The organism is uncultured Mediterranea sp. (assembly GCF_902493215.1).
Lineage (GTDB): Bacteria > Bacteroidota > Bacteroidia > Bacteroidales > Bacteroidaceae > Bacteroides.
Genome location: NZ_CABUOL010000008.1, coordinates 1 through 57,671 on the forward strand (window position 1 = coordinate 1; position 57,671 = coordinate 57,671).

Annotated in this window: 41 protein-coding genes (1 of these 41 running past the window's edge); 23 read left to right on the forward strand and 18 right to left on the reverse strand. The window is 52.1% G+C overall.

From position 1 onward, the window contains the following. Positions 1-75: 75 nt before the first annotated feature. The 3 genes from pepT to RDO88_RS06620 all read right to left on the reverse strand — a co-directional run bounded on the left by pepT (position 76) and on the right by RDO88_RS06620 (position 5,175). Positions 76-1,299 carry a peptidase T gene (gene pepT, locus RDO88_RS06610; RefSeq protein WP_307758624.1) on the reverse strand — a complete coding sequence of 408 codons (1,224 nt, stop codon included), beginning with the start codon at positions 1,297-1,299 and terminating at the stop codon, positions 76-78. A gap of 120 nt (positions 1,300-1,419) precedes the next feature. Beyond that, the gene (locus RDO88_RS06615; protein WP_072545722.1) at positions 1,420-2,829 is read right to left on the reverse strand and encodes an amidophosphoribosyltransferase; all 1,410 of its coding nucleotides are present in this window, start codon (positions 2,827-2,829) and stop codon (positions 1,420-1,422) included. A 180-nt stretch (positions 2,830-3,009) separates the two neighbouring features. Next, complete coding sequence (locus RDO88_RS06620; protein WP_307758625.1) at positions 3,010-5,175, reverse strand: glycoside hydrolase family 97 catalytic domain-containing protein; 2,166 nt, start codon at positions 5,173-5,175, stop codon at positions 3,010-3,012. Here RDO88_RS06620 and RDO88_RS06625 point away from each other — a divergent pair. The 4 genes from RDO88_RS06625 to RDO88_RS06640 all read left to right on the forward strand — a co-directional run bounded on the left by RDO88_RS06625 (position 5,153) and on the right by RDO88_RS06640 (position 9,184). After that, positions 5,153-5,452 (forward strand): hypothetical protein, encoded by a 300-nt coding sequence (locus RDO88_RS06625; RefSeq protein WP_307758735.1) that lies wholly within the window; start codon positions 5,153-5,155, stop codon positions 5,450-5,452. The genes RDO88_RS06620 and RDO88_RS06625 overlap by 23 nt on opposite strands. Positions 5,453-5,462: 10 nt before the next feature. After that, a complete protein-coding gene (gene crcB, locus RDO88_RS06630; RefSeq protein WP_307758626.1) occupies positions 5,463-5,834 on the forward strand; it encodes a fluoride efflux transporter CrcB in 372 nt (123 codons plus the stop codon). Positions 5,835-5,995: 161 nt separating this feature from the next. Then, complete coding sequence (gene nagA / locus RDO88_RS06635) at positions 5,996-7,159, forward strand: N-acetylglucosamine-6-phosphate deacetylase (protein ID WP_307758627.1); 1,164 nt, start codon at positions 5,996-5,998, stop codon at positions 7,157-7,159. A 33-nt stretch (positions 7,160-7,192) separates the two neighbouring features. Then, a complete protein-coding gene (locus tag RDO88_RS06640) occupies positions 7,193-9,184 on the forward strand; it encodes a 6-phosphogluconolactonase (protein ID WP_307758628.1) in 1,992 nt (663 codons plus the stop codon). 55 nt (positions 9,185-9,239) lie between these two features. Here the strand turns inward: RDO88_RS06640 and RDO88_RS06645 are convergent, their stop codons facing one another. Then, positions 9,240-10,127 carry a helix-turn-helix domain-containing protein gene (locus tag RDO88_RS06645; protein ID WP_307758629.1) on the reverse strand — a complete coding sequence of 296 codons (888 nt, stop codon included), beginning with the start codon at positions 10,125-10,127 and terminating at the stop codon, positions 9,240-9,242. 159 nt (positions 10,128-10,286) lie between these two features. Here RDO88_RS06645 and RDO88_RS06650 point away from each other — a divergent pair, with 159 nt between their 5' ends. From RDO88_RS06650 to RDO88_RS06710, 13 genes are all read left to right on the forward strand, one after another. Further along, on the forward strand, positions 10,287-11,645 hold the full coding sequence (locus RDO88_RS06650; protein ID WP_307758630.1) for a sugar porter family MFS transporter: 1,359 nt from the start codon (positions 10,287-10,289) through the stop codon (positions 11,643-11,645). Between the two features lie 240 nt (positions 11,646-11,885). Further along, positions 11,886-15,179, forward strand: coding sequence for a DUF5107 domain-containing protein (locus tag RDO88_RS06655; RefSeq protein WP_307758631.1), 3,294 nt, complete (start codon positions 11,886-11,888; stop codon positions 15,177-15,179). Then, complete coding sequence (locus RDO88_RS06660) at positions 15,176-17,983, forward strand: glycoside hydrolase family 2 protein (protein WP_374043914.1); 2,808 nt, start codon at positions 15,176-15,178, stop codon at positions 17,981-17,983. Before RDO88_RS06655 ends, RDO88_RS06660 begins: the two co-directional genes overlap by 4 nt. Positions 17,984-17,997: 14 nt before the next feature. Further along, positions 17,998-20,739: a glycoside hydrolase family 2 protein gene (locus RDO88_RS06665; protein ID WP_374043915.1), complete on the forward strand. Its 2,742-nt coding sequence runs from the start codon at positions 17,998-18,000 to the stop codon at positions 20,737-20,739. Between the two features lie 158 nt (positions 20,740-20,897). Further along, positions 20,898-21,218, forward strand: a complete 321-nt coding sequence (locus RDO88_RS06670; protein ID WP_307758633.1) for a hypothetical protein — start codon at positions 20,898-20,900, stop codon at positions 21,216-21,218. A 1-nt stretch (position 21,219) separates the two neighbouring features. Then, a complete protein-coding gene (locus RDO88_RS06675; RefSeq protein ID WP_307758634.1) occupies positions 21,220-21,432 on the forward strand; it encodes a sulfurtransferase TusA family protein in 213 nt (70 codons plus the stop codon). 82 nt (positions 21,433-21,514) lie between these two features. Beyond that, the gene (locus RDO88_RS06680; RefSeq protein WP_307758635.1) at positions 21,515-23,359 is read left to right on the forward strand and encodes a YgiQ family radical SAM protein; all 1,845 of its coding nucleotides are present in this window, start codon (positions 21,515-21,517) and stop codon (positions 23,357-23,359) included. A 106-nt stretch (positions 23,360-23,465) separates the two neighbouring features. Beyond that, a complete protein-coding gene (locus tag RDO88_RS06685) occupies positions 23,466-24,029 on the forward strand; it encodes a hypothetical protein (RefSeq protein WP_307758636.1) in 564 nt (187 codons plus the stop codon). Positions 24,030-24,035: 6 nt separating this feature from the next. After that, positions 24,036-25,277, forward strand: a complete 1,242-nt coding sequence (locus RDO88_RS06690; protein ID WP_307758637.1) for a DUF4105 domain-containing protein — start codon at positions 24,036-24,038, stop codon at positions 25,275-25,277. Further along, complete coding sequence (locus RDO88_RS06695) at positions 25,274-26,842, forward strand: alkaline phosphatase family protein (RefSeq protein WP_307758638.1); 1,569 nt, start codon at positions 25,274-25,276, stop codon at positions 26,840-26,842. The genes RDO88_RS06690 and RDO88_RS06695 overlap by 4 nt, the downstream gene beginning before the upstream one ends. Positions 26,843-27,029: 187 nt before the next feature. Further along, the gene (gene secA / locus RDO88_RS06700; RefSeq protein ID WP_307758639.1) at positions 27,030-30,362 is read left to right on the forward strand and encodes a preprotein translocase subunit SecA; all 3,333 of its coding nucleotides are present in this window, start codon (positions 27,030-27,032) and stop codon (positions 30,360-30,362) included. 113 nt (positions 30,363-30,475) lie between these two features. Beyond that, on the forward strand, positions 30,476-31,591 hold the full coding sequence (locus RDO88_RS06705; RefSeq protein ID WP_307758640.1) for a DUF6340 family protein: 1,116 nt from the start codon (positions 30,476-30,478) through the stop codon (positions 31,589-31,591). A 63-nt stretch (positions 31,592-31,654) separates the two neighbouring features. After that, positions 31,655-32,098: a hypothetical protein gene (locus RDO88_RS06710; protein WP_307758641.1), complete on the forward strand. Its 444-nt coding sequence runs from the start codon at positions 31,655-31,657 to the stop codon at positions 32,096-32,098. A gap of 213 nt (positions 32,099-32,311) precedes the next feature. Here the strand turns inward: RDO88_RS06710 and RDO88_RS06715 are convergent, their stop codons facing one another. Next, positions 32,312-33,949: a BNR-repeat neuraminidase N-terminal domain-containing protein gene (locus RDO88_RS06715; RefSeq protein WP_307758642.1), complete on the reverse strand. Its 1,638-nt coding sequence runs from the start codon at positions 33,947-33,949 to the stop codon at positions 32,312-32,314. A gap of 149 nt (positions 33,950-34,098) precedes the next feature. Continuing rightward, the gene (locus RDO88_RS06720; protein ID WP_307758643.1) at positions 34,099-36,783 is read right to left on the reverse strand and encodes a valine--tRNA ligase; all 2,685 of its coding nucleotides are present in this window, start codon (positions 36,781-36,783) and stop codon (positions 34,099-34,101) included. A 370-nt stretch (positions 36,784-37,153) separates the two neighbouring features. On the opposite strand from RDO88_RS06720, the gene RDO88_RS06725 reads away from it, so the two are divergent. Continuing rightward, positions 37,154-38,176 carry a DUF3810 family protein gene (locus RDO88_RS06725; protein ID WP_307758732.1) on the forward strand — a complete coding sequence of 341 codons (1,023 nt, stop codon included), beginning with the start codon at positions 37,154-37,156 and terminating at the stop codon, positions 38,174-38,176. A 43-nt stretch (positions 38,177-38,219) separates the two neighbouring features. Beyond that, complete coding sequence (mazG, locus tag RDO88_RS06730; RefSeq protein ID WP_307758644.1) at positions 38,220-39,014, forward strand: nucleoside triphosphate pyrophosphohydrolase; 795 nt, start codon at positions 38,220-38,222, stop codon at positions 39,012-39,014. Positions 39,015-39,111: 97 nt separating this feature from the next. Here the strand turns inward: mazG and RDO88_RS06735 are convergent, their stop codons facing one another. From RDO88_RS06735 to RDO88_RS06765, 7 genes are all read right to left on the reverse strand, one after another. After that, positions 39,112-39,591 (reverse strand): hypothetical protein, encoded by a 480-nt coding sequence (locus tag RDO88_RS06735; protein WP_307758645.1) that lies wholly within the window; start codon positions 39,589-39,591, stop codon positions 39,112-39,114. A 24-nt stretch (positions 39,592-39,615) separates the two neighbouring features. Then, the gene (locus RDO88_RS06740) at positions 39,616-39,987 is read right to left on the reverse strand and encodes a hypothetical protein (RefSeq protein WP_307758646.1); all 372 of its coding nucleotides are present in this window, start codon (positions 39,985-39,987) and stop codon (positions 39,616-39,618) included. Between the two features lie 48 nt (positions 39,988-40,035). Beyond that, complete coding sequence (locus RDO88_RS06745) at positions 40,036-40,590, reverse strand: sigma-70 family RNA polymerase sigma factor (RefSeq protein ID WP_307758647.1); 555 nt, start codon at positions 40,588-40,590, stop codon at positions 40,036-40,038. Positions 40,591-40,644: 54 nt separating this feature from the next. Further along, on the reverse strand, positions 40,645-41,559 hold the full coding sequence (locus tag RDO88_RS06750; RefSeq protein ID WP_307758648.1) for a ribonuclease Z: 915 nt from the start codon (positions 41,557-41,559) through the stop codon (positions 40,645-40,647). 116 nt (positions 41,560-41,675) lie between these two features. Then, positions 41,676-43,466 (reverse strand): 30S ribosomal protein S1, encoded by a 1,791-nt coding sequence (gene rpsA, locus RDO88_RS06755; protein ID WP_307758649.1) that lies wholly within the window; start codon positions 43,464-43,466, stop codon positions 41,676-41,678. A gap of 218 nt (positions 43,467-43,684) precedes the next feature. Beyond that, the gene (locus tag RDO88_RS06760) at positions 43,685-44,386 is read right to left on the reverse strand and encodes an SIMPL domain-containing protein (protein ID WP_307758650.1); all 702 of its coding nucleotides are present in this window, start codon (positions 44,384-44,386) and stop codon (positions 43,685-43,687) included. 94 nt (positions 44,387-44,480) lie between these two features. Then, complete coding sequence (locus RDO88_RS06765; protein ID WP_374043917.1) at positions 44,481-46,625, reverse strand: DUF5686 family protein; 2,145 nt, start codon at positions 46,623-46,625, stop codon at positions 44,481-44,483. Between the two features lie 279 nt (positions 46,626-46,904). On the opposite strand from RDO88_RS06765, the gene RDO88_RS06770 reads away from it, so the two are divergent. Then, entirely contained in the window at positions 46,905-49,094 is a 2,190-nt protein-coding gene (locus RDO88_RS06770; RefSeq protein ID WP_307758652.1) for a glutamine synthetase III, read from the forward strand. Positions 49,095-49,295: 201 nt separating this feature from the next. Next, positions 49,296-49,997 carry a cyclic nucleotide-binding domain-containing protein gene (locus tag RDO88_RS06775; protein ID WP_307758653.1) on the forward strand — a complete coding sequence of 234 codons (702 nt, stop codon included), beginning with the start codon at positions 49,296-49,298 and terminating at the stop codon, positions 49,995-49,997. Between the two features lie 92 nt (positions 49,998-50,089). Here RDO88_RS06775 and trxB read toward each other — a convergent pair whose 3' ends face one another. The 3 genes from trxB to RDO88_RS06790 form a co-directional block, all read right to left on the reverse strand. Further along, positions 50,090-51,025, reverse strand: a complete 936-nt coding sequence (gene trxB / locus RDO88_RS06780; RefSeq protein ID WP_307758654.1) for a thioredoxin-disulfide reductase — start codon at positions 51,023-51,025, stop codon at positions 50,090-50,092. 43 nt (positions 51,026-51,068) lie between these two features. Further along, the gene (locus tag RDO88_RS06785) at positions 51,069-51,692 is read right to left on the reverse strand and encodes a LolA-like putative outer membrane lipoprotein chaperone (RefSeq protein ID WP_307758655.1); all 624 of its coding nucleotides are present in this window, start codon (positions 51,690-51,692) and stop codon (positions 51,069-51,071) included. Between the two features lie 74 nt (positions 51,693-51,766). Next, positions 51,767-54,313: a DNA translocase FtsK 4TM domain-containing protein gene (locus RDO88_RS06790; RefSeq protein WP_307758656.1), complete on the reverse strand. Its 2,547-nt coding sequence runs from the start codon at positions 54,311-54,313 to the stop codon at positions 51,767-51,769. 866 nt (positions 54,314-55,179) lie between these two features. Here RDO88_RS06790 and RDO88_RS06795 point away from each other — a divergent pair. Together RDO88_RS06795 and RDO88_RS06800 are read left to right on the forward strand one after the other, a co-directional pair. Next, positions 55,180-55,671, forward strand: a complete 492-nt coding sequence (locus RDO88_RS06795; RefSeq protein ID WP_288314934.1) for a DNA-binding protein — start codon at positions 55,180-55,182, stop codon at positions 55,669-55,671. A gap of 151 nt (positions 55,672-55,822) precedes the next feature. Further along, on the forward strand, positions 55,823-55,921 hold the full coding sequence (locus RDO88_RS06800) for a smalltalk protein (protein WP_021846582.1): 99 nt from the start codon (positions 55,823-55,825) through the stop codon (positions 55,919-55,921). A gap of 93 nt (positions 55,922-56,014) precedes the next feature. Here the strand turns inward: RDO88_RS06800 and RDO88_RS06805 are convergent, their stop codons facing one another. After that, complete coding sequence (locus RDO88_RS06805) at positions 56,015-56,773, reverse strand: HNH endonuclease (protein ID WP_307758657.1); 759 nt, start codon at positions 56,771-56,773, stop codon at positions 56,015-56,017. Then, a protein-coding gene (locus RDO88_RS06810) for a DNA methyltransferase (protein ID WP_307758658.1) crosses the window boundary here: on the reverse strand, positions 56,773-57,671 show its final stretch. It continues 1,096 nt past the right edge of the window; the window shows 899 of its 1,995 coding nt (coding positions 1,097-1,995); its start codon lies off the right edge, out of view; the stop codon is at positions 56,773-56,775. The genes RDO88_RS06805 and RDO88_RS06810 overlap by 1 nt, the downstream gene beginning before the upstream one ends.

Here is a 57,671-nt window from a genome sequence, read left to right on the forward strand (position 1 = left end):
AATTACAAACTTTTAAATCAAGAATCAGAAGATGTTTTCAACTGCTGATTCGCATTAAGAATTAAAATGTATTCATCAGCGTGCGGCTACCAGTTCGGCAATCTTGACCACAACCATCATGGCTTTCTCCATGCTCTGGATGGGCACGAACTCATAACGGCCGTGGAAATTGAGTCCTCCGGCAAAGATATTGGGACAAGGCAAACCCTTGAACGACAGCTGGGCGCCGTCCGTACCACCTCGGATAGCCTTCACACGAGGCTCCACGCCAGCATCCTTCATGGCCTGGAAAGCAATGTCGATGACGTGCATCACCGGTTCTATCTTCTCGCGCATGTTGTAGTACTGGTCGTGCAGGTCGAGCGTAGCCGTACCCTCGCCATACTCGGCATTGATCTTACGGACGAGGTGTTCCATTTCCTTCTTGCGGCTCTCGAAACGGGCACGGTCATGGTCGCGGATGATGTAAGACACCACCGTCTGCTCCACCTCGCCGCTGATACCTACCAGGTGATAGAAGCCTTCGTATCCTTCGGTATGCTCGGGCGTTTCGTGGCTGGGCAGCATGGCCATAAAGCGACTGGCCACCCGAATGGAATTGATCATCTTATGCTTGGCATAACCCGGATGCACGTTGCGGCCCTTAAACGTAATCTTGGCCGAAGCGGCATTGAAGTTTTCGAACTCCAGTTCGCCTACCTCACCGCCGTCCATCGTATAAGCCCAGTCGCAACCGAACTTCTCCACATCGAACTTGTGGGCACCGAGACCGATCTCTTCGTCGGGATTGAAGCCGATGCGTATCTTGCCATGCTTGATTTCAGGGTGTTCCTGCAGATAGACAATGGCTGAAACGATTTCGGCAATACCCGCCTTGTCGTCAGCACCAAGCAACGTCTTGCCGTCCGTCACGATCAAGTCCTCACCCTTGTGGTCGAGCAGTTCGGGGAATTGGGAGGGAGACAGCACTATATTTTCTTCGGCACAAAGCACAATGTCCTTACCGTCGTAATTTTCCACCTTGCGCGGCGACACGTTCTTGCCGCTCATATCGGGGCTTGTATCCATGTGGGCAATGAAACCTACCGTAGGCAACGGCTTGTCCGTATTGGCGGGAAGCGTGGCAAACAGATAGCCGTTCTCGTCCAACGTAATATCTTCGAGCCCCAACGACTCCAGTTCTTCTTTCAGATAACGGGCAAAGACCATCTGCCCCGGTGTACTGGGAGTGACACCCGTCTCTTCGTTCGACTGAGTGTCGAAGCTGACATACTTCAAAAAACGTTCTACTAAAGTCATATCATTCAAATAAAAGAGATTCAACAAAATTGTTCATTGTGCCCGTAAAGGTAGAAAAAGGGGCGTAAATTGCCAAGCAATCCACGCCCCTTTTTTATTTCTATTTTAACTATTTGTCAATCAGAAACAGCTGCTGCCGTCAAAACAATGCGTACAAAGCTTGCACTTGGGCAGGCCGATGCTCTCGACCAGCGTCTCCAGCGTATTGAAACGCAAGGAAGTGAAGCCAAAACGCTCGCGCATGATTTCGACCATACGGTTGTATTCGGGCGATCCGGTCGTAGCATATTTCTCAAGATTCTTGTTTTCGTCGCCTTCCAGTTCCTTGATGATGCGGCGTGTAATCAGTTCAAGCGGACTCTTGGATGCCGTAAACCCAATGAACGGACAAGAGTAGATGAGCGGCGGACAAGCTATGCGGATGTGCACTTCCTTGGCACCATACTCATAGAGCACCTTGACATTGTCGCGGAGCTGTGTACCACGTACGATGGAATCGTCGCAGAAGAGAAGGCGCTTGCCCTGAAGCATCGCACGATTGGGGATAAGCTTCATCTTGGCTACAAGATTACGCATCTCCTGCCGACTGGGAGTGAAGCTGCGCGGCCAGGTCGGAGTATACTTGGCAATGGCACGATGATAGGGAATGCCCTTGCCTTCGGCATACCCCAAAGCCATACCTACACCCGAATCAGGAATACCACAAGCACAATCTACTTCAGACGAGTCGGTCTGCCCCATTTTCAAACCGCTGGTGAAGCGGACCTCTTCGACATTGCGTCCTTCGTAACACGACGTAGGGAAACCATAATAAACCCACAGGAACGAACAAATCTGCATCTTCTCTTCCGGCTTACGCATCTGCTCGATACCTTCGGCCCGCAAACGAACGATTTCGCCCGGCCCCAGATAGCGCTCCACTTCGTAGTCGAGGTTGGGAAAACAGCTCGATTCGCTGGTGGCGGCATAGGCACCGTCCTTACGTCCGATGACAATCGGCGTACGCCCCCACTTGTCGCGGGCGGCAATGATACCGTCTTCTGTCAGAAGCAACATGGAACAGGAGCCTTTGATGTGCCTGTAGACATTTTCAATACCTTCTACAAAGTTCTTGCCTTGGATAATGAGCAGGGCTATCAGTTCCGTCTGGTTGGTCTGGCCGGAGCTGAGCTCGGAGAAGTGCATGTTCTGCTTGAGCAAATCGGCCTCCAGCTCGGCTATGTTTACAATCTTGGCTACTGTCACAATGGCGAAACGCCCCAGGTGGGAGTTCAGGATAATGGGCTGCGCGTCCGTATCGCTGATGATGCCGATACCTGAATTGCCCTTGAACTTATCCAGCTCGTCTTCGAACTTCGTACGGAAATAGGTGCTTTCCAGATTGTGGATAGAACGGTTGAAGCTTTGGGTCGCGCCGTCGTAAGTAGCCATACCGCCCCGTTTCGTACCTAAATGTGAATTGTAGTCTGTACCATAAAACAAATCAGTCACACAACTTTCTTTGGCGACTGTACCGAAGAAACCTCCCATATATGTATATTCTTTAATATATTATGTATAGTGTCCGCTTATAAAAACGATTGCAAAGGTACAAATAAGTCGGCAGGCAACATTCGGAAATGCCCAGTTTTTTTCAGTAAAAAACGCCCTGCAAGCTTAAAAACTCGCAGAGCGCTTACCAACACCTATGAAGCTATCTTCTTACCTTTTTCAGTTTCTCCATTTCTTCACAGATTTCAGGTCGTCGGGCGTAGCCTCAATCAGGCTCAAGGCAAAGCCTCCGCTACGCGCTTCCCTGACGGTCATCTTGGTCTTGGAAGTCACGATACCTTTCTTTATCTGATAAGAAGTGGGATTTTCCTTATAGTCGGCATCCTTGCCGTCGGCATAAAGGGTAGCCACGTATTTCTTGTCGGCATCGAGGAAGTCGAGCTTGAACTCGGCTGTACGGGCATTTTCGTCGGTAATGCCACCAACGAACCAGTTGTCCGTTCCCTTGGCCTTGCGCGCGATGGTGATGTAGTCGCCCGGCTCGGCTTCGATGTAATTGCTTTCATCCCAATCTACGGCAACGTCCTTGATGAACTGGAAGGCGTCCATGCGCTTCTCGTAGTTCTCGACCACGTCGGCAGCCATCTGCAAGGGACTGTAGAGGGTAACGTAGAGGGCCAGCTGCTTGCAAAGGGTTGTCTGCACCTGTCCGTGAGGCAAATCGCCCATAAAGTCTAGCTTCGTGTCAAAGATACCCGGCGTATAGTCCATCGGACCGCCGATGAGACGGTTGAAGGGCAAGAGCGTAGTGTGGAAAGGCTTACTACCGCCAAAGGCTTCGTATTCGGTGCCTCGGGCCGACTCATTGCCTATCAGGTTGGGGTACGTACGGCAAAGGCCGGTGGGGCGCACGGCTTCGTGTCCGTTGACCATAATCTTGTATTCGGCCGCTTTCTTGACGGCATACAGGTAGTGATTGTTCATCCACTGACCGTAATGGTGCTCGCCACGAGGAATGATGTTTCCTACATATCCGCTCTTCACGGCATTGTAGCCATTGTCTACCATAAACTGATAGGCCTTGTCCAGATGGCGTTCGTAGTTGCGTACGGAAGAAGATGTCTCGTGATGCATCATCAGTCTCACCCCTTTGCTACGGGCATAGTCGTTCAGCATCTTCACATCGAAATCGGGATAGGGGGTCACGAAGTCGAACACATAATCCTTTGACTTGCCGAACCAGTCTTCCCAACCTTCATTCCAACCTTCGACCAGCACCTGATCAAGCCCGTTGGCAGCCGCAAAGTCGATGTATTTCTTCACGTGCTCGTTGTTGGCTCCATGACGGCCGTTGGGTTTGGTCTTCGTATAATCTGTCTGCCCCAACTTGACGGAAGGAAGTTCGTCGGTGTAGGCCCATGTGCTCTTGCCGGCAATCATCTCCCACCACACGCCGACGTACTTCACGGGTTTGATCCACGACACGTCTTCGTAAGCACAAGGTTCATTGAGATTCAGCGTGATGCGCGAGGCAAGGATGTCGCGTGCGTCGTCGCTCACAATGACCGTACGCCAGGGTGAGGTGCAGGGAGCCTGCAAATAGCCCTTGTTGCCCTGTGCATCAGGAGTCAGCCAGGACTCGAACACCAGGTTCTTGTCGTCGAGGTTGAGGTGCATGCACGAATAGTCGACCAATGCCGCCTCGTGCAGGTTGATGTAGAGGCCGTCGGCCGTCTTCATCTGCAAGGCCGTCTGCACGCCTGTAGGCGAGAAGGGAGTCTGCGAAGAGTTGGGCGTAATGGCACCTTTCATCAGGCCGCGTATCTCCGTCAGCTTCGATTCGGTATAGTCATATTCCTGCGTATCGTAATCGCCAGGTATCCAGAAGGCCGTGTGGTCGCCCGCCATGGCAAACTGGGTATGCTCTTCCTTGATGACGAAATAATTGAGGTTCTTCTGCAAAGGGAATTCGTAGCGGAAGCCCAGGCCGTCGTCGAAGAGGCGGAAACGGATGACGATATTACGCTCCTGCGCCTTCTGGTTCAGGGTCACCGCCATTTCATTGTAATGGTTGCGGATTTCCTTCTCCTCGCCCCAGACAGGCTGCCAAGTTTCGTCGAACGTGGAAGTCTTCACGCCGGCCAGCGAGAAGCCATTCATCAGGCCCGGATCGTCCTTCAGCTCCAATCCCAGCTTGGATGGCTTGATAACGGTTTTATCCTCATAATACAGTTCGTAGACGGGTTCTCCCTGCGCATTGACCGTAAAGTTCAGACGAAGTTGTCCGTTGGGCGAAGTGAGTTCTTCGGCCCCCACTCCTGCGGTTACGCCAAGGAAAAGCAACAGAAATAGGAATTTTGAAATGAATGTTTTCATGTTTCTCATGTGCAATGTTAGTAATTTGTGTGACAAAGATAGAAAAGAGAAAAGAAATTGGCAGGCTGTTGCCGATAAAAAGCCTGAAAGCCATTCAGCAAACGTTTGCATACGTCCCATAGGGGGCGAAAAGACAAAACAGCCTTTTCCCGACAGGAAAGCAGCCTTTTCTGCCTCGCAAAACAGCCTTTTCCTGCAAAAAGAAGAAAGTTGCTTCGGAAAGCCCCGATGTTTTCCTACCTTTGCATCCGTAATCGGGCAGGCAGCTGCCTGCCGCCAAACATAAGACTGACGCCATGACAAAAGAACTGATAGCTATCTTTATCGGAGGAGGCACAGGAAGTGTGCTCCGCTATTGCGTGCAAATGGCTTTGCACGAACGCATCGTACCCTACAATTTTCCATGGGCCACATTCACCGTCAACATCGTGGGCAGTTTCCTCATCGGTTTCTTCTATTCCTGGTCGGCCCGCTTCAACCTGCCAACAGAAATCCGCCTCCTGCTGACGACCGGCCTCTGTGGAGGGTTCACCACCTTCTCGACCTTCAGCAACGACGGCCTGACGCTGCTCAAGCAAGGCTATGGGAGCCTGTTCCTGCTATACGTCCTGCTGAGCATTGTGCTGGGGATTCTTGCAGCCCTCGGCGGAAATCTGTGCGGCCGATAACGGACCTTTTTCAGCATTAACTAAAAGAATTTAGAGTATTTAATAGAAAATACCTATCAATAGTGAAGCTATATTTAGAGGAAAGTCCGTACTTTTGTAGGTGAAAAACCAATTTTTACAATGACAATTAACAAAAACAACAATACTAACCACTAAATCCTATGCTGACTCAACTCATCAATGCCCGCATCCTCACTCCGCAAGGATGGCTGAAGGATGGTTCCGTCCTCATCAGAGACGGTAAGATTTTGGAAGTGACCAACTGCGACCTGGCCGTGATAGGCGCCACACTCATCGACGTCAAAGGCATGTACGTACTGCCCGGCGGCATCGAAATCCACGCCCACGGAGGCGGCGGACGCGACTTTATGGAATGCACCGAAGATGCTTTCCGCCAAGCTGTCCAGACGCACATGAAGTATGGCACGACCAGCATCTTCCCCACTCTGTCCTCGTCAACCGTCCCCATGATCGAGCAGGCAGCCGAGACTTGTACCAAGCTGATGGCCGAACCCGACAGCCCCATCCTGGGTCTGCATCTCGAAGGCCACTACTTCAACATGGCCATGGCCGGCGGACAGCTCCCCGAGAATATCAAGAACCCCGACCCGAACGAATACATTCCGCTCGTTGAACGCTGGTCGTGCATCAAGCGCTGGGATGCCGCCCCCGAACTGCCGGGTGCCATCCAGTTCGGAAAATACATCTCCGGCAAGGGCATTCTTGCCTCCGTCGGACACACACAGGCCGAATTCGAAGACATACAGGCCGCCTACGAAGCAGGATACACCCACGCCACCCACTTCTACAACGCCATGCCGGGCTTCCACAAGCGCCGCGAATACAAGTACGAAGGTACGGTGGAGAGCATCTATCTGCTGGACGACATGACGGTAGAAGTCGTAGCCGACGGCATCCACGTGCCGCCCACCATCCTGAGACTGGTCTATAAAATAAAAGGAGTGGAGCGCATGTGCCTCATCACCGACGCCCTGGCCTGCGCCGCCAGCGACAGCAAGGAAGCTTTCGACCCCCGTGTCATTATTGAAGACGGCGTCTGCAAGCTGGCCGACCGCTCGGCACTGGCGGGAAGTATCGCCACGATGGACCGCCTCATCCGCACTGTCGTACAGAAAGCCGACATCCCTTTGGCCGACGCCGCCCGCATGGTATCGGAAACGCCAGCCAAGATTATGGGTGTGTACGACCGCAAGGGTTCGTTGCAGAAGGGTAAAGATGCCGATATCATCGTCATGGACGAAAACTTGAACGTACGTGCCGTCTGGGCCATGGGCAAGCTCGTCCCTGACACCTATAAAATATAACGGACGCAATCAATTACTTTAATACAATCGATTATGAAGACAAATCTAAGTTCACAAATCACTCTGAACCGAGTGTCGACGAGGTACTATCGCCCGGAGAACGCTTTCGAACGCTCTGTGCTGACCCGTCTGGAGAAAGTACCCACCGATATCTACGAAACCGCAGAAGAAGGTGCCGACCAGATAGCCCGCGACATTGCACAGCTGATACGTGACAAGCAGAAAGCCGGACGCTTCTGTGTACTGGCACTGGCAGGCGGCAATTCGCCCCGCAACGTATACGCTGCCCTGGTGCGCATGCATCAAGAAGAAGGCTTGAGCTTCCGCAATGTCATCGTGTTCAACCTCTACGAGTATTATCCCTTGGCTCCCGATGCTGCTACCAGCAACCTGAACGCCCTGAAAGAAATGCTCCTCGACCATGTGGACATAGACAAGCAGAACATCTTCAGCCCCGACGGCTCCATTGCCAAGGACACCATCTTCGAATATTGCCGCCTGTACGAGCAGCGCATCGAAAGCTTCGGCGGATTGGATGTTGCCCTGCTGGGCATAGGCCGTGTGGGTAATATCGGTTTCAATGAGCCGGGTTCACGTCTGAACTCCACCACCCGCCTCATCCTGCTGGACAGCGATTCGCGCAACGATGCTGCCAAAATATTCGGAGCCATCGACAATACACCCGTCAGCTCCATCACGATGGGAGTATCGACCATCCTCGCCGCCAAGAAAGTCTACCTCATGGCCTGGGGAGAAGAGAAAGCCAAAATGGTGAAAGAATGTGTGGAAGGCAACATCACCGACACCATCCCCGCATCCTATTTGCAGACGCACAACAACGCACACATCGTAGTCGACCTCTCGGCTGCCGCCAACCTGACACGTATCCAGCGTCCCTGGCTGGTGACTTCCTGCGAATGGAACGACAAGCTCATCCGAAGCGCCATCGTATGGTTGTGCCAGCTCACAGGCAAACCCATCCTCAAGCTGACCAACAAGGACTACAACGAGAACGGTTTGAGCGAACTGCTGGCTCTCTATGGTTCGGCCTACAATGTGAACATCAAGATATTCAACGACCTGCAGCACACCATTACCGGATGGCCGGGCGGCAAGCCGAACGCCGACGACACCTATCGTCCCGAACGTGCCAACCCCTTCCCGAAACGTGTAGTGGTCTTTTCTCCGCACCCAGATGACGACGTTATCTCCATGGGTGGTACCATCCGTCGCCTGGTAGAGCAGGGTCACGACGTACATGTAGCCTACGAAACCAGCGGCAACATTGCCGTGGGCGACGAAGAGGTGGTTCGTTTCCTGCACTTCATCAACGGCTTCAACCAGCTTTTCAATGACAGCGCCGACCAGGTCATCAACGAAAAGTATGCTGAAATCCGTAAGTTCCTGCGCGAAAAGAAGGACGGCGACATGGATACCCGCGACATCCTCACCATCAAGGGACTCATCCGTCGTGGCGAAGCACGTACGGCCTGTACCTACAATAACATTCCGTTGGATCATTGCCATTTCCTTGACCTGCCTTTCTACGAGACCGGCAAAATCAAGAAGAACCCCATCAGCGAGGCCGACGTTGAAATCGTACGCAACCTGTTGCGCGAAGTAAAACCTCATCAGGTATTCGTGGCAGGCGACCTGGCCGATCCGCATGGCACTCACCGTGTCTGCACCGATGCCGTATTCGCCGCTATCGACCTGGAAAAGGAAGAAGGCGCCGAATGGTTGAAGGATTGCCGCATCTGGATGTATCGCGGTGCATGGGCCGAATGGGAAATCGAGAATATCGAAATGGCTGTGCCCATCAGCCCCGAAGAACTGAGAGCCAAACGCAACTCCATTCTGAAGCACCAAAGTCAGATGGAAAGCGCTCCGTTCCTGGGTAACGACGAACGCCTTTTCTGGCAACGAAGCGAAGACCGTAACCGTGGTACAGCCAATCTGTACAACAGTTTGGGCTTGGCCAGCTACGAAGCGATGGAAGCGTTTGTAGAGTATATTCCGCTATAACATTTACCTTTTTATACAGAAGAGGGTGTGCCGTGGCACGCCCTCTTCTTATATATTATCCTTTCTTTGATTTCCGATATTCCTTGGGGGACATTCCCATTATCTTACTGAACAGACGCGAGAAATAAAACATGTCTTCCATTCCGACCTTGTAACAGATCTGATTAATTTTCATATCCGTCGTATCCAACAACAAACAGGCGTACTGTACTTTCAACAAATTGAAATAGGCCGAAGGACTATGACCTGTTTTCTGCCTGAACAAAGCAGAGAAGTGAGAAGACGAATATCCAGTATGTAAAGCCATTTCCTGCAAAGACAGGCGTTTCTCCATATTCTCCTTCATAAAATGGATGGCTTGCTCCACCACATCAGCCTCGTCATGCCTGTCGCCATTGGCATCGCGATATTGCTGCACATAGCGCAACGACCCCAAAAAATAATGAAAGAGAGAAGATACATATTGCAGATTTTCGTTGCTATAGCCAGATTTCAGGATTGTGAACATCTCCTCAAACAATCCGATACGATCACTGATACGCGAACGGTTGCCAGGACGAATATCCATGGGAGCAACAGCATCTTTGGCGTAATAGAGTGCCATATCACCTTTAAAGTGTATCCAATAAATTGTCCATGGAGCCGACTCACTGGCTCCATAAGCATGGGGAACTCCAGCCGGAAGAATGAAATACTGGTTGGCAACTACCGTATAAGTATGGCTACCGATACGATACCAACCTTCACCATCGGTACAATAAATAAAGACATACTGATTGATGGGCACTTTACGTTCCCTATAATGATGCAAAGCACGCGGGAAATAGCCAATATCTGTGATATGAAGTCTGGAAAGCAATGGATCGGTCTCCATAGACTCCACAATCAGTTTGGGAAGCACCAAGAGCTGTTCCCCTTGAAATCCGTCTTTCAATTCAATCATATAGACATGTTTTTAAGGCTGACGGCAAACATACACAACAAAAATGAAATACGCAAGCAGAATCGTAAGATTGTCCATATACAGAATAAGACTTTCTATTTTTCAGTTCGTTGGTAGTTGCTATTTTTGCAACAGAAAACAAATAGTTCATCTGATAACATGAAAACGTACAACAAAGGATTCATCTATTTCATCTGCCTGGTGTCTGCCATGGGCGGATTGCTGTTCGGTTACGACTGGGTCGTCATCGGCGGCGCCAAGATTTTCTACGAACAGTTCTTCGGCATTGCCGGCGATCCTGCCATGCAGGGACTGGCCATGAGCATCGCTTTGGCCGGATGCCTCATCGGCGCATTGACATCGGGCATGCTGGCCGACAAATTGGGACGTAAACCGCTGCTCCTGCTCTCGGCCCTCATTTTTGTACTGACCGCCTATGGTACAGGTGCTTTCAGTAATTTCCAGTATTTCCTGCTGGCCCGCTTCGGCGGAGGTATTGCCATCGGTATCGCATCGGGGTTGTCGCCCATGTACATTGCCGAAGTGGCACCCGCTTCCATCAGAGGAAAATTGGTATCGCTCAACCAGCTGACCATTGTCATCGGTATTCTGGCGGCACAGATAGTCAACTGGCTGCTGGTCAGCGACGATACGGCATGGAATGTAGCCATGTCGTGGCGCTGGATGTTCTGGTCGGCCGCCTTCCCTGCCCTGGCTTTCCTTGTATTGGCTGCCTTTATCCCCGAAAGCCCACGATGGCTGGCCATGAAGGGACGACGTGAACGGGCCACCCAAATCCTGACCCGCATCGGAGGCAACACGTATGCACAAAGCGAATTGTCATCCCTGCAAAACGACATGGAGAACAAGCAGAAGCAGGGAGGCCTGTCGCTGCTCTTCAGCAAGCCCTATCGACGGGTACTGACGCTGGGCATCATCGTGGCCATGTTTCAGCAATGGTGCGGCACAAACGTCATCTTCAACTACGCTCAGGAGGTTTTCCAGTCGGCTGGTTACGATGTGGACAATACGTTCATCAACATCGTCGTGACGGGCATCGCCAACTTGGTCTTCACGTTCGTGGCCATCTATACCGTCGACCGCCTGGGACGCCGCGCACTGATGCTTCTTGGAGCGGGCGGACTGGCCGGCATCTACCTGATACTAGGCACCTGCTATTACTTCGAGGTAAGCGGCATCTTCATGGTCGTACTGGTAGTAACCGCCATTGCCTGCTATGCCATGACGCTGGGGCCTGTCACTTGGGTACTGTTGTCCGAAATCTTCCCCAACAAAGTGAGGGGTGTGGCCGTGGCTACCGGTACGTTTGCCCTGTGGGTGGCCAGCTTCATCCTGACCTACACCTTCCCCTTCCTGAACAAAGCATTGGGGACGGCCGGTACTTTCTGGATCTATACAGCCATCTGCGCCGCTGGTCTTGTCTTCTTCCTCTTCCGCATGCCCGAAACCAAAGGCAAATCGCTGGAGCAGCTGGAAAAGGAAATGGTAGATGAATGACGAAGGAAACGGCAGAACCAAACCAAAGGCCGTTTCCTTGCCATTACTTTACAGCCTTTAAAGCAATGCTTTAGTCCGATTAAAGCAATGCTTTAAAAGCATTAAAGCGATGCTTTATCAGGAGTAAAGCAACACTTTATTTCCGGTAAAGAAAAATAAAGCAATATCAATCTGAAAATTAAATACTTAACACATCACCTTCCGCTTATGGGAAGTGAACTAAAAACAACACATACAACTATGGTTAAAGCCTGGAAAGAACAAGTAACCATCCCTACTTACGAAGTGGGGAAACCCGAAAAGAGCCCGATGTTTCTGGAGAAACGTGTCTATCAGGGCAGCAGCGGTGTAGTCTATCCCTATCCGGTCATCGAGTCCATTGCCGACGAGAAGACCGACAAGACCTACAACGCCGTATTCATTGAGAACGAATACATCAAAGTCATGATTCTGCCCGAACTGGGCGGACGTGTACAGATGGCTTACGACAAGATAAAGCAACGCCACTTCATCTACTATAACCACGTCATCAAGCCTGCATTGGTAGGCTTGGCCGGTCCCTGGATTTCAGGCGGCATCGAGTTCAACTGGCCTCAACACCACCGCCCCAGCACCTATATGCCCGTTGACACCACCATCGAAGAGAATGCCGACGGCAGTGTCACGGTATGGGTCAGCGAGATGGAGCGCATGTTCCATCAGAAAGGTATGGCTGGTTTCACCCTTCGGCCGGGACATGCCTTCCTCGAAATCAAAGGCGTGCTCTATAACCGAACGGAAGTGCCGCAAACCTTCCTCTGGTGGGCCAATCCGGCCGTAGCCGTCAACGACTACTATCAAAGCGTCTTCCCACCCGATATCAACGCCGTGTTCGACCATGGCAAGCGGGCCGTCAGCAGCTTCCCCATCGCCACTGGTACCTATTACAAGATGGACTACTCGGCTGGCGTGGACATCTCGAACTACAAGAACATCAAGGTTCCTACGTCCTACATGGCTGTCAACTCGCGCTTCGACTTCGAGGGCGGTTACGAAAACGATACTCAGGCAGGCATGCTCCACGTAGCCAGCCATCACGTATCGCCAGGCAAAAAGCAGTGGACATGGGGCAACGGAGACTTCGGCCGTGCCTGGGACCGCAACCTCACCGACGAAGACGGCCCCTACATCGAACTCATGGCGGGCGTCTATACAGAAAACCAACCCGACTTCACCTGGTTGCAACCCTACGAGGAAAAGAGCTTCGTACAATACTTCCTGCCCTACCGCGAGCTGGGTATCGTAAAGAACGCCACCAAAGACCTCCTGCTGAACATCGATCCCGAAGGCGAGGGAAGCGTACGTTTCAAGCTGTTCGCCACCTCACGCCAAACGATCCATATCACTATGCGGAGCGATGAAGGACGCATCTACTATGACCGTAACGTAACAGTATGCCCCGAAGAGGTGCTCAACGAAGTGGTAGATGTCCAAGGCGAGGCTTTCAACAGACTGACCCTCGACATTACGGCTGGCGGACGTGACCTGTTGAACTGGCATGCCGAACCCGACGAGGTGAAACCCATCCCCGACGCGGCCGAAGCAGCCCTGCTCCCCGCCGAAATCAAGACAACAGAGCAGCTCTACCTCACCGGCCTGCACCTGGAGCAATATCGCCACGCCACCTACAACCCCGTGGACTATTACGAAGAAGCCTTGCGCCGCGACCCCATCGATGTACGGAACAATAACGCCCTGGGTCTGTGGTACATTCGCAAAGGCCGTTTCCAGAAGGCCGAACAATACCTGCTCACGGCCGTCAAGACCTTACAGAAACGCAATCCTAACCCCTACGACGGCGAGCCCTTATATAACCTGGGCCTTGCCTTGAAATATCAGGGACGTATCGACGAAGCCTACAACCGCTTCTACAAGTCGTGCTGGAACGCCGCCTGGCAGGATGCCGGTTACCTGGCCTGTGCACAAATCTCCACCTGGCAGAACCGTCTGGAGGATGCCCTCTACGAGATAGACCATTCCCTCATCCGCAACTGGCACAACCACAAGGCACGTGCTCTGAAAGCAACCATCCTACGCCGCAACGGCCAGCCTGAAGCTGCTCTGAAGCTCATCGAGGAATCATTGGCCATCGACGCCTTCAACTTCGGATGCCGTTACGAGCAGTATCTGCTCACACACGACGAACAAACGCTGCAGACCCTCAAGGAACTGATGCGTGGCGATGCCCACAACTACGACGAGATAGCCCTCGACTATTGTGCCGCCGGCTGTTGGGACGAAGCCATCTCCCTCTGGCAACTGGCCATCAGCCAACAGGCCGTCAGTCCCATGACCTATTATTACTTGGGCTGGTGCATGAAGCAGGGCGATAAGGAAGGTTATGCCGACGTCTTTGTACAAGCCTCACAGGCCTGTCCCGACTATTGCTTCCCCAACCGTCTGGAAGCCATCCTGGCCCTGCAATGCGCCATGGAAGTCAATCCGTCCGATGCCAAGGCTCCCTACTACCTGGGTAACCTGTACTACGACAAGCGCCAATACGACCTGGCCATCCAAGCCTGGGAGACGTCCGTACAGAAAGACGACACCTTCCCCATTGCCTGGCGTAACCTGGCTTTGGCCTACTTCAACAAACAACAAGACGAAGAGAAAGCCGTATCATGCATGGAACGTGCCTTCCGCCTCGACCCCACCGATGCCCGTATTCTGATGGAACTCGACCAGTTGTACAAGCGCCTGCACCGCCCGCACGGACAGCGTCTGGCCTTCCTGCAACAATATCCCGAACTGATAGCCCGCCGCGACGACCTTATCCTCGAGGAAGCCACCCTTCTGAACCAGACCGGCCGTTACGAAGAGGCCAAGCAAATCGTAGATGGCCACCACTTCCATCCTTGGGAAGGTGGTGAAGGCAAGGTTTCCGGCCAATACCAATTTGCCCGCATCGAACTGGCCAAACAAGCCTTGGCCGACGGTAAAGCCTCCGAAGCCATTCACCTGCTTGAGGAATGCCTTGTTTATCCGCATAATTTAGGCGAAGGGAAACTCTATGGTGCCCAAGAGAACGATTTCTACTATTTCATGGGGTGTGCCTACCAGTCCATAGGCAATCATGAAAAAGCGACCGAATGTTGGGAAAAGGCTACAAACGGCCCTACTGAACCTGCCGCTGCCCTCTACTACAACGACGCTAAGCCCGACAAGATATTCTATCAGGGCATGGCCTTGCTGAAGCTGGGACGAACCGATGAAGCCAAAGGCCGTTTCCATAAACTTGTATCCTATGGCGAGAAACATCTCTTCGACCAGGTACGTATGGACTACTTTGCCGTATCACTGCCCGACCTCCTTATCTGGGACGACAGTCTTGACACACGCAATACCGTCCATTGCAAGTATATGATGGCTTTGGGACACTGGGGACTTGGCAATCGCGACAAGGCCCTGCACTTACTGGACGAAACCGCCGCTTTGGATAATAATCATCAAGGTATTTATAGTACACAAACCATGATCAAACTCCAATTGTCATGAAAAAGTACCCTATTTTATTCCTATTAATATGCGTGTGCCTCTGTATGTCCGTTCATGCTCAGGTAATGGACTTGTCAGGAACATGGCGTTTTGCCATCGACCGTAACGACCAAGGTATATCGGCCCAATGGTATCTCCGTGCACTGGACGACTACGTCCAGTTGCCGGGATCCATGATTACCAACGGGAAAGGCGACCCTATCGATCTGAACACCCCATGGACAGGCAGCTTTAACGACCAGACCTTCTTCAAGTTGGACCGTTATGCCCCCTACCGCACCCACGAAAACTTCAAGATTCCCTACTGGCTGCAACCCGACAATTATTATTCGGGTATAGCCTGGTACCAGCGCGACATCGAAATACCTAAGTCGTGGAAGAAAAAAAGCATCCACCTCTTCTTCGAACGTTGCCATTGGGAAAGCCGTGTATGGATAGACGGGCAGGAAGTAGGCATGCAAAATGCCTTGAGCGCTCCGCAACAATATGATTTGACAGACTACCTCACCCCTGGCAAACACACTCTCTCCGTGCGTGTGGACAATGCTGTACGTGCCATCGATCCGGGTGAAAATTCCCATTCCATCTCCGACCACACACAAGGCAACTGGAACGGTATTGTCGGCGCCATGTATCTGGAAGCCAAGGGTAGTTCCTACTATAAACAGCTGCACGTCTTCCCACAGATTGAAAAAGGCAGCCTGACAGTAAAAGCCAACGTATGCAACACAACCGACAAACGCCGCAAAGTAAGTCTGACACTCAGTTTGCAAGGAAAAGAGAGTACGCAATCCTTTACCCTGCAACCGGGTGAAAACCAGTTGCAGGTAACTCTTGCTCTTCCCAAAGACGTAAAGACTTGGGACGAATTCAATCCCAATCTCTATACGCTGACCTGTTCCCTCCGAAGCGGTAAAGAAGAGTTGGACAATCGTAATGTCACCTTCGGTTGCCGTACGTGGCGTGTAAACAACGGCCGACTCTATCTTAATGGTACTCTCGTGTTCCTGCGAGGCACCCTCCATTGTGCATCCTTCCCCTTGACCGGCTATCCCGCCACCGACAAGGAAGAATGGATGCGTGAACTTCGCATCTGCAAGCAATATGGTATCAACCACATCCGTTTCCATTCCTGGTGTCCGCCCGAAGCAGCCTTCCAGGCAGCCGACGAACTGGGCATGTATTACATGATTGAATGTTCTTCCTGGGCCAACCAGTCAACGACCATCGGCGATGGCAAACCCATCGACGAGTTCATACGCCAGGAAGCCGAACGCATTGTCAACGCCTACGGTAACCATCCGTCCTTCTGTATGATGGCTTATGGTAATGAGCCTGCCGGAAAGCATTCCAACGACTACCTGACCCGCTTTGTCAGTGACTGGAAGGAACGTGATTCCCGCCGCCTCTATACTTCGGCTGCCGGTTGGCCCAACCTGCCTGTCAATGATTTCCTCAGCGACGCCACTCCACGTATCCAGCAATGGGGAGCCGGCTTGAAAAGCATCATCAATTCAAAAGCCCCCTCCACAACCTACGATTGGCGCAACTACACCCAAAAATTCAAGCAACCATTCATCAGCCATGAAATAGGCCAATGGTGTGTATACCCCAACTTCCAGGAAATGAAGAAATATACGGGAGTATACCAAGCGCGCAACTTCGAAATCTTCCAAGAAAGTCTGAAGGAAAACGGCCTCATCCAACTGGCCGACAGTTTCCTGCTCGCATCGGGCAAACTGCAGACGCTCTGCTACAAGGCTGACATTGAAGCTGCATTACGCACACCAGACTTCGGAGGTTTCCAACTGCTTGGCCTGAACGACTTCCCCGGCCAAGGAACTGCGCTCGTAGGTACACTCGATGTGTTCTGGGAAGGGAAAGGTTATGTCACAGCCGAAGAATACAGCCGTTTCTGCAACAGCCTCGTGCCGTTGGCACGTATTCCCAAACTGGTGCTCGAAAATAACGAGACTTTTACTGCCGCTGTCGAAGTGGCCAATTTCTATCGGCCCCTCACCCAGCCCAAAGCCAACTGTACGATTCGTGACTCTTCCGGCCACACCTTGAACCAAGGAAATTTCAATGTAACCCGTCTGGACATTGGCAATTGCCTGCCACTAGGAAACATATCATTCAATCTGAGCAATACCCACAAAGCCTGTCAGCTGAAACTGGAAGTCACCGTAGACGGACACAGCAACGACTGGGATTTCTGGGTCTATCCATCGCAGAAGCAAGTATGGGATGAAGCTTTGCTATTGACAGACACCCTTGACCAGAAAGCCATTGACTGCCTGCAAGCCGGAGGTAAGGTACTGCTTTCACTCAAAAAGGGTTCACTGAACAAAACGATGGGAGGTGAAGTTGCCGTAGGATTTTCCAGTATCTTCTGGAATACAGCTTGGACCAATGGACAAGCTCCTCACACCTTAGGCATCTTATGCAATCCCTCACATCCGGCTCTCCGCGACTTCCCTACCGACTACTATAGCAACTATCAGTGGTGGGATGCCATGAGCCATTCAGATGCTATTCACCTCAGCAAGTTGTCGAAGGACATCCAGCCGCTGGTGCGTGTCATCGACGACTGGGTTACCAACCGCTCGTTGGGTTTGCTCTTTGAAGTGAAGGTAGGTAACGGTAAACTGCTCGTCTCGGGCATCGATTTTCATCAAAATATGGACAATCGGCCGGCTGCCCGCCAATTGCTTTACAGCCTGAAACAATATATGAAGAGCGAATGTTTCAACCCTGTTGTAGAAATGTCGCCATCCAATCTCGAAAGACTATTTACTAAATGAATATCATTAAACCAATGAAGAAAACAATATTAACTCTCGCTTTGCTGTCCTGCATGCAACTGACTACAGCCCAACAGACGAGTATAGACTTATCCGGTATCTGGCGTTTCCAGACAGACCTGATGGGATTCGGAAAAACTCCAGGTTCCCAGCTGTTCTTAAGCAAACTGCCCGAATCGATTCTACTGCCAGGTACCACAGATGAAGGAGGAAAAGGATTGGCCAATACAGCCCGTCACGTAGACCGGCTTACCCGTAAATTTGAATACTGCGGGCAAGCCTGGTATCAACGTGAAGTCGTTATACCCGAATCCTGGAAAGACAAAGAAATCACATTGTTTCTGGAACGTTGCCATTGGGAAACCACTGTATATGTAGACGGCAAGCAAGCCGGAATCGAAGAACATCTGATTACCCCCAACCGCTTTACATTGACCCAACAACTGACGCCCGGCGTACATATATTGACTATTTGTGTGGACAACCGGCTGAAATACCCCATGGACCAATGGAACCACGGTACCAGCGAATATACGCAAACCAATTGGAATGGTATAACCGGAAGAATCGAACTGATAGCAAGAGAAAAGACTTATATCCATTCGCTGAAGCCATTTCCTGACATCGACCATCATTCGGTACAACTGGACATGGAGCTGAGGAACCTGACAGACAGTGTTTCGAAAGGTAAACTCACCCTTATGCTACAGGATGAAACGGGAAAACAAGTTTCCCGTCTGGAAACCGATGTTACCTTGGAAAAAGGCAGTAACCGGCTGGAGCATGTCCTGCAAATAGGAAAAGACATGAAGCTTTGGAATGAATTCAATCCCTATCTGTATCGGGTGACAGCGACATTATCGGTAGGAGACCGCTTGGACACACTATCCACACGGTTCGGTATGCGGCAGGTAGAACAAGGAGAACACCACATCCGCCTCAACCATCGGAATATACACTTACGCGGAACATTGGAATGTTGTGTGTTCCCGCTGACCGGTTATCCTCCGACAGAAGTAACTGAGTGGAAACGCATCTTCCGTATTGTAAAAGAGTATGGTATGAACCACGTACGTTTCCATTCCTGGTGCCCGCCCAAAGCCGCATTCGAAGCGGCAGACGAAACAGGTATCTACCTGCAGGCCGAGTTGCCGATGTGGATAAAGGACGTTGGCAAATATCCCGAACGCCGTGAGTTCTTCGAAAAGGAAATGATTGCGATGCTCGACGAATATGGTAATCATCCGTCGTTCCTCCTGATGTGTAACGGAAATGAGAATGAAGGTGATTTCAGCGTACTGGAAGACCTGATCCAGAAAGGACAAAAGTACGACAACCGCCATCTGTATTCAGCTTCAACCGCCCGTACCCACACAGCATCCGACCAATATTACACCTCACACGTCACCTCCAAAGGATGGATTACCGTCTACGATGGAAAACCCTCTACAGATTGGGACAGAAGCAAAGAGTCGGATATAGACTGCCCTGTCATAGCTCATGAGACCGGCCAACGCTGCATGTATCCCAACTTCCAGGAAATCAAGAAATATACAGGAGTCTTGTCACCACGCAATTTTGAGGTATTCCAGGAAAGACTGGCACGCAACGGCATGCTTCATCAAGCCGACGACTTCTTCCACGCCACCGGTGCACACACCATCCTACAATATAAAGAGGTGAACGAAGCCCTGCTCCGTACACCCAATTCCGGCGGATTCCAGTTGTTGGGACTGACTGATTTTCCGGGCCAGGGCAGTGCTTTTGTCGGAGTGCTCGACGCTTTCTGGGAAAGCAAGGGACTGGTCACTCCCGAGAAATACCGCGAGTCCTGCGCACCGACCGTACTGCTGGCACGTATCCCCAAACGCACTTACCTGAACAACGAAGCCTTTACCGCCCAAATGGAAATCTATCATTACGGTGAAAATCCGTTGAAGCGCGGACAGCTGGAATGGTATGTAGAAGACGAACAGGGGACAACGTTCAAAAAAGGACGGATTGCCACACCTGCCATCCAATGTGCCACCCTCGATTCGTTGGGCCTCATCCGTATTGAACTGAACGGCATTGAGGAAGCCCGAAAGATGACTCTGCACACGACCCTGAACGGTACCTATCACAACGAATGGGATTTTTGGGTGTATCCGAGTACTATGACGCAACCGGCCACAGACTATCTGTATGCTACCCAATACGACAACCGGGTAAAGGAAGCATTGGAAAGAGGCAAGAACGTGCTGCTGATTCCTCAAAAAGTAAACGGACGGAAGGCCAAGTTTACAGGTCATTTCTGGAATCCCATCATGTTCAACTGGGACCCGATGATTGTAGGTACACTGATCCAAGAAGAGCATCCCTGCTTCAATAGCTTCCCGACTTCCAGTTACGCCGACTGGCAGTGGTGGGATGTACTGAACCATGCAACCGCCATGGAACTGGAAGGCATGCCGTCCGTTACTCCCGTCATCCAACCGATAGACACGTATGAACACAACCGCAAGTTGGGCATCGCTTTCGAAGCACAGGTAGGTAAGGGATGCCTGTTTGTCCTTTCCGTCAACTGTACCGAAAAGACTGAGAATCTGCCCGCCATGCGCCAGTTGCTATACTCTGTCCGCAATTATGTCGCATCACCCGAATTCCGTCCGGAAACCCGACTGGAGTTCTACCAATTGGACCAGCTCTTCCTGACATCTGAACAAAAGGGAAAAGCGACCAACAGCGAAGCAGTACAGCAATTGCTCAACAAATAGACCTGAAACGCTGAAAAATCATAGCTGGAACAGTCCGTTCTGACAAAGATGACCAAGAAAAAATAAAAAAACTGGGAGCTTTTGTATCTACTGTGTCACGAAAAGTTTATCTTTGCTGCACAAGATACATAAAACATAACCCTTAAAACTAAAAAGACATGTACACTATACAAGCCAACCCCAGTGGTACACGCAGTATCCAAGTATCGGACGAGAACCTGACAACCATCCAAAAGTACGGACTGTTCCAGCATCTTATTGACAGCAACGGTATCGTGGACGAAACGGTACTCGACAAACTGAAACTGAACATCCGTTCGCTTATCGCCGCCCAGGTAGAAGACAGCAAAGACCTGCTCGACCTCTGCATCGACGTTATCTATCACAACAACATGAAAGCCTTCGGACTGCAGCAGCTCATACGCCTCTATCTGGAGTGGTTGCCTGCCCACCCGCTGGAAGAAGAAGAGGAAGACTGACATGAAGACCATCAATACCTGCGGTTCCCTGCCCTACAGCCCGCTCATCCCCGCCATCAAAGCCTTGTGTGAGGCACAATCGGGTGAATCACTGGAAATCATCATGGACCATGCCGAAGCCTTCAAAGACCTGAAAGAGTATCTGGCTGAGCAAGGTATCGGCTTCCGTGAGATTTACGAAGGAGAGCGTATGACGGTTCAGTTTACGAAATGATACTTTCCCTCCGACATTTCCATCACCCTTAAAGTCAAGTACAAACTTTGCACATTGCTTGGTTTGCACTATCTTTGTGCCCATGAAAGAATACAGACTGACAGACTGGTTGCCCACAACCAAGAAAGAAGTGGAACTTCGCGGGTGGGAAGAATTGGACGTGATTATCTTCAGCGGTGATGCCTACGTGGACCATCCCTCGTTCGGAGCCGCCGTCATCGGACGCATCCTCGAAGCCGAAGGACTGCGGGTGGCCATTGTACCCCAGCCCAACTGGCGTGACGACCTGCGCGACTTCAAGAAACTGGGCCGTCCGCGTCTGTTCTTCGGCGTATCGGCCGGCTGCATGGACTCGATGGTCAACAAATATACGGCCAACAAGCGCTTGCGCAGCGATGATGCCTATACGCCCGACGCACGACCCGACATGCGTCCGGAATATCCCTCCATTGTCTATACCCAAATCCTGAAACGGCTCTACCCCGACGTTCCCGTCTTTTTGGGCGGTATCGAGGCCAGTATGCGCCGCCTCACCCACTACGACTACTGGCAGGACCGCGTTCGTCCCAGCATTCTGTGCGACAGCGGGGCCGACCTGCTCATCTATGGAATGGGCGAAAAACCGATAGTCGAACTGGTACGTCGCATGCAGCAGGGATTGCCACTGGACGATATCCCCCAAATTGCCTACCTCACCCGTGAAGTCCATCCTCAGGAAGGTGACATCACCCTTTACTCCCACGAAGAATGCCTGGGAGACAAGAAGAAGGAGGCCGCCAACTTCCGTCACATCGAGGAAGAGAGCAACAAATATGCCGCTTCGCGCATCCTGCAAACGGTAGGGCGGCAAACGGTTGTCGTCAATCCACCCTATCCGCCCCTCACCACCGAGGAGCTGGACCATTCATTCGACCTGCCCTACACGCGCCTGCCCCATCCCAAATACAAGGGCAAGCGCATCCCGGCCTACGACATGATCAAGCACTCCATCAACATCCATCGCGGCTGTTTCGGCGGTTGTGCATTCTGTACCATCTCCGCCCATCAGGGGAAATTCATCGTGAGCCGAAGCAAGGAAAGCATTCTGCGCGAAGTAAAAGCCGTCATGGAACTGCCCGACTTCAAAGGTTATCTGAGCGACTTGGGCGGCCCAAGTGCCAACATGTACCGCATGCAGGGCGCGAACTTCGAACTGTGCAAGAAATGCAAACGCCCCTCGTGCATCCACCCGCGCATCTGCCCCAACCTGAACACCGACCATCGCCCCCTGCTCGACATCTATCATGCCGTAGACGCCCTGCCGGGCATCAAGAAGTCGTTCATCGGCAGCGGTGTGCGCTACGACCTGCTGCTCCACGAGAGCAAGGACCCCAAGGTGAATCAAAGTACCCGCGAATATACCCGCGAGCTTATCACCCGCCACGTCAGCGGCCGCCTCAAGGTGGCCCCCGAACATACCAGCGACCGTGTGCTGAACGTAATGCGCAAACCACCGTTCGCCCAGTTCGAAACATTCAAGCAGATATTCGACCGCATCAACCGCGAAGAAGGCCTGCGGCAGCAGCTCATCCCCTACTTTATATCCAGTCATCCCGGCTGCCACGAAGAAGACATGGCCGAACTGGCCGTCATCACCAAGCGCCTCGACTTCCATCTGGAGCAGGTACAGGACTTTACGCCCACCCCTATGACTGTCTCCACCGAAGCGTGGTACACGGGCTTCCATCCGTATACGCTCGAACCCGTGTTCAGCGCCAAGACGCAGCGCGAAAAGCTGGCCCAACGGCAGTTCTTCTTTTGGTACAAACCCGAAGAACGACGCAACATCGTCAACGAGCTGCACCGTCTCGGACGCACGGACCTGATAGACAAACTGTATGGCGGCAGCAGGCAACAGCCCCAAAGACCACCTTTCCGAAAGAAATGAAGTCCTTCCCCGCCAGCCGCTTCATTCCGCTTTCCGATGTAGCAAAATGACACTTTGATTTCCAAACGGCCTGAGATTCGCTTCTTTCGGAGCGAAGTCGGGGCCGATGGAAAAGGACGAAGGCGAAACCATCTTTCAAGCTCACACACAGACAGATAGCAAAATCCTTACAAACAAACCAGACGAAACTGGAGCCTTAAAAGCCGCATTTTGGCACGGAAAACAGAGAGAAATCGGCAAAAACAGGCCTTTTCTGTACAAAATCCGGCACTTTTTCCATCTTTTCAGGCATTGGAACCCGTTTTTTCAAGCAATCTTTTGCCAGGAAACATACAATGTTTTCACCCCAAACAAACAATGTAACGACAGAAAACATACATCCTGCCCGCCAAATACCCACTTTCCCGCGGGTTGGGACATTCATTCCAGGCTTCTGCCCGCCCCGTTTATCTTTTCCGAGAAAAGCCAGTGTCAGCACCAAATCGCAAATCCCATCATTTTGTCAGCAGAAACAAACAAAGCAAAACAAAGTGTCCCGACGCCCCAACAAGCGTATCCCGACGATTCCTCCCTACACGCCCGGCCAGATTTTCAGCGAATGCCAACAATTTTCGAAACAAATGTAGGACTTTCGGGCACCAAACATTATCTTTGCGCCGCAAATCATTGAAAAGACATGCAACGGACTCTATATTCCTATATTATATGCATCACGGCCTTCGTGTGCAGTCTTGCCTGCCCCCGCCTGCTGGCGGCAGAGGTACAGCCTGCGCCCGAAGACGACGGTATCCGCCTCAGCCTGCTGACCTGCGGGCCGGGAACGGACATCTACGCCCTCTTCGGACATACGGCCCTCCGCTACGAAGACCGTCGGAAGGGCATCGACGCCGTGTTCAACTACGGCCTGTTCAGCTTCGACACGCCTAACTTCGTCCTGCGCTTCACGCTGGGCGAAACGTATTACCAGCTGGGAGCCACGAACTACAAATATTTTCTGTCCGAGTATCAGATGACCAACCGCGACGTGTGGCAGCAGACACTGAACCTCAGCCACAAAGAAAAACAACGGCTGATAGCCCTGCTGGAAGAGAACTACCGCCCGGAGAACCGTGTCTACCTCTACAACTTCTTCCACGACAACTGCGCTACCCGCCCGCGCGACCTGGTGGAACGGGCTGTAGAAGACCGACTGCACTATGCCGACGACATGACAACGACCGACACCGGCCGCAGCTTCCGCGACATCGTTCACGAATGTTGCCAGGGACATCCGTGGTCGAAGCTGGGCATAGACCTCTGCCTGGGCAGCGAAGCCGACCGACCCATCAGCCGGCATCAGATGATGTTCGCTCCCCTCTACCTGAAAGACTTCTTTGCCACCGCCACGCTGGCCGACTCTACAGGCACATACAGCATTCCGCTGGTAAGCGATACCGAGCAAGTGGTCAGCGCTTCTGCCGAAAACGAAGAAGACTCCCTTCTGATTCCCGGCCCGATGACCTGTGCCCTGCTGTTACTGGCCGTAATCATTGTGGCCACATGGTATGGACTCCGTAAAGGGAAAAGTCTGTGGGGAATCGACCTCGCCCTTTTCCTCGCGGCCGGATTGGGCGGATGTATCCTGGCTTTCCTGTCCTTCTTCTCGCAACACCCCGCCGTAGGTTCCAACTATGTGCTCTTTGTACTCCATCCGTTGCACCTTTTCTGCCTGCCTTGCATGCTGAGAAAGGTCATCCGGAAACAAAAGAGCTACTATATGATGGCCAATCTGGCCGTTTTAACACTATTTATAGTGCTTTGGGCGATAATTCCGCAAAAAATCAATTTAGCTGTATTACCTTTGGCACTGTGTTTGCTGGTACGTTCGGCAGGCAACCTGATATTGTCACATAAACAAGCTACGAAACAGAAGAAATGAAAAAAGGACTGATAACCTCCATATTGATGCTGACCATCGGCGGCATGCAGGCCCAACCGCTGCCCGCCACACCCAAGCTGGTTGTAACGCTGACCATCGACCAGCTGCGCACCGACTATCTGGAGGCGTTCTCGTCCCTCTACGGCGAAAAAGGCTTCAAGCGGCTGATGCGTGAAGGGAAAGTATTCCTGCAGGCAGAGATGCCGTTCAACAAGCCCGACCGCGCGTCGGCCACGGCCACCATCTTCACCGGCTGCTCTCCTGCCACCCACGGCATCATTGCAGGCAAATGGATGGACGTATCCACCCTGACGCCACGCAGCTGTGTGGACGACCCCAACTACATGGGCAACTATACCAACCAAAGCAGTTCGCCCGCCCATCTGCTGACCTCCACCATCGCCGACGAACTGAAAATCGCCACTCGTAACCAGGCTAAAGTCTACGCCATCGCCCCCAACCGCGACGCCGCCATCCTGAGTGCCGGACACGCAGGCGACGGCGCTTTCTGGATCAACAAGACCAACGGCAAGTGGTGTGGAAGTACCTATTACCAGGAATTCCCCGAATGGCTTAACCAATACAATGACTCCTGCTCGGTAGATTTTCGCATCAAAGACATCGTCTGGACGCCCGTAAAGCCGATGGGCGACTACAAATACCTGTCCGACTGGCGTACCGAGCCGTTCAAATACATCTTTGAGACCGAACGCGAGAACAAATTCTACCGACTGTCCGCCAGCCCCTTCATCAACGACGAAGTGAACCTGCTCACCGCCCAGCTGCTGAAAAAGAGCGGCTTAGGGCAGGACAATACTACCGACCTGCTGGCCCTGACCTACTATGCAGGCAACTACAACCACCGCAGCACACGCGAATGTGCCATGGAGATGCAGGACACCTACGTCAGACTGGACAGAAGCATCGCCACGCTGCTCGACCTCATCGACAAAAGAGTCGGTTTACAGAACACCATCCTGTGCATTGCGTCTACCGGCTATGCCGACCCCGACCCTGCCGATACCGGTATCTACCGTATCCCCGGAGGAGAGTTCCATCTGAACCGTTGTGCCACGCTGCTCAACATGTATCTGATGGCGACCTACGGATCAGGGCAATACGTCGAGGCATTCTATGACCAACAAATTTATCTCAATCATAAACTACTGGAAGACAAGCAGCTCGACCTGACTGAAATACTCGAGAAATCGGCAACGTTTCTGGTTCAGTTCAGCGGAGTGGACAAAGTCTACTCTTCGCAACGGCTGCTGCTCGGCTCCTGGTCACCACAAATCGACCGCGTACGCAACGGTTACCACCGCAAACGCTCGGGCGACCTGCTCATCGAGGTTCTGCCCGGATGGACCATCGTCCAGGAAAACAGCACCGACAGCCGGGCTGTCCGGGCTGCCGAAATACCGGCTCCGCTGATACTTATCGGAGGAGGTATCAAGGCCGAAACCATCCGGACCGCCGTCAGTGCCGACCGCATTGCCCCTACACTGAGCAATGTGATGCGCATACGTGCCCCCAACGGCTGTACCGCTTCTCCGCTCAACCTCTGATTTTTCATGACAAAGGGTTCCGCATGTCCCCATTTTCCTCACTTCAGTCCGCCATGGCCTGCAGGAATGGGCAGATTGACGGAAAAAACTCGGCAGAACGCTGTGTGCTCTGTTGCGAAATGCTTACCTTTGCAGAGGCAAAATATCTATCAATCAAACAGAATAATAATAAAAAAACAATTATAAAATGGGATTCAATGAATTTTTAAGCTCGATTTTCGGCAATAAATCCACCCGTGACATGAAGGAAATACAACCATGGGTAGACAAGGTGAAAGCCGTTTATCCCGAAATCGACAGTCTGGACAACGATGCCTTGCGTGCCAAAACAGAAGAGCTGAAGGCATACATCCGCAACTCCGCAGCCTCGCAACGTGCCAAAGTGGACGAGCTGAAGGCTACAGTAGAAAACACGGAACTGGAAAAGCGTGAAGAACTCTTTGCCCAGATAGACAAAATCGAAAAGGAAATACTGGAGATTTACGAAAAAGCACTCGACGATGTGTTACCCGCTGCCTTTGCCATTGTCAAGTCAACGGCACGCCGTTTCACGGAGAACGAAGAAATCACCGTAACGGCCAATGACTTCGACCGCCAGCTGGCTGCTACCAAGGACTTTGTCCGCATCGAAGGCGACAAGGCCATCTACAAAAACCATTGGATGGCAGGCGGTAATGAAATTACCTGGAACATGGTACACTACGACGTACAGCTCTTCGGTGGTGTCGTATTGCACAAAGGCAAGATTGCCGAAATGGCAACCGGTGAAGGTAAGACCCTCGTGGCTACCCTCCCCGTATTCCTCAACGCCCTGACCGGTAACGGTGTACACGTCGTAACCGTGAACGACTACCTGTCCAAGCGTGACTCCGAGTGGATGGGACCGCTCTACATGTTCCACGGCCTGAGCGTAGACTGCATCGACAAGCACCAGCCTAACTCCGATGCCCGCCGCCGTGCCTACCTGGCCGACATCACATTCGGTACCAACAATGAATTTGGTTTCGACTACCTGCGTGACAACATGGCCATCAGCCCGAGAGATCTCGTACAACGCCAGCACAACTACGCCATCGTCGATGAGGTGGACTCCGTATTGATTGACGATGCCCGTACCCCGTTGATTATTTCCGGTCCGGTACCCAAAGGGGATGACCAGCTGTTCGAACAGCTCCGCCCGCTGGTAGAAAGACTGGTAGAAGCCCAGAAGCGACTGGCCACCCAATACTTGGCCGATGCCAAACGCCTCATCGCCTCCAGCGACAAGAAAGAACAGGAAGAAGGTTTCCTGGCTCTCTACCGCAGCCACAAGGCCCTGCCCAAGAACAAACCGCTCATCAAGTTCCTGAGCGAACAGGGCGTCAAAGCCGGCATGCTGAAGACCGAGGAAATCTACATGGAGCAGAACAACAAGCGCATGCACGAAGTTACCGACCCGCTCTACTTCGTCATCGACGAGAAACTGAACAGCGTCGACCTGACCGATAAGGGTGTAGACCTTATCAGCGGCAATTCGGCCGACCCTACTCTCTTCGTATTGCCAGACATTACTGCCCAGCTCTCCGAACTTGAAAATGAAAAGGACCTGAGCGAAGAAGAACGTCTGGCCAAGAAGGATGCCCTGCTCACCAACTATGCCATCAAGTCGGAACGTGTACATACCATCAACCAGCTGTTGAAAGCCTACACCATGTTCGAAAAGGACGACGAATATGTCGTGATAGACGGACAGGTGAAGATTGTGGATGAGCAGACCGGCCGTATCATGGAAGGCCGCCGCTATTCCGACGGTCTGCACCAGGCTATCGAAGCCAAGGAAGGTGTGAAGGTAGAAGCAGCCACACAGACATTCGCAACCATCACCTTGCAGAACTACTTCCGTATGTACCACAAGCTTTCGGGTATGACCGGTACAGCCGAAACGGAAGCAGGTGAATTCTGGGATATCTATAAACTGGATGTAGTAGTCATCCCGACCAACCGCCCCATTGCCCGTAAGGACATGAACGACCGCGTTTACAAGACAAAACGCGAGAAATACAAAGCCGTTATCGAGGAAATCGAAGCGATGGTCAACGCCGGACGCCCTGTACTGGTAGGTACAACGTCGGTCGAAATCTCGGAAATGCTGAGCAAGATGTTGACTATGCGTAAGATTCCCCACAACGTATTGAACGCCAAGCTGCACCAGAAGGAAGCCGAAATCGTGGCACAAGCCGGTCAGAGCAGTACGGTGACCATTGCCACCAATATGGCCGGTCGTGGTACCGATATCAAGCTGAGTCCGGAAGTGAAGGCCGCAGGCGGTCTGGCCATCATCGGTACAGAGCGTCACGAGTCCCGTCGTGTAGACCGCCAGTTGCGTGGTCGTGCCGGCCGTCAGGGTGACCCGGGTTCTTCCGTATTCTTCGTATCACTGGAAGACGACCTGATGCGTCTGTTCTCGTCCGACCGAATTGCCGGCGTGATGGACAAACTGGGCTTCAAGGAAGGTGAGATGATCGAACACAGCATGATTTCCAAATCTATCGAACGCGCCCAGAAGAAAGTGGAAGAAAACAACTTCGGTATCCGTAAGCGTCTGTTGGAATACGATGACGTAATGAACAAACAACGTACCGTAGTCTATACTAAGCGTCGCCATGCCTTGATGGGCGAACGTATCGGTATGGATATCGTCAATATGATTTGGGACCGTTGCGCCAATGCTGTAGAAGCTCCCGACTACGAAAACTGCAAAATGGACATGCTGCAGACACTGGCTATGGAAGTTCCCTTCAGCGAGGAAGAATTCAAAGAAGTCAAGAAGGAGAAACTGGCAGAGAAAGCATTCGATGCTGCTATGGAACTCTTCAAGCGCAAGACCGAACGTATGGCACAGATTGCCTATCCGGTCATCAAGCAAGTATATGAAAACCAAGGTCACATGTATGAGAATATTCTCATCCCCATCACCGACGGTAAGCGAATGTATAACATCTCCTGTAACCTGAAAGCTGCGTACGAAAGCGAATGTAAGGAGGTTGTAAAATCATTTGAGAAGAGTATCCTGCTGCACGTCATCGACGAAGCCTGGAAGGAAAACCTCCGTGAACTGGATGACCTGAAGCATTCCGTACAGAACGCCAGCTACGAACAGAAAGACCCGTTGTTGATTTACAAGCTGGAGTCTGTCAACCTGTTCGACGCGATGGTTGACAAGATTAACAACCAGACCATCTCCATCCTGATGCGTGGCCAGATACCTGTACAGGAAGCTCCGGCCGAAAGCCAGCAGCAGGCCCCCCAGCGCAACGTAGAAGTACGTCAGGCTGCCCCTGAGCAACGTCAGGATATGAGTCGTTATCGTGAACAAAAGGTTGATTTGAACGATCCCAACCAACAGGCAGCTGCAGCAAGAGATACGCGTGAGCAGCCCCGTCGTGAACCGATACGCGCCGAAAAGACGGTAGGCCGTAACGATCCCTGTCCTTGTGGTAGCGGAAAGAAATACAAGAATTGCCATGGGCGTGACTTATAAATAAAAGGATACCCCCTTTAACAAAAAGCCTCGAACGGTTAAAAAACGTTCGAGGCTTTCGTTTTTTCTGCGAAAAGAGTATTTTTGTTCAAACTTAACTAAAAGACATGTATATGAAGAAAAGTCTCCTTTATACACTGATTATAGCAGGTATCCTATGTCTGACAGCTTGTCAATCCATCGAACAAGTGTCAATAGACTACATGTTGCCAGCCGAAATTACATTTCCGAACGAACTGAAACGGGTGGCCATTGTCAACAATATGCCTGAAACACCGGAAAACAAACTTATTGCCAGTGACAAGAAAACAGGCAAAAGTTCCACGGAACTGGCGCGCCGTACCGATTATTACAATGGTGAAGCCAAACTGACTACCGAATCGATGGCACAAGCTATCGCCGACGAAAACTATTTTGACCTGGTAGTTATCTGTGACTCTGCCCTGAGAAGCCACGACATTACTCCGCGCGAAAGTACCCTTTCGCAAAGTGAAGTACAACAATTGACCCAGGAGTTGGGAGTAGATTTTCTCATTGCTTTGGAAAATGTCCAACTGAGCAGCCTGCGCAAAGTCAGCTACATGCCCGGTTGGAACTTATATTATGGTACTGTAGATGCCAAAGTCTACCCGACCTTAAAAGTCTACTTGCCCAACCGCTCTGCTCCTATGGCAACCGTCAATTGTACGGACAGCATCTTTTGGGAAGCTACCGGAGACAGCCAGACACAAATATTTACCCAACTGGTTCCAGAAAAGGAACTGATAGAACAAGCCTCCAGTTTTGCAGGTATCGCACCAGTCAAGTATCTGGTTCCCCACTGGCAGACGGCCAACCGCTATCTCTTTAAAGGAGGGTCGGTCAACATGCGAGATGCAGACGTTTGCGTCAAGGAAAAGGACTGGGCAGGAGCCATCGAACTTTGGAAAAAAGAGTATGAACGCCAAAAAGGAAAACAGAAAATGTATGCAGCCTGCAACATTGCCTTTGGATATGAAATACAGGACAGTCTTGACCTTGCTTACGATTGGGCAGTGAAAGCACGCGAGATAGCCCAAAGTATGGCAAAGGACGTGGCCAAAGAGATAAAAGATGCAGCAGAAGGTATCTACACAAGCGAGATATCATACTACATCATGACCAATTCGTATGTCAATGAACTGAAAACCCGGAAAGATGGTCTGGTACGCCTCAATGCCCAAATGAAAAGAAATAATGCGGATTTTTAAGGAAAATGTATCAAGGTTACCATTTTTTTCCTACCTTTGAAAGAAATAACAGAATTTTGTATTATGAAACTGAGTCAATCATCCTTGTCCCAACTTGGAAACGCCATAAAAAAGGCTGTCAGCAAATATAATTGTGCCTGCGAGCAAACAATTGTAACCGATATACACTTGCAGGCCAACCCCAACTCGGGTGAATTGTCTATCTTCAACGATGAAGACGAAGAGCTGGCCAATACAGTCATCGAAGAATGGACCGCCTACGACGGCAACGATTTCAATGAAAACACCGAACGTATTTTATCAAGCCTTTTGAACGAAATGAAAAGTGCCGGTGATTTTGATAAAATGACTATCTTGAAACCTTTCTCGTTCGTATTGGTAGATGAAGAGAAAGAAACGCTTGCCGAACTTCTTCTAATGGACGACGATACTTTATTGGTAAACGACGAATTGCTGAAAGGACTGGACGAGGAATTGGATGAATTTCTGAAGAAACTGTTGGAATAAACTTTTCTATATACTCTAAACAATACTCCCCTTCTTTTTTCTGGTAAAAGCCAGTAAAAATGAAGGGGAGTTCTTTTATACAGGAATCACGAAATCTCAAATCATCCAACAAGTCATACAGGCCATTGACATCTTTTTCCTGATGATTACGCCCTCAGGCTGTGTATTAGAGCAAACTTGCCCCTTACCGCCCTTACGTGTAAACTCCTTACGTTATTTAAGAATATCTTCCAACTTAACGGCCTGGAACAAGATATGAGCCGTACTGCTTTCATAAAGAATACCGACAGTCTCGCGGTCGATCATCGTCAAGCAGGAATAGCCCCAGCTACCACCTTCGTCCAGCATCAGGCGGTTCTCGGGAAGCCATGTCAACCCGTTATCCAAACTGGCCTTGATGGTCATACGGTGGCGATTCTTTGGACTGTCGGGGTTGGAGAACAACAGAATAGGTTTACCAGTTACATTGTCTTCGGCCGCTACATGCAACAAGCTCGCCATACAAACAGGCTCTACCAATGCCTTGCGCGAAGACGGATGTTCTTCCCAAGTAGCCCCAAAGTCACGGGTCACAGCCACGGCTCGACTCCCTCCCCGATTGTCGCGCATGTTCAGCATCAGCACGCCCGGCTCCACTTCGGCCACCTGCGACTCAGTCGTATTGCTACGGGCCGGCTGGCTGATGTGCCACGTCTTGCCATGGTCCTTGCTATAGATGATGCAGGCACAAGGAATACGGTCGGCACCAATGAACTGCCCGGCAAAGACCAATGTACCATCTATCATCGAAATACCACGCCCAGGTCCCTGAAGCAGGAAATACCATTCGGGAGACTTCACCTGGCTGGTGATGTTGATAGGTTCGGACCACGTCTTGCCATCGTCATCACTCTTCACCAGCATCAGCTGGGCGGTCTGTTCCAACGTCATACCCTGTCCCGAATTGTTCCAAGCACGCGCGTTGCCCATGCCGTGTGTCCAAGCCGCCATTATCCAGATGATACCAGTCTGCTTGTCCACCAGAATAGCCGGATCGCCCACACCGTTCTGCGCTTTGGGCAGTCCACCATATTCGCCGAAGCTCATGGGAATCTGCATCTTCTCCCACGTCTGCCCGCCGTCGGTACTGCGGCTAAGGCCAATTTCGATGTATTCCTGGAGGTCCACACTACTATTGTGGCGCACGTCGTAGACGGCCAGCAGCGTCCCCTTGTTACTGGTCACCAAGCCTGGAATACGATAAGCAGCTACTCCGTCGTCGCCCGCCTGACGGACTCCATAGCCCATTCTGTGGACACGCGGACCGTTGACCAGTTTCAGCGGAGCTGTCTGTCCATCAATTTCAACCGATGATACAGACGCCGAAAACTTGGTCAGCAACGATGCCTGCAGTTTCATCTGCAAACTTACCCAAAAATAATTGATACCCGGATAGAGCGACTGATTGACATTGAACACTACCTGACGGCCCGGCGAACGGACTTCACTCTTCAGAATAGAGTAAGAAGGATTGGCCGCACGGGTCTGTCCTACGGTATAGGCCGACACATAGGCCACGGGAGCATATCCGCCCTTATCGCTACGTTCCACGCACTCCGTACCGCCATAGAACAGCTTGACAGCTTCTATCTGGGTTAAATCGACTTCTGCTCCCAAGTCAAGGGATACCCGATCGAGCTTCTTACCTTCGCCATTGTCGATGCGCAGATGGAACAACTCGTTATCCTGACGGTCTATCAGAACTGGAATATTGGTCTCACGGATGAATACAGTGTCTGTAACGGAGGCTACTGCCTGCCATGTGGGGCAACACAACGCTGCCAGCAACAGAAAAGAAGTGATCTTTCTCATTATACATTCGTTTTTAAGATTAAAAAAACAAACGCCGGGTCCTGCTTTCCTTAGACAGAAAGCCGCACCCGACGTTCCTATATTTGTTAGTGATGAACTACGAATGACGAGCGACAAGCCATAGAGCTTGTAGCTCGTCAATCACTACTTCACGCTTTCTTCAGCGCAGCGATGCTTTCCTTCAACGACTTGATGATGCTTTCGGCATCGGCCTGCTTCTTGCGCTCCAGCTCGATGACGGCAGCGGGAGCGTTGTTCACAAACTTCTCGTTGCTGAGCTTCTTCAGTACGCCTTGCAGGAAACCTTCCTTGTGCTTCAGCTCGGCTTCCATACGGGCAATCTCGGCTTCCACGTCGATCATGTTGCCCAGAGGTACGGCATACTCCGTCGTACCTACCATGAAGGCAGCAGCTCCGTCGGCCTTGGCCTCGACCACGGCGATGGACGAAAGGTTGCACATCTTCGTGATGACGGCGTTGAAGGCAGCTACAGGGTTTTCGCCCACAGCCTGCAAATCCAGCGCTTCCTTCTGAGCAATGTTCTTCTGCAAGCGGATGGAGCGGACGTTGCTGATGATTTCCTTCACTACCTCGAACTGCTGCACGATAGCCTCGTCCACCTTGCCCGGAGCTAGCATGGGGCTCACCATCAGGCTCTCGCCGTCCTTGCGGTCCACGATGTGCTGCCACAGCTCTTCGGTGATGAAGGGCATGAACGGATGGAGCAGGTGGAGCAGGTTATCGAAGAAGCCGATGGTCGTGTCGTAAACGGCCTTGCTGATGGGCTGGCCGTAAGCTGGCTTGATCATCTCCAGGTACCAGCTGGAGAACTCGTCCCAGAAGAGCTTGTAGACAGCCATCAGGGCTTCGCTCAGGCGGTACTTGCTGAAGAGGTCGGCCACTTCGGCGGCTACGGCGTTCTGCTTCGACTCGAACCACTTCATGGCCAGGGCGGCTGCTTCGGGCACTTCGACCTCGGCGCTCACTTCCCAGCCCTTGACGAGGCGGAAGGCGTTCCATATCTTGTTGTTGAAGTTACGGCCTTGCTCGCACAGGGCGTCGTCGAAGAGGATATCGTTGCCGGCAGGAGCCGAAAGCATCATACCCATGCGCACACCGTCGGCACCATAGCGTTCGATGAGGTCGAGCGGATCGGGCGAGTTGCCCAGCGACTTGGACATCTTACGTCCCAGCTTGTCGCGCACGATACCTGTGAAGTACACGTTGCGGAAAGGCATGTCGCCCATGTATTCGTATCCAGCCATAATCATGCGGGCCACCCAGAAGAAGATGATGTCCGGGCCTGTCACCAGGTCGCTCGTCGGATAGTAGTATTTGATTTCCTCGTTGCCGGGGTTGTTGATGCCGTCGAACAGGGAGATGGGCCACAGCCAGGAAGAGAACCACGTGTCGAGGCAGTCTTCGTCCTGACGCAGGTCTTCCAGCTTCAGGTCGGCCTTGCCGGTCTTCTCTTTGGCCAGTTCGAGGGCCTTCTCGGGCGTCTCGGCCACCACGTATCCGCCTTCGGGCAGGAAGTAAGCAGGGATGCGGTGTCCCCACCACAGCTGGCGGCTGATGCACCAGTCCTTGATGTTCTCCAGCCAGTTCTTGTACGTGTTCTTGTACTTGGCGGGATAGAACTTCAGTTCGTCGTTCATGACGGGCGGCAGAGCCATGTCGGCAAAGTGCTGCATCTTGAGGAACCACTGCATGGAGAGCTTCGGCTCGATGGCCACGTTGGTACGCTCGGAGAAGCCCACCTTGTTGGTGTAGGCCTCCACCTTCTCCAGCAGGCCGGCGGCGGCAAGGTCTTTCTCAATCTGCTCGCGCACGTCGAAGCGGTCCATGCCTACATAGAGGCCGGCGGCTTCGCTCAGGGTACCGTTGTCGTTGAAGATGTCGATGCTCGGCAGGTTATATTTCTCGCCCAGCATGTAGTCGTTCACGTCGTGGGCAGGCGTCACCTTCAAGCAACCTGTACCGAACTCTACATCCACGTAGTCGTCCTGAATGACGGGGATGACACGACCTACGAGGGGCACGATGACTTTCTTGCCCTTCAGCCACTGGTTCTTGGGGTCGGCAGGATTGATACACATGGCCGTATCGCCCATGATGGTCTCAGGGCGGGTCGTGGCAACTACAGCGTAGCGACGGCCCTGGGCATCGCGGTGAACCACTTCACCCTCGGCGCCGGTCTCGCCCGACATGTCGTCGTCAGCCACGTAGTATTTCAGGTAGTAGAGCTTGCTGTGCTCTTCCTTATAAATCACTTCCTCGTCGCTCAAGGCGGTCAGCGCCTTGGGGTCCCAGTTCACCATGCGCACGCCGCGGTAGATGAGTCCCTTGTTATACAGGTCGACAAACACCTTGATGACGCTCTCGCTGCGCTTCTCGTCCATGGTGAAGGCCGTGCGGTCCCAGTCGCACGAAGCGCCCAGCTTGCGGAGCTGCTTCAGGATGATGCCGCCGTGTTCGTCGGTCCATTCCCAGGCATGCTTCAGGAACTCCTCGCGCGTCAGGTCGGTCTTCTTGATGCCCTGCGCAGCCAGTTTGTTCACCACCTTGGCTTCGGTGGCGATGGAAGCATGGTCGGTACCCGGCACCCAGCAGGCGTTCTTGCCTTCCATGCGGGCGCGGCGCACCAGGATATCTTGAATGGTATTATTAAGCATGTGTCCCATGTGGAGCACGCCGGTGACGTTGGGGGGCGGGATGACGACGGTGTACGGTTGACGGCCATCGGGTTTCGAACTGAACAGTTTGTGGTCCAGCCAATACTGGTACCACTTTCCCTCTACGTCGGCGGGATTGTACTTACTTGCTAATTCCATTTCTCTTTAAGTCTATAAAATTAAAATTGTTTGCGATTATGGGCACAAAATTAGTAATTTATTGCTTTCCATCGGCAAAAGCAACGAAAAGATTTGTCTATCTTTGCGCAAAGACGACGGTTTTGCTCCGGTTCAAGCGGAGTGTACCGTCAGTTCAAAGGCTTTAAACTCTCAGTTTAAACGGAGTAAACTGACAGTTTAAGCGCATTAAACTGACAGTTTATCGCTATTAAACTGGCAGTTTATTTTTGATAAACTAAAATAAACTGATAGTATGCTGACATTCAATACTCTAAGAAAAACGGCAAAAGAGGGCGACAGGACTGTACGCCCTTGGTGGAAGCGTCTGAAGAAACGCCACCTTCTACTGATGACACTGATACTTATCGTGTGGCTCGTGCAACTCCTGCCCGCCGCGGGAGCCTGCTACGCCCGATACATTTACCCCAGCATAGCCCGCGTGCTGACCGCCGTGTCCAACCTCATCCTCTTCGCCGTGGGCGACCTCTTCATTGCCCTCAGCATCGCCTGGCTTGTTGTCTGGCCTTTTTACGCCCGCCTCCGCCGCAAGAAGCCCTGGCGGCGCATCGCTGGTCGCGAGGTGGAGTTCCTCTGCTGGATATACGTCTGGTTCTACCTGGCCTGGGGCCTGAACTACTCGCAACCCAACTTCTACCAGCGGACGGGCATCGCCTACACGGCTTATACGCCCGAAAACTTCGCCCGCTTTACGGACGACTACATCGAGCGGCTGAACGCTTCGTACACCCCTATCGACAGCATCGACACCGACATGGTACGCAACGAAGTGGTACGCGGCTATCGTGCCATCAGCCCTGCGCTGGGTGTGCTCCCGCCCACGACCGACCACCCGCGGGCCAAGACGATGCTCTTCACCCCGCTCATCTCGATGGTGGGCGTCACGGGCAGTATGGGGCCTTTCTTCTGCGAGTTCACCCTGAACGGCGACCTGCTGCCTGCCGACTATCCCGCCACCTATGCCCACGAACTGGCCCACCGCCTGGGCATCACCAGCGAGGCGGAGGCCAACTTCTATGCCTATCAGGTATGCACCCGCTCCAGCGTACCCGCCCTGCGCTTCAGCGGCTACTACTCCATCCTCTTCCACGTGTTGGGCAACGCCCGCCGCCTGATGGACGAGGCTGCTTACCAGGCACTCGTAGAGAGCATCCGCCCCGAAATCATCCAATTGGCCAAAGACCATCAAGCCTATTGGTCGGCCAAGTACAGCCCGTTGGTAGGTGCCGTGCAGGATTGGATCTACGACCTCTACCTGAAAGGCAACAAGATAGACAGCGGCCGCCAGAATTACTCCGAGGTGGTGGGGTTGCTCATCTCATACGAAACGGCACGAAGCGCACAAAATCCATAAAATCTTTGTACCTTTGCGAAAAAGAATTTTAAACTGAAGAACCATGCAACATACCCGTAAAGAACAGATGGAAGCCTTCGGACGCTTCCTTGACATCCTCGACGAACTGCGCGAGAAATGTCCCTGGGACCGCAAGCAAACCAACGAAAGCCTGCGTCCCAACACCATCGAAGAAACCTACGAACTGTGCGACGCCCTGATGCGCGACGACAAGCAGGACATCTGCAAGGAGCTGGGCGACGTCCTGCTGCACGTGGCCTTCTATGCCAAGATAGGCAGCGAGACGGGCGACTTCGACATCAAGGACGTATGCGACCGCCTGTGCGAGAAGCTCATCTTCCGCCATCCACACGTCTTCGGCAACGAAAAGGCCGAAACGGCTGCCCAGGTTGTGGAGAACTGGGAGCAACTGAAACTGAAGGAAAAAGGTGGAAACAAAAGTGTATTGGCAGGCGTACCCGCTGCCCTGCCCTCGCTCATTAAGGCCTACCGCATACAGGACAAGGCCCGCAACGTAGGCTTCGACTGGGAAGAGCGCGAACAGGTGTGGGACAAGGTGAAGGAAGAAATCCAGGAGTTTCAGGCCGAAGTGGCCAACATGGACAAGCAGAAAGCCGAAGAAGAATTCGGCGACGTGCTGTTCAGCCTCATCAACGCCGCCCGCCTCTACAAGATCAACCCCGACAATGCACTGGAACACACCAACCAGAAATTCATCCGCCGCTTCAACTACCTCGAGGCACATACCATCAAGGAAGGCCGCAACCTGCATGACATGACGCTGGCCGAAATGGACGCCATCTGGGAAGAAGCCAAGAAACTGGAAAAAGAAGAATAAAAACAAAGTCTCCCAACGTCGATTCATTCATCCAACGTCGGGAGACTTTACCTCTTGAAAACTGAAAATAGTAGCTCTGTTTATGTGGGAAACGTTTTCACCTCTTGGGAGGTGCAGGACGTTTCCCTTTATTATTCTCGTCCTTGCCATGCATGCCCTTCAGCAATTCGCGATGGAAACGCATCTCGGCACGCTGTATCAGATAAATTTTCTTGTTGGGAAGAATCTTCTGGAACTTCTTCATATAGCTCCGCTCCAACTCACTGGAAGCTACTCGCGCATCATACACACCATCGAGAATCTCACCATATTGGCTTTCCGACATATTCTCATCCTTGCCTTGACGCAGCAGTTTCCATGCCTTGTCGTTCAGCTGCTGCTTGCGGTCCTGCAACTCAAAATACAAGGGGAAGAACTTGGCAGCCTCCTCACGGGTCAGCTTGGCTTTCTCTGTCAGAAATGCCTGCTGCCTGGCACGAAACTCATCCTTCGTCAACCGCTGGCATACACCGTCGCCCGCCCATACTGAAAGCATCAGGCCGAACAAGGCAATCATTAAAACGCTCAATTTTTTCATTGTCATTCTTTACTAAAACATTGATTATTCTGCACTTTCATCGCTCAGATAGACATACAGCGAATAGTCGTCCATCATCGTATTGTCTATGGCTGTACTGATATACTCCAACTCGGTATCTGTATCATCGACAGCTACCTGTTGCTGTACCTCGGGCACTTTTTCATTTACCGGCGAAGCGACCCGTATGATCAAGGCGGCTCCTATAAACATGGCAGCCATGTAGAGCCACGGCCTCACTCTTTCCCACGTAGTGGGTTCGCGACGGATATCGGTCTTTTCTTTCTCTGGAAGACGGCTCATCAAGTCTGAAGTGAAACTCTCGAAATATCCTTCCGGCACACGGAAAGGATTCTCCGTACCAATTTTCTTCAGCAAATTATCTTCTTCTTTCATAAGCTTTTCTCCTTTCATTTAGATTAGACTATGGTTAGTGTCAAAGGTTTAAAGTTCATCATCAAAAAACTTCTCGATTTTTTTCACGGCATGATAGTAGGAAGCCTTCAGCGCTCCGACCGACGTACCAAAGATTTCGGACATCTCTTCGTACTTCATTTCCTGATAATACTTCAGGTTGAATACCATCCGCTGCTTCTCGGGCAGGGTCAAAAGGGCTTTCTGCAACTTGGCCTGTATCTTGTCGCCCGAAAAATAGGGGTCGCTTTCCAGCTTCTGCAACACATCCGCCTCAGGATCGTCCAACGACACGGTCGACATTGCCCGCTGCTTGCTCAAGAACGTCAGACACTCGTTCAGGGCAATGCGGTAGAGCCAGGTAGACAACTTGGCGTCTCCCCGAAAATAATCAATGCTTGTCCATGCCTTGACGAAGGTATTCTGGAGCAGGTCATTGGCATCCTCATGCGAATACACCATGCGGCGTATCTGCCAGTACAGCTGCTCGCTATACTGCGCCACAATCATCTCGAAGCCGCGCCGCTGTGTCTTCTCGTCCTGCAACAAGGCTAACACTTCGCGCTCATTATAGGAAGTATTCATATACTTTTATTCGCATTTGTAGAATTTAGACGTCCAAAGATACAAAAAGTTTAATTAAATAGGAACACAAAGCGTTTCTTTCGCCAACAAGGTTTGAGGAAAAACAGCACGGGCCTGCTCCAGCAGAAGATTTTCATCTTCGTATCGGGCAGAAAAATGCCCGATGAGCAAACGCTTCACGCCTGCCTCGCGGGCAATGGCAGCCGCCTGCGAAGCGGTGGTATGGAAGGTTTCTTTGGCACGAGGGGCATCGTCGTCGACAAAGGTGGCTTCGTGAAACAAGAGGTCGGCTCCACGCACCTGCTCCACAACCGATGCCAGCGGGAGGGTGTCCGAACAATAAGCATAGCTGCGTGGAGGGTCGGACGGACGCGTCAGTCGGCTGTTGGGAATCACTTCGCCGTCGGGCGTCATATAGTCGGCTCCGTTCTTGATGCGATTGAGCTCGAAGACTGGTATCTGATAGAAGTCAATCATTTCGCGGATGATGTGGTTGGGGCGCGGCTTCTCGGCAAACAGAAAGCCGCAGGTGGGCATGCGATGCCGCAAGGGGATGGTAGTCACCGTCAGCGAACGGTCCTCGTAAACCAGCGATGCCTCGCGGGTGTCGAAGGCATGAAACACCACCCGATAGGTCATCTGATGGTTGAAGAACTCGAGCATGGGTGTCAGCAATTCCTCCAATCCCTGAGGCGAATGAATGTGGAGCTCGGCCGTACGCCCCAACAGGTTCAGGGTAGAGACCAGCCCAAGCAGGCCGAAGCAATGGTCGCCATGCAGATGGGAAATGAAGATGTGGTTCAGACGCGAGAACTTCAGGCGCGACTTGCGGAACTGCAGTTGCGCTCCTTCGCCGCAATCGATCATGAACAACTTGTCGCGCACGTTGAGTATCTGCGACGTCGGGAAATGGCGGGTGGTAGGCAGGGCCGAACCACACCCCAGGATATGTAACTCAAATTTCTCCATAACGACGCAAATTTAGGCATAAATCGCGATTCATGTTGCCTGACAGGCACAAAAAAAGAGAGTGCAACCCGCAGACGGGTGCACTCTCTCCCTATTGAAGTTGAATCAGAAATAAATTATTTCTTCTTACCTTCCAGTTGCTCCTTCAAAGCAGCCAATGCGTCGATGTCGCCCAGCGTAGTGGAAGCAGCCTGATTCTGAATCATCGGAGTTTCTTCCTTCTTGCTGTTAGACTTCTTGGCAGCCTTCTTTTCTGCTCTTTCTTCTGCCTTGGCAGCATCTTCGAAAATGCGGCTGTGAGACAGGATGATACGCTTAGCGTCCTTGTTGAATTCGATCACCTTGAACGGCAGTTTCTCATCGAGCTGAGCCTGAGAACCGTCTTTCTTAACGAGGTGCTTCGGAGTTGCGAAACCTTCTACACCGTAAGGCAGAGCTACTACAGCGCCCTTATCCAGCATTTCGATGATAGTACCTTCGTGTACAGAACCTACAGTGAATACAGTTTCGAATACATCCCAAGGATTCTCTTCCAGCTGCTTGTGACCGAGGCTCAAACGACGGTTTTCCTTGTCGATTTCCAGTACCTGAACTTCGATGTCGGCACCAATCTGAGTGAATTCAGAAGGATGTTTAACCTTCTTAGTCCAAGACAGGTCAGAGATGTGAATCAAGCCGTCAACACCTTCTTCGATTTCTACGAATACACCGAAGTTAGTGAAGTTGCGTACTTTAGCAACGTGCTTGCTGCCTACAGGATACTTCTCTTCGATAGTTTCCCATGGATCCGGTTTCAGCTGCTTGATACCCAATGACATCTTACGCTCTTCGCGGTCCAGAGTCAGAACAACAGCTTCTACTTCGTCGCCCACCTTCATGAAGTCCTGAGCAGAACGCAGGTGCTGGCTCCAAGACATTTCAGATACGTGGATCAGACCTTCTACACCCGGAGCGATTTCGACGAATGCACCGTAGTCGGCCATAACGACAACTTTGCCCTTCACGTGGTCGCCCACCTTGAGGTTCGGATCGAGAGCATCCCAAGGATGCGGAGTGAGCTGCTTCAGACCCAGAGCGATACGCTTCTTCTCGTCGTCGAAGTCGAGGATAACAACGTTCAGCTTCTGGTCGAGCTCTACTACTTCGTGCGGATCGCTTACGCGGCCCCAAGACAGGTCGGTGATGTGGATCAGACCGTCTACGCCACCCAAGTCGATGAACACACCGTAAGATGTGATATTCTTGACAACACCCTCGAGTACCTGACCCTTCTCGAGTTTGCTGATGATTTCCTTCTTCTGCTGTTCCAACTCAGCCTCGATGAGGGCCTTGTGAGAAACAACGACGTTCTTGAATTCCTGGTTGATCTTGACAACCTTGAATTCCATTGTCTTGCCAACGAATACATCATAGTCGCGGATAGGCTTAACGTCGATTTGAGAACCCGGCAAGAAGGCTTCGATGCCGAATACGTCTACGATCATACCACCCTTTGTGCGGCACTTGATGTAACCCTTGATAATTTCTTCGTTTTCCAAAGCAGCGTTTACGCGATCCCAAGAACGGGTAGCACGAGCTTTGCGGTGAGACAGAACGAGCTGTCCTTTCTTGTCTTCCTGATTTTCGATGTATACTTCTACAGTATCACCTACCTTCAGGTCGGGATTGTAACGGAATTCACTCATCGGAATGATACCGTCTGATTTGTAACCGATGTTCACAACTACTTCACGCTTGTTCATTGCGATTACGGTACCGTCAACAACCTCACGGTCGTTAACCTTGTTCAGCGTATTGTCATACGCCTTTTCCATGTCCTCGTGGCTAACAGTGGAAGTTGTTTCGCCATTCTCATACGCATCCCAGTTGAAGTCTTCAACCGGAGCTACTTTTTCAAATTTTTCCATTAATAAATAAGTTGTTTTTAATAATTAATTAAGTGAGACTTTATGTTGACTCAATAAATCGGGCGCAAAGATAGGACTATTTTCTTGAACGACAAAACGTTCGGTCCTAAAAAATACAGGCAGCGAGGCACCCTGTACGCACAAAGTGCCATTCCGCCGCCGCAAAGCAATGCTTTGGCAGCAGGAAATGGCACTTTTATGCTACAGAAAACAGTGTTTTAGTTTTTCAGATAGTAGGTGACCGTCGTCACTACGCGCACACTCTTTATATAAGGTGTATTGCTGTCGCGGTCGCTGATGGTGAACTGCCCCTGCGTAGCGTTTCGGATTTTACCCAGCTTGCTGTCCGAATCCTTGGCAAACTTTTCGGCGGCCGCACGGGCGTTCTTCGTGGCTTCCTCAATCATCTGCGGCTTGATGGTGTTCAGCCCTGTAAACTCGTAGGACACGTTGTAGCGGTAGTCGCCGCCCGCAATGGCAATGCCCTGCTTCAACAGCTCGGCCTGCTCGGTCATCAGCTTGCGCACGTTGTCCACGTTCTTCGAGGTGACGGTGATGACCGACGTGGCATTGTATCGGTAGTTCACGTTCTGATTGGCATAGCGTTCGGCTTCCATGTCGATGATTTCGGGCGGGGCTATGCTGATTTCGGCATCGCTGACACCATTGTTCTTCAGGAAAGCGACGATGGCCGCATTCTTCTTGGCTATATTGGCGTAGATGACGGCAGGGTCGTTGCCGATGTCCTTGTGCACCAAGGGCCACACCACCTTATCGGCAGGTACTTCCATCTCGGCCAGACCTTTCACGGTAACGACACGTTCTCTGTCTCTAAAGTCATTGATACCGCCCCTCAGCATCCAGCCGAGCAACAGCAGACCTACTGCTACGATAGCGGCTTCCAGTCTCCAATTTTTCATGTACATTTGTTTTTAAAAGGTTTATCTGCAAATGAATGGAATAAAGCTGTCAACTGCAAGGAGTTTCGGATAAAAGATGTTAACCCTCCGCCTTTTAACGGTTGAACAGCTCGAAGGTGAACTTGCAGCCTATCTCCTGATACTTCCAGTTGGCAAAGCTGGCAAAGACGCCGAAGTCGAAGATATGGGTGCCGATGCCATAACCCACTTCCACATAGGGCATGAGGTGGGGCACCAGCAGGGTGTTCAGGTAAAGGCGTTCGTTCAGCACATACTGGGTATACTTCATCAGGTGGCGCAGCAGCAGGAAGGGAGACTCATAGGTGACGTGGGCACGCAGATACTCGCGCGAAGAGTTGTACCAGCGGCCGTCGAGCAGCTGAAAGACGCCGCCTATTTCATCGTTCCACCCCACAGGCAGGTTGGAGCGGGTAAAGTTGGCAAAATCCACAAAGTACAGTTCTTCCTGATTGGTGAACTTTCCCCACCCCACGCGATAGTAGAGGTCGCGCATGAGGCCCAAGGGGATGTTGTGCTGCAAATCCACTTCCACCCGTTCGTACGTACCCGAACCCTTCAGCACCCCGCTGATGCCCCGCTCCCAATCGACCATCAGCGTGGGATATTTCGAGTGGAGATTGATTTTTCGGTCGCCATTCATGTAGTAGTACTGCCCTGGTGTCCATCGCAGGGATACGCGTGGGGCAAAACTGCTGTACGTGTGGCGGAATTTCTTCAAGATGTCAGGCGTCAGCACAGGCGGATAAGGACTCTCGCCGATGGCCCTCGTCTGCGGATTTTTGGCTACCAGGTCGCCACCGTCGGGCAGGAGCAGCCTGAAGTTGGACTTCTCGACCTCCGTACGCCGATGGAGAGACAAACCAATGTCCAGCGTCAATCCGTTGACTACCTCCCAGCTGTGCGTCACTCTGAAATACAGGTCCTTGAAATAATCCAGATGAATCTGGTCGAAATCGAACAGGCTGTCGGGCATCGCCTTCAGTTCGTCCAGCACGTCACTGCTATAGATGCGGTTTCCGCTACCCATATCAACATGTATCGACGCACGTTTTCGCGGCCAGTAATCCAAATCGCCGCTCATCGACCAGTAGAACTCCTTCCGCGTAAAGTTATATCCGATGCGGGGAGCGATGTGCAGAAAGCGGTCGCCCGAAAACAGGCGGTTGTAGCGGAAGTCCTGCCTGTAAGAAATACCGTTGGAGTGGCTGTAGCTCAACAGAAGCGGATTGAGAATGGGCGAACAGCGCACACTCCCCACATTGGCCAGGTCGAGCGTATAGCGGCTCACCAGCGCATCGCCTACCGTCCCCCAAAACTCCAGACGCTTGTTGCGGGGCTTCTTCTGCTGCTTCCCCACCGTATCGCGATACAAGAAGTAAGAGCGGTACAACGAGTCTTCATGCCCCGTCAGCGCCAGCGGGCGCAAGGTGTTGAAGACAGCCGTATCCCTCACACAAGCACTCGTGTCGCACCTCAGCGTATAGGAGGCCGACAGGTCATAAGGGTCTTTGTCGGACTTTCTCCGCACGGCAGACGGATTGTGCTGCCTGATGTCCTTGTACTTCAACGAGGCCGTATAGCTGCCGTCGATGACATTGCCCACCATCTTAAACGTCACGTCGAAATCTGAAAGCAAAGGAAGAAACTCGTCCGCCGCCCCCACTTCGCCCATCCTGACGTGATTGTTGAAACGCAGAATCTCAGAGCGGCCCGAAAAGCGTATCTCGCGGATGCTCCACACATTGTCGCTCACCACCATATATCCGCCCACCAGCTGGAAGCTTTTACTCTTGGGTATAAAGCGGATGACGTATTGCAGGTCGTGCGGCCGTCCCTGGATGGTGTCAATGCGATAGTCGTAATACTTCTTGGCATTGGGAGCTACGGGCGACAGAAGCTTGTCGTAGAGCAACGTCGGCGAGTAGACATTCAGGCGGAAATATTGCGGCAGCTGTCCGTTCAGGTCCCACAACTCGCTGGCCGTCCCCATAGTGGCCGTCACCTTCTGGTCGTAGATGTCGGGAGCCGTAAAACTCAGTTCATTGTAGGTTTCCATCAGATATTCCTTCTCGCCCTTGCGGATGCGGAACATTGTAGGAATAAAACGCAACAGCTTGTTCTGCTTCTTGATATGGATATGTCCCTTGATATACAGCTCCGCATTGTAGCTGTCCACGATGCGTTCGTACAGCGGTGCGAAAAAAATCACCTTGTCCATGATGGAGTCGGCCGATATGGAGCGCCCTCCATATCGGTAGGGAGCATATTCTGCCCGTCCCTTCTCTGGAAAGAAAAGCAGCAGAAAAACACTCAGTCCTATCAATATCAATCGTACCAATTTGTCACACATCTTGTCGCGACAAATATAGCAAAGGTTCGGCAAAAGAAACAAGCCCAGTCGATTTTTTTACCGAAGCACCTCCCATATTCTATCAAATATAGAAAAAAACATGTATTTTTGCAGGCAAATTAAACAACTAGTAAAGAAGAGTCTGATATGTCTAAAATGCGTTTTTTCGCTTTACAGGAACTTGCCAACCGCAAGCCGTTGGAAGTCAACCCTCCCTCCGAAAAGCTGTCCGACTACTACGGCAGCCACGTATTCGACCGTAAGAAAATGCAGGAGTATCTGCCCAAGGAAGCCTACAAGGCCGTGACAGATGCCATCGAAAAGGGTACCCCCATCAGCCGCGAAATGGCCGACCTCATTGCCAACGGCATGAAGAGCTGGGCCAAGTCGCTGAACGTCACCCACTACACCCACTGGTTCCAGCCACTGACCGACGGCACCGCCGAGAAGCACGACGGCTTCATCGAGTTCAGCGAGGACGGCGACGTCATCGAGCGCTTCTCGGGCAAGCTGCTCATCCAGCAGGAACCCGATGCCTCCAGCTTCCCCAACGGCGGCATCCGCAACACCTTCGAGGCACGCGGCTACACGGCATGGGATGTTTCCTCACCCGCTTTCGTGGTAGACACCACCCTCTGTATCCCCACCATCTTCATCGCCTACACGGGCGAAGCGCTCGACTACAAGACGCCTCTGCTGAAGGCGCTCAATGCCGTCGACAAGGCCGCTACCGAGGTGTGCCAGCTGTTCGACAAGAACATCAGCCGCGTCTATGCCAACCTCGGATGGGAACAGGAATACTTCCTCGTTGACCTGGCCCTCTACAACGCCCGCCCCGACCTCTGCCTGACGGGCCGTACCCTGATGGGCCACTCCTCGGCCAAGGACCAGCAGCTCGAAGACCACTACTTCGGCTCCATCCCGCCGCGCGTCACCGCCTTCATGAAGGAGCTGGAGATTGAATGCCACAAGCTGGGCATCCCCGTCAAGACACGCCACAATGAGGTGGCCCCCAACCAGTTCGAGCTGGCTCCCATCTTCGAGAACGTCAACCTGGCCAACGACCACAACCAGCTGGTCATGGACCTGATGAAGCGCATCGCACGCAAGCACAACTTTGCCGTCCTGCTCCACGAAAAGCCCTACAATGGCGTCAACGGAAGCGGCAAGCACAACAACTGGTCGCTCTGCACCGACACGGGCATCAACCTCTTCGGCCCTGGCAAGAACCCCAAGGGCAACATGCTGTTCCTCACCTTCCTGGTCAATGTACTGATGATGGTATACAAGAACCAGGACCTGCTGCGCGCCTCCATCGCCAGCGCAGGCAACAGCTACCGTCTGGGTGCCAACGAAGCGCCGCCCGCCATCCTGTCCATCTTCCTGGGCCGCCAGCTCTCGTCCATCCTCGATGAAATTGCCCAGCAGGTGAGCCACAGCAAGATGACGGCCGAAGAAAAGACCACCCTCAAGCTGGGCATCGGACGTATCCCTGAAATCCTGCTCGACACCACCGACCGCAACCGCACGTCGCCCTTCGCCTTCACCGGCAACCGCTTCGAGTTCCGCGCGGCAGGTTCGTCGGCCAACTGTGCCGCTGCCATGATTGCCATCAACGCCGCCATGGCCAACCAGCTGAACGAATTCAAGGCCTCGGTCGACAAAGCCATGGAAGAAGGCGCCACCAAGGATGAAGCCATCTTCCGCACCCTCAAGGAAATGATCATCGCTTCCGAGCCCATCCGCTTCGAAGGCGACGGCTACTCGGAAGAGTGGAAGCAGGAGGCTGCCCGCCGCGGCCTGACCAACATCTGCCACGTGCCCGAAGCGCTGATGCACTACGTGGACGACCAGTCACGCTCGGTCTTCATCGGCGAACGCATCTTCAACGAGACGGAGCTGAACAGCCGCCTCGAAGTAGAGCTCGAGAAGTTCACCATGAAGGTACAGATCGAGAGCCGCGTATTGGGCGACCTGGCCATCAACCACATCGTCCCCACGGCCGTCAGCTACCAGAACCGCCTGCTGGAGAACCTGCGCGGCTTGCGCGAAACGTTCACGCCCGAAGAGTATGAAGAGCTCAGCGCCGACCGCAAAGAGCTTATCCGCGAAATATCTCGCCGCGTGACGGCCATCAAGATGCAGGTACGCCAGATGACAGAAGCCCGCAAGGTGGCCAACCACATGGACAACTACAAGGACAAGGCCTTCGCTTACGAAGAGACAGTGCGCCCCTACCTCGAAAGCATCCGCGACCACATCGACCACCTCGAGATGGAAGTGGACGACGAGATATGGCCCCTGCCCAAGTATCGCGAGCTGTTGTTCACGAAATAAATTTTAGCGGTGAACGGTTAGTGGTGAGCGGTGAGCAGGTCATGCGGGTGGTCACTCACCACTAACCACTAACCGCTAACCACTAACCACTCACCGCCAACCCCTATTTTCCCTTCCAAACAGCACATTTTTTCTGCAAAAGTGTGTTTTTTAAAATTTTCTTATTACATTTGTGCTATATAACACAGTTTTGCAGCATTCATGGTAAAAGTAAACTTATCAGATATCAAAGTTCCGGAGCTTATCGCCGACATGTGGTCTCCGCTGAACGAAGAGCAGCGGGAGTATCTCTCCAACCATTTTACACTTCAAAACTACAAGAAGAATGAAGTGATCCATTGTGAAGGCGAGACCCCCACGCATCTGATGTGCCTGCTGAGCGGAAAAGTCAAGATCTACAAGGACGGTGTGGGCGGACGCAGCCAGATTATCCGCATGATTAAACCCGTCGAATACTTCGGCTACCGGGCCTACTTCTCGGGCGAAGACTATATCACGGCCGCTGCCGCCTTCGAACCCTCGGTCATCTGTCAGATTCCCATGAATGTCATCACCAACCTCGTGACGCAAAACAACGGCCTGGCCATGTTCTTCATCAAGCAGCTGTCCAAAGACCTGGGCATTGCCGACGAACGTACGGTGAACCTCACCCAGAAGCACATCCGCGGCCGCCTGGCCGAATCGCTCCTGTTCCTCAAGGAAAGTTACGGACTGGAGGAAGACGGTTCTACCCTCAGCATCTACCTCTCGCGCGAGGACCTGGCCAACCTCTCGAACATGACGACTTCGAACGCCATCCGAACGCTCTCCCAATTTGCCGCCGAACGACTCATCACCATCGACGGACGAAAAATCAAAATCATCGAAGAAGAAAAGCTGAAGAAGATCAGCAAGATTGGATAAAAAACGGTTAGCGGTTAACGGTTAGTGGTTAGTATGCCATGCGGAGGTTGCTAACCACTAACCACTAACCGCTAACCGCTCACCACTAACCGCTACTTTTGCAAGTACCGTTCCGCCTCAATAGCCGCCATACAACCGCTGGCAGCTGCCGTGATGGCCTGGCGATAGTGCGGGTCGGCCACGTCGCCTGCGGCAAACACACCCGGCACCTTCGTGCGAGGCGTACCCGGCTCGGTCAGGATGTAGCCCACCTCGTCGGTATCCAGGTAAGGCTTGAAGATGTCCGAATTGGGCTTGTGACCGATGGCCAGGAAGAAACCGTCGATGGCCACGTCGTAGCGCTCCTCGTCGGCCTCGCCCATGCGCTTCACCAGATGCACACCTTCCACACCGTTCTCGCCAAAGAGGCCCACGGCATTGTGCTCGAACAGCACCTCGATTTTCTCGTTGTTCATCACGCGCTCCTGCATTACCTTCGACGCACGCAGATAGGGCTTGCGTACGATGAGGTACACCTTGCTGGCAAGGCTGGCCAGGTAGGAAGCCTCTTCGCAAGCCGTGTCGCCACCGCCCACAACGGCCACCACCTTCTTGCGGTAGAAGAAGCCGTCGCACGTGGCACAGGCACTCACACCCATGCCGGCATATTTCTTCTCGTCCTCCAGGCCCAGATACTTGGCCGTGGCGCCTGTGGCGATGATGATGGTTTCGGCTTCGATCACCTTCTCGTCGTCGATTGTTATCTTGTAGGGCTTCGCGCTGAGGTCGGCCGCCGTAGCCACGCCATAGCGGATGTCGGCTCCAAAACGTTCAGCCTGCTTGCGCAAGTCTTCCATCAGTTCAGGGCCGCCGATGCCGGCAGGATAGCCGGGGAAGTTTTCCACTTCGGTGGTTGTAGTCAGCTGTCCGCCCAGTTGCAGACCGGCATATACCACAGGAGCCAGGTTGGCGCGTCCTGCATAGATGGCGGCTGTATAGCCGGCAGGGCCCGACCCGATGATGAGGCATTTCACTTTTTCTGTTTCCATACTGTGTTTACTGTTTTTTATGTTCAATTCAAGTTTCGCTTGTTTATCTCAAGTCTATCACCTCCGCCGTCGGATAGGCGCGCTTGTCGAAGGTGAAGAGCGTATCGTCGTATTTCTGCCCCGTCTGATAGGAGCGCACCAGCACGACGGCTGCCTCGCGGTCGCCCCTGCGGACAAGGCTCAGCTTCGAGGGGCGCAACGTCTGTTTGTCCACATAGAGTATCAGGCATTGCAGCTCGCTGCCCCGACGGGTGGCGGTCATCACCACCTTGTGGAGGCGCGGGTCGGCCTGCTCGCCCATCTTCAGCGTGTAGCCGTTCTTGTAGACGGCCAGCCAGGCATAAGGGTTGATGCTCTGCAACTCTTCGGCCGTGGGTTCGGAGACGTTCACCTCGTCGCTGTTCTCCAGATAGGTCCATTGCGTCCGCCCGTCAAACCACGTCGTGATGCCTTCGGTGTCGAGGCGGAACTTCTCGCCCTTGAGGCGGATGCGTCCCTCGGACAAGCCTTCGGGCGCGCGCACTTCGAAGGCTATCTCCACTCCCTCCGCCTGGCGGAAGGTGTCGGCCACGCGGTCGAGCAGTTGGCGGGCCTCGTTATTTTCTTGTGCGGCGGCTGCCTGCCCCATGCAAAGGGCAACAAGCAGACAAAGTATTTTGTTCAGCATTCCTTTCTATAATTGAAAATTGAAAATTGAGAATTGAGAATTATCCATTATCCATTGTCAATTCTCCATTGACTTTACATTTTACTCAAAAAATCCTCCAGCGACACGATGTCCGTGAAGTAGACATCGCGCGGCTTGCTGCCCTGCGCAGGCCCTACGATACCCGCCTTCTCCAGCTGGTCCATCAGGCGGCCGGCACGGTTGTAGCCGATGGAGAACTTGCGCTGGATGAGCGAAGTGGAGCCTTGCTGGTGCGTCACGATCAGGCGCGCGGCGTCGTCGAAGAGCGGGTCCTTGCGCCCCAGGTCCACATCGCCCAGGTCGCCGCCGCTGGCGTTCTCGTCCACGTATTCGGGCAGGTAGAAGGCCGTGGGATAACCCTGCTGGCGGGCGATGAATTTCGTAATCTCGGCCACCTCGGGCGTGTCGATGAAGGCACACTGCACACGCACGGGGTCGGCTCCCTGCAGGAAGAGCATGTCGCCGCGGCCTATCAGCTGATTGGCGCCCGGCCGGTCGAGGATGGTGCGCGAGTCGACCATCGCCGACACACGGAAGGCGATACGCGCGGGGAAGTTGGCCTTGATGGTACCCGTGATGATGTTCGTCGTGGGTCGCTGCGTGGCGATGATCATGTGGATGCCCACCGCACGTGCCAGCTGGGCGATGCGCGCTATGGGCAGCTCCACGTCCTTGCCCGCGGTCATGATGAGGTCGCCGAACTCGTCGATCACCACCACGATGTAGGGCATGTACTTGTGGCCCTTCTCGGGGTTGAGGCGGCGGTTGATGAACTTCTCGTTGTACTCCTTGATGTTGCGCACGTGGGCTGCCTTCAGCAGGTCGTAGCGCGTGTCCATCTCCACGCAGATGGAGTTCAGCGTCTGCACCACCTTGGTGACGTCGGTGATGATGGGTTCGGCCTCGTCGGGCAGCTTGGCCAGGAAGTGGTGCTCGATGACGGAATAGATGCTGAATTCCACCTTCTTGGGGTCGACGAGCACAAACTTCAGCTCGGCGGGGTGTTTCTTGTAGAGCAGCGAGGTGATGATGGCGTTCAGGCCGACGGACTTACCCTGACCGGTGGCACCCGCCACCAGCACGTGGGGCATCTTGGCCAGGTCCACCATGAACACCTCGTTCGTGATGGTCTTGCCCAGGGCGATGGGCAGCTCGTAGGTCGATTCCTGGAACTTCTTGCTGCCGATGATGCTCTGCCCCGACACGATTTTGGGGTTCGAGTTGGGCACCTCGATACCGATGGTACCCTTGCCCGGTATGGGCGCTATGATGCGGATGCCCAGCGCCGAGAGGCTCAGGGCGATGTCGTCCTCCAGTCCGCGTATCTTCGAGATGCGCACACCCTGTTCGGGAGTGATTTCGTAGAGCGTCACCGTGGGTCCCACCGTCGCCTTGATGGAGCTGATTTCGATGCCGAAGCTGCGCAGCGTGCTCACAATCTTGTCCTTGTTGGCATTCTGCTCGTCCATGTCGATGGTAGGCTCGGCGTTGTCGTAGTGCTTCATCAGGTCCAGCGTGGGGAAGTGGTAGTTCTCCAGGTCGAGGCGCGGGTTGTAGGGCTCCAGCTCGGGTCCCTGGTATTCCTCGTCCTCGCGTGCCTCCACCTCGAAGGCCGGTTCGGCGGCCGGATCGGGAGCAGCCATTTCGGGTTCGGCCGTCTCCACCGTCATGGCCACGTCGCCTCCGTTCGTGCGCGGAGCAGGTGCCGTGCGGGGCAGGTCGTCCAGGTCGAGCGATATCTCGTGCGAGGCTTCTGCCTCGGGTTCTTCCGTTTCGGGTTCAGGTTCCTCTTCGGGCTCCTCGTGCCTGGGGGCTTCCGGCTCTTCCTCCTCCTTCACGGGTTGGGGCGCAGGCGTCGGTTCGGGTCGGCAGCGTCCGTCGGCCGTCCACGAGGTGGTAAACTCCTCGGGCACCTCGCCCTCAGCGTCCGCAGCTCCCTCCGCCCCGCGCTTCTTCTTGAGGAAGTCCAGCGCAAAGACGCCGCGCAGCCACACGATGGTTTGCGCACTGAGGTAGATGAAGAAGCAGATGGCCGTCACCAGCAGCAGCATCCACACGCCCGGCGCGCCGATCTGCGACACCAGCCAGCGGCTCACGTTGTAGCCGTGCATGCCGCCCAGGTAGATGAACGAGTCGGCATAGAGGCTGGCAAAGGCGAAGCCGAAGAACACCGAGAACCACACCAGCAGCAGCGTGCAGCAGATGAACCAGCGCCTCAGCCGCAGGTGCCGCACCTTCATGAGCTTCAGTCCGGCCGCGGCCATGAACACCAGGATGAAGAACGAGGCCACGCCGAAGCAGTCGTTGATGAGGTAGCTGGCCAGCTGTGCGCCGCGCGAACCCGCATAGTTCTTCACGCCGTTGTCCACCGCCATGAGGTCTTCGGAGCGCCCCGAGTCGATGACGCTCTGGTCCGCCGCCCCTGTGAAGAAGAACGACGAGAAGGCCAGCAGCAGGTAGACGGAGAAGATGACGAGCATCAGGCCCACGATGAAACGCAGTGTCTCGTTGTGCCAGGCGGCCGCCACCTTGCGGAAGAAGGAAGGCGATGCCGCCGTGTCTTTTTTATCTTTGTCCGATTTGTCTCTTTCTCTTTTCATTGTCTTTATTAGTAAGGGTCTATTTGTACGAGTTTTCTTTTTTTGCAGTACAAAAATACGGAAAAATAGGCGGAGAGACAAACGAAAAACCAAGTTTTCGGGGCCTCTTTTCCGAAGCACATCCATAAATATTATAAATACGCTGGTTATCAGCTTGTTGCAAAGGCATTTTCAAGCCTCCGAAAACACTTTTTCTTTTTCATACACCCCTGCCATACGGAGCCCTACCTCCTGCCTGCACCTTCTCCCCTCGCCCAATCCGGAATTACAGATTACAGTATCCCGATAATGAAAAACTGTCATTGTAGAAAATGCTATTACGAATTACAGATTACAGTTAGCCAAAATCGAAATGTGCGCGTCACTTATACAGTTATATTATATATATATTTATATATATAATATAAAATTCTGTACACACTTTTTTCAAATCGAAATTCGCTTACTGTAATCTGTAATTCGTAATAGCATGCTGTCTTTTCCTGAATTCAAAACGACTCTTACGAATTACAGATTACAGTTACCGAAAAATCTCTTTCATGCCACTTCATAAAGAGTGCATACGAAAGAGAATATCATGCCGCCTGTATAAAAACACTGCTTCCCGCGCGCGAAAACACCGTTTTACCATCTGTAAATCAATGCATTATTTTTATTAACACAATTCTTCAATCCGTTAACATGTTTTCACTTCCCAGCGGCCCGAATTTTTTGGCCGGCCGGAGAATACCCCTTATCTTTGCCTTCGTCAATGGATAATAGACAATGGAAAATGGATAATGAGCCAGCGGCCGGGGCACTATCAATTATCAATTCTCAATTATCCATTCCCAATTAACCAAACACAAATTTAAAACAACAAAGCTATGTCAACAATCGGAACATTGAAGTACAGACGTTATCAGGCCAAGTCGCCTCAGAACCCCGACGCACCCGCCAAGTGGTACGCCCGCGCCGTGCAGGACCGCACGGTGGAATTCGAAGACTTCGTCACCCACATTTCGGAACACAACTCGCCCTACTCCCGCGGCGTCATCCACGGCGTGCTCATCGACATGCTCTCGTGCCTCAAGGAGCTGGTGCTCGACGGCAAGTCCGTCCGCCTGGGCGACCTGGGCCTCTTCTCCGTGGGCATCTCCTCGAAGGGTGCCGACACGGCCGACGCCTGGGACACGAGTCTCATCACCGGCGTCCACCTGAACGTGCGCAACACCAAGAACTGGAGCAACACCGAGCTGCGCAAGTGCACCCGCGTCACCGAGCTGGCCGTCTACACCGCCGGCGGCACGCTGACGGACGACGGCACCGAGCCTGAACCCGGCGGCGGTGACGACGGACAGGACGAGAGCCCGCTGTAACACAGCGGTGAGCGGTGGTTATTTAGCGGTGAGCGGTGAGCGGTTAACGGTTAGTATGCTCACCACTAACCACTAATCACTCACCACTAATCAACGCCACCAACCGCTCACCACTAACCACTAACCGTTAATCACTAACCACTAAAAAAACATGGACAAGAAAACTATTTGGAAAACCATCATCCAGACGCTGGTCACCATCCTGACCGCCATTGGAACTACACTGGGCGTTACCAGCTGTATGATGTAGCCCTGCGCTGCATGCGACGACACAAGCACTGAATAAAACACCCGCTGCCTCGGAGATGAGGGGCGGGTGGTTTGCGTAAGCAGAAACCAATTATCAAGAATGGATTGATGCTATTTCTTTTTTGAAATCAGGTATCATTTCAGCTGTTATACTATTCTTATGAATTACACGATGGCAATTTGGACACACAGGCAGCAGGTTTTTGATAGCATCTTCAATAGTTTGTGTAACACCTGTATTTGAATATTGAAAAATAGGCTTCAAATGATGTATCTCAATGCAAGAACTTCCATATTTTTCACCATAATATGATTGAAATTCAAATCCACAACACTCACAAGCAATCGTTCCGTTATGGCTAAAATGCTCTATTGCTGCATTCCTTAGTTTTTGAGAACGTGCATAAGATGTATTTATTGAATATTTTTGATTACCTTCAGTAACAATTTCACGATATAAAAACATTGTCTTTTTCGTTGCTTTGGCAAGTTTGCCTAAAGACATTCTAATATCCTTATATTCGAAACCTGAAGATAATAAATACTGTATATTAAGTCTGTTTTGAGAGACAAACTCCATCCCTTTAGATGTAATCTGATACATTCCATCATTGCGATAGGTAACATAACCTTTTCTAAGCAAGGTGTCGTGACTCTTCAAATTACGGACTTTCTGCGAAAAATATGTATCAGAACGGTTGCTGAGTATTTCTGCATCAAGTCCGGTAGGTTTCATTAAATCTGTAAGCAATGGTATTAGTTCGGATGTATGAATACAACCATGCGGCTTTAGACTCATTAAAAACAAACTTGGTAGAATCAGTTCGGATTCTGTAATTCTTTGGTTTTCCATTAATAATTAGTTATTAATAAATGTGTAACTTTTTTTTCATTCCTATTCATAAAGCTCACAAGATACTCTTTATCAAAGGTGCGGATATTAATGCCAGGCCTGTCATAGAGACCATATATAAATTCTGTGTTTTTTATAATCAGCATCCATTTGGCCCTACAATCTTCTATCAAATAATTTGCAAGTCTCTTTTGGTCCTCCCGGGAAAATTCATTCTGTGCATACGTACTAAATTCAGAGTCATAGGGTGGATCCAAAAAGATAAAATCATCTATGGACGGCTGAGTCTTTCGTAAGAACTTCTCAAAATCAAGATTATAAATCCTTGCATTGACGAAATGACTACGCAGGGGTTTGGAACGATAATAGTTTAGTTTTTTCACCATAAATTTACTATTATATGCAATGCCGCCATAAGGTACATTAAAATCTCCACGGCTACTATATCTAAACATTCCACTATATGCATAATTACGTATAAAAAAGAAAAGAGCACAATGCAACGCTCCATTGGAGAGTGCCAACTCTGCATTATTATATAAATGACGGTAATTCATATAAACCGCACCTTTGATAGCAGTTTCTATGTTGTCATATAAATCATTCTCTGGAAGAATATGCTTTTCTTTTTCTAATTCATGCATCCTCATCATTTTACGAGAAAGGGTAGTTTCCATTTCCGTTAACAGAATACAAGGATATGCACTAAATTCTGTTCCGATTATATGAAGAATATCACTCTGTTTTTCAAAACAAAACTGATGAATGGCAGACTTCAACTCTTCTTTAGTCAATTCTTCATGCCTATAACGCAGATAAATATCAACAAGAAAAAGATTATCATGAAAAAATGCTTCTGCATTTTTCCACGAATTATCTATCTGTTCTACATATTGGA

Bases quoted from the DNA above. Each gene is read 5' to 3' on its own strand.
- pepT (WP_307758624.1), bottom strand. From the start codon at position 1,299: ATGACTTTAGTAGAACGTTTTTTGAAGTATGTCAGCTTCGACACTCAG.
- RDO88_RS06615 (WP_072545722.1), bottom strand. From the start codon at position 2,829: ATGGGAGGTTTCTTCGGTACAGTCGCCAAAGAAAGTTGTGTGACTGAT.
- RDO88_RS06625 (WP_307758735.1), top strand. From the start codon at position 5,153: ATGAATGTTTTCATGTTTCTCATGTGCAATGTTAGTAATTTGTGTGAC.
- RDO88_RS06620 (WP_307758625.1), bottom strand. From the start codon at position 5,175: ATGAGAAACATGAAAACATTCATTTCAAAATTCCTATTTCTGTTGCTT.
- crcB (WP_307758626.1), top strand. From the start codon at position 5,463: ATGACAAAAGAACTGATAGCTATCTTTATCGGAGGAGGCACAGGAAGT.
- nagA (WP_307758627.1), top strand. From the start codon at position 5,996: ATGCTGACTCAACTCATCAATGCCCGCATCCTCACTCCGCAAGGATGG.
- RDO88_RS06640 (WP_307758628.1), top strand. From the start codon at position 7,193: ATGAAGACAAATCTAAGTTCACAAATCACTCTGAACCGAGTGTCGACG.
- RDO88_RS06645 (WP_307758629.1), bottom strand. From the start codon at position 10,127: ATGATTGAATTGAAAGACGGATTTCAAGGGGAACAGCTCTTGGTGCTT.
- RDO88_RS06650 (WP_307758630.1), top strand. From the start codon at position 10,287: ATGAAAACGTACAACAAAGGATTCATCTATTTCATCTGCCTGGTGTCT.
- RDO88_RS06655 (WP_307758631.1), top strand. From the start codon at position 11,886: ATGGTTAAAGCCTGGAAAGAACAAGTAACCATCCCTACTTACGAAGTG.
- RDO88_RS06660 (WP_374043914.1), top strand. From the start codon at position 15,176: ATGAAAAAGTACCCTATTTTATTCCTATTAATATGCGTGTGCCTCTGT.
- RDO88_RS06665 (WP_374043915.1), top strand. From the start codon at position 17,998: ATGAAGAAAACAATATTAACTCTCGCTTTGCTGTCCTGCATGCAACTG.
- RDO88_RS06670 (WP_307758633.1), top strand. From the start codon at position 20,898: ATGTACACTATACAAGCCAACCCCAGTGGTACACGCAGTATCCAAGTA.
- RDO88_RS06675 (WP_307758634.1), top strand. From the start codon at position 21,220: ATGAAGACCATCAATACCTGCGGTTCCCTGCCCTACAGCCCGCTCATC.
- RDO88_RS06680 (WP_307758635.1), top strand. From the start codon at position 21,515: ATGAAAGAATACAGACTGACAGACTGGTTGCCCACAACCAAGAAAGAA.
- RDO88_RS06685 (WP_307758636.1), top strand. From the start codon at position 23,466: ATGGAAAAGGACGAAGGCGAAACCATCTTTCAAGCTCACACACAGACA.
- RDO88_RS06690 (WP_307758637.1), top strand. From the start codon at position 24,036: ATGCAACGGACTCTATATTCCTATATTATATGCATCACGGCCTTCGTG.
- RDO88_RS06695 (WP_307758638.1), top strand. From the start codon at position 25,274: ATGAAAAAAGGACTGATAACCTCCATATTGATGCTGACCATCGGCGGC.
- secA (WP_307758639.1), top strand. From the start codon at position 27,030: ATGGGATTCAATGAATTTTTAAGCTCGATTTTCGGCAATAAATCCACC.
- RDO88_RS06705 (WP_307758640.1), top strand. From the start codon at position 30,476: ATGAAGAAAAGTCTCCTTTATACACTGATTATAGCAGGTATCCTATGT.
- RDO88_RS06710 (WP_307758641.1), top strand. From the start codon at position 31,655: ATGAAACTGAGTCAATCATCCTTGTCCCAACTTGGAAACGCCATAAAA.
- RDO88_RS06715 (WP_307758642.1), bottom strand. From the start codon at position 33,949: ATGAGAAAGATCACTTCTTTTCTGTTGCTGGCAGCGTTGTGTTGCCCC.
- RDO88_RS06720 (WP_307758643.1), bottom strand. From the start codon at position 36,783: ATGGAATTAGCAAGTAAGTACAATCCCGCCGACGTAGAGGGAAAGTGG.
- RDO88_RS06725 (WP_307758732.1), top strand. From the start codon at position 37,154: ATGACACTGATACTTATCGTGTGGCTCGTGCAACTCCTGCCCGCCGCG.
- mazG (WP_307758644.1), top strand. From the start codon at position 38,220: ATGCAACATACCCGTAAAGAACAGATGGAAGCCTTCGGACGCTTCCTT.
- RDO88_RS06735 (WP_307758645.1), bottom strand. From the start codon at position 39,591: ATGAAAAAATTGAGCGTTTTAATGATTGCCTTGTTCGGCCTGATGCTT.
- RDO88_RS06740 (WP_307758646.1), bottom strand. From the start codon at position 39,987: ATGAAAGAAGAAGATAATTTGCTGAAGAAAATTGGTACGGAGAATCCT.
- RDO88_RS06745 (WP_307758647.1), bottom strand. From the start codon at position 40,590: ATGAATACTTCCTATAATGAGCGCGAAGTGTTAGCCTTGTTGCAGGAC.
- RDO88_RS06750 (WP_307758648.1), bottom strand. From the start codon at position 41,559: ATGGAGAAATTTGAGTTACATATCCTGGGGTGTGGTTCGGCCCTGCCT.
- rpsA (WP_307758649.1), bottom strand. From the start codon at position 43,466: ATGGAAAAATTTGAAAAAGTAGCTCCGGTTGAAGACTTCAACTGGGAT.
- RDO88_RS06760 (WP_307758650.1), bottom strand. From the start codon at position 44,386: ATGAAAAATTGGAGACTGGAAGCCGCTATCGTAGCAGTAGGTCTGCTG.
- RDO88_RS06765 (WP_374043917.1), bottom strand. From the start codon at position 46,625: ATGGACAAGGTGATTTTTTTCGCACCGCTGTACGAACGCATCGTGGAC.
- RDO88_RS06770 (WP_307758652.1), top strand. From the start codon at position 46,905: ATGTCTAAAATGCGTTTTTTCGCTTTACAGGAACTTGCCAACCGCAAG.
- RDO88_RS06775 (WP_307758653.1), top strand. From the start codon at position 49,296: ATGGTAAAAGTAAACTTATCAGATATCAAAGTTCCGGAGCTTATCGCC.
- trxB (WP_307758654.1), bottom strand. From the start codon at position 51,025: ATGGAAACAGAAAAAGTGAAATGCCTCATCATCGGGTCGGGCCCTGCC.
- RDO88_RS06785 (WP_307758655.1), bottom strand. From the start codon at position 51,692: ATGCTGAACAAAATACTTTGTCTGCTTGTTGCCCTTTGCATGGGGCAG.
- RDO88_RS06790 (WP_307758656.1), bottom strand. From the start codon at position 54,313: ATGAAAAGAGAAAGAGACAAATCGGACAAAGATAAAAAAGACACGGCG.
- RDO88_RS06795 (WP_288314934.1), top strand. From the start codon at position 55,180: ATGTCAACAATCGGAACATTGAAGTACAGACGTTATCAGGCCAAGTCG.
- RDO88_RS06800 (WP_021846582.1), top strand. From the start codon at position 55,823: ATGGACAAGAAAACTATTTGGAAAACCATCATCCAGACGCTGGTCACC.
- RDO88_RS06805 (WP_307758657.1), bottom strand. From the start codon at position 56,773: ATGGAAAACCAAAGAATTACAGAATCCGAACTGATTCTACCAAGTTTG.